The sequence below is a fragment of the Janthinobacterium fluminis genome (assembly GCF_028595325.1).
In the GTDB taxonomy this organism is placed as follows: domain Bacteria; phylum Pseudomonadota; class Gammaproteobacteria; order Burkholderiales; family Burkholderiaceae_D; genus Janthinobacterium; species Janthinobacterium fluminis.
Genome location: NZ_JAQQXR010000001.1, coordinates 509467 through 567137, shown reverse-complemented (window position 1 = coordinate 567137; position 57671 = coordinate 509467). Strand labels below are relative to the sequence as shown.

The 57671-nt window shown below is 68.8% G+C and carries 45 protein-coding genes (2 of these 45 only partly in view); 11 read left to right on the top strand and 34 right to left on the bottom strand.

The features are described 5' to 3' along the window. Together OIK44_RS02575 and OIK44_RS02570 are read right to left on the bottom strand one after the other, a co-directional pair. Nucleotides 1–648, bottom strand: partial view of a YcbK family protein gene (locus OIK44_RS02575; RefSeq protein ID WP_273669102.1) — the 5' portion only. Its footprint begins 84 nt before the window's first position; only the first 648 of its 732 coding nucleotides appear in the window; its start codon is at nt 646–648; its stop codon lies off the left edge, out of view. A gap of 81 nt (nt 649–729) precedes the next feature. Then, a complete protein-coding gene (locus OIK44_RS02570; protein WP_273669101.1) occupies nt 730–1557 on the bottom strand; it encodes an EAL domain-containing protein in 828 nt (275 codons plus the stop codon). A 492-nt stretch (nt 1558–2049) separates the two neighbouring features. On the opposite strand from OIK44_RS02570, the gene OIK44_RS02565 reads away from it, so the two are divergent. Beyond that, nucleotides 2050–2244, top strand: coding sequence for a hypothetical protein (locus OIK44_RS02565; RefSeq protein WP_273669100.1), 195 nt, complete (start codon nt 2050–2052; stop codon nt 2242–2244). A 22-nt stretch (nt 2245–2266) separates the two neighbouring features. On the opposite strand, the gene OIK44_RS02560 is transcribed toward OIK44_RS02565, so the two are convergent. Further along, nucleotides 2267–2479 carry a hypothetical protein gene (locus tag OIK44_RS02560; protein ID WP_273669099.1) on the bottom strand — a complete coding sequence of 71 codons (213 nt, stop codon included), beginning with the start codon at nt 2477–2479 and terminating at the stop codon, nt 2267–2269. Nucleotides 2480–2915: 436 nt separating this feature from the next. Here OIK44_RS02560 and OIK44_RS02555 point away from each other — a divergent pair, with 436 nt between their 5' ends. Beyond that, entirely contained in the window at nt 2916–3926 is a 1011-nt protein-coding gene (locus OIK44_RS02555; protein WP_337587190.1) for a class II glutamine amidotransferase, read from the top strand. 33 nt (nt 3927–3959) lie between these two features. Here OIK44_RS02555 and OIK44_RS02550 read toward each other — a convergent pair whose 3' ends face one another. Continuing rightward, the gene (locus OIK44_RS02550; protein WP_273669097.1) at nt 3960–4487 is read right to left on the bottom strand and encodes a GNAT family N-acetyltransferase; all 528 of its coding nucleotides are present in this window, start codon (nt 4485–4487) and stop codon (nt 3960–3962) included. 413 nt (nt 4488–4900) lie between these two features. Here OIK44_RS02550 and OIK44_RS02545 point away from each other — a divergent pair, with 413 nt between their 5' ends. The 3 genes from OIK44_RS02545 (at nt 4901) to OIK44_RS02535 (ending at nt 7404) form a co-directional block, all read left to right on the top strand. Continuing rightward, nucleotides 4901–5938 carry a sulfate ABC transporter substrate-binding protein gene (locus tag OIK44_RS02545; RefSeq protein WP_273669096.1) on the top strand — a complete coding sequence of 346 codons (1038 nt, stop codon included), beginning with the start codon at nt 4901–4903 and terminating at the stop codon, nt 5936–5938. 151 nt (nt 5939–6089) lie between these two features. Further along, the gene (locus OIK44_RS02540) at nt 6090–6308 is read left to right on the top strand and encodes a TOBE domain-containing protein (protein WP_273669095.1); all 219 of its coding nucleotides are present in this window, start codon (nt 6090–6092) and stop codon (nt 6306–6308) included. Nucleotides 6309–6525: 217 nt separating this feature from the next. Then, on the top strand, nt 6526–7404 hold the full coding sequence (locus OIK44_RS02535) for a serine hydrolase (protein ID WP_273669094.1): 879 nt from the start codon (nt 6526–6528) through the stop codon (nt 7402–7404). Nucleotides 7405–7449: 45 nt separating this feature from the next. Here the strand turns inward: OIK44_RS02535 and OIK44_RS02530 are convergent, their stop codons facing one another. The 14 genes from OIK44_RS02530 to OIK44_RS02465 form a co-directional block, all read right to left on the bottom strand. Beyond that, nucleotides 7450–8523, bottom strand: a complete 1074-nt coding sequence (locus OIK44_RS02530; protein WP_273669093.1) for a protein-glutamate methylesterase/protein-glutamine glutaminase — start codon at nt 8521–8523, stop codon at nt 7450–7452. Further along, a complete protein-coding gene (locus OIK44_RS02525) occupies nt 8520–9041 on the bottom strand; it encodes a chemotaxis protein CheD (protein WP_273669092.1) in 522 nt (173 codons plus the stop codon). Before OIK44_RS02525 ends, OIK44_RS02530 begins: the two co-directional genes overlap by 4 nt. Before the next feature lie 4 nt (nt 9042–9045). Continuing rightward, nucleotides 9046–9855, bottom strand: coding sequence for a CheR family methyltransferase (locus OIK44_RS02520; protein WP_273669091.1), 810 nt, complete (start codon nt 9853–9855; stop codon nt 9046–9048). A gap of 19 nt (nt 9856–9874) precedes the next feature. Then, nucleotides 9875–10405 carry a chemotaxis protein CheW gene (locus OIK44_RS02515; RefSeq protein WP_273669090.1) on the bottom strand — a complete coding sequence of 177 codons (531 nt, stop codon included), beginning with the start codon at nt 10403–10405 and terminating at the stop codon, nt 9875–9877. Nucleotides 10406–10414: 9 nt separating this feature from the next. Then, complete coding sequence (locus OIK44_RS02510) at nt 10415–12076, bottom strand: methyl-accepting chemotaxis protein (protein ID WP_273669089.1); 1662 nt, start codon at nt 12074–12076, stop codon at nt 10415–10417. 10 nt (nt 12077–12086) lie between these two features. Then, nucleotides 12087–14315, bottom strand: a complete 2229-nt coding sequence (locus OIK44_RS02505; RefSeq protein ID WP_273669087.1) for a chemotaxis protein CheA — start codon at nt 14313–14315, stop codon at nt 12087–12089. Beyond that, nucleotides 14305–14631 carry an STAS domain-containing protein gene (locus OIK44_RS02500; RefSeq protein ID WP_273669086.1) on the bottom strand — a complete coding sequence of 109 codons (327 nt, stop codon included), beginning with the start codon at nt 14629–14631 and terminating at the stop codon, nt 14305–14307. The genes OIK44_RS02505 and OIK44_RS02500 overlap by 11 nt, the downstream gene beginning before the upstream one ends. A gap of 13 nt (nt 14632–14644) precedes the next feature. Then, nucleotides 14645–15013, bottom strand: a complete 369-nt coding sequence (locus OIK44_RS02495) for a response regulator (RefSeq protein ID WP_273669085.1) — start codon at nt 15011–15013, stop codon at nt 14645–14647. A 54-nt stretch (nt 15014–15067) separates the two neighbouring features. Continuing rightward, nucleotides 15068–16210 carry a methyl-accepting chemotaxis protein gene (locus tag OIK44_RS02490; RefSeq protein WP_273669084.1) on the bottom strand — a complete coding sequence of 381 codons (1143 nt, stop codon included), beginning with the start codon at nt 16208–16210 and terminating at the stop codon, nt 15068–15070. Further along, nucleotides 16207–16641, bottom strand: coding sequence for a response regulator (locus tag OIK44_RS02485; protein ID WP_273669083.1), 435 nt, complete (start codon nt 16639–16641; stop codon nt 16207–16209). Before OIK44_RS02485 ends, OIK44_RS02490 begins: the two co-directional genes overlap by 4 nt. A gap of 58 nt (nt 16642–16699) precedes the next feature. Beyond that, nucleotides 16700–18781, bottom strand: a complete 2082-nt coding sequence (locus tag OIK44_RS02480) for a PAS domain-containing hybrid sensor histidine kinase/response regulator (protein WP_273669082.1) — start codon at nt 18779–18781, stop codon at nt 16700–16702. Nucleotides 18782–19045: 264 nt separating this feature from the next. Continuing rightward, nucleotides 19046–19684: a response regulator gene (locus OIK44_RS02475; protein ID WP_273669081.1), complete on the bottom strand. Its 639-nt coding sequence runs from the start codon at nt 19682–19684 to the stop codon at nt 19046–19048. Next, nucleotides 19677–20387: a sensor histidine kinase gene (locus OIK44_RS02470; RefSeq protein ID WP_273669080.1), complete on the bottom strand. Its 711-nt coding sequence runs from the start codon at nt 20385–20387 to the stop codon at nt 19677–19679. Before OIK44_RS02470 ends, OIK44_RS02475 begins: the two co-directional genes overlap by 8 nt. A gap of 86 nt (nt 20388–20473) precedes the next feature. Then, nucleotides 20474–21481, bottom strand: coding sequence for a DMT family transporter (locus OIK44_RS02465; protein ID WP_273669079.1), 1008 nt, complete (start codon nt 21479–21481; stop codon nt 20474–20476). A 112-nt stretch (nt 21482–21593) separates the two neighbouring features. Here OIK44_RS02465 and OIK44_RS02460 point away from each other — a divergent pair, with 112 nt between their 5' ends. Both OIK44_RS02460 and OIK44_RS02455 read left to right on the top strand, forming a co-directional pair. Further along, complete coding sequence (locus tag OIK44_RS02460) at nt 21594–22532, top strand: LysR family transcriptional regulator (RefSeq protein ID WP_273669078.1); 939 nt, start codon at nt 21594–21596, stop codon at nt 22530–22532. Between the two features lie 73 nt (nt 22533–22605). Continuing rightward, nucleotides 22606–23208, top strand: a complete 603-nt coding sequence (locus tag OIK44_RS02455) for a hypothetical protein (RefSeq protein ID WP_273669077.1) — start codon at nt 22606–22608, stop codon at nt 23206–23208. An 8-nt stretch (nt 23209–23216) separates the two neighbouring features. Here OIK44_RS02455 and OIK44_RS02450 read toward each other — a convergent pair whose 3' ends face one another. The 5 genes from OIK44_RS02450 to OIK44_RS02430 form a co-directional block, all read right to left on the bottom strand. Continuing rightward, nucleotides 23217–24623 (bottom strand): hypothetical protein, encoded by a 1407-nt coding sequence (locus OIK44_RS02450; RefSeq protein ID WP_273669076.1) that lies wholly within the window; start codon nt 24621–24623, stop codon nt 23217–23219. A 98-nt stretch (nt 24624–24721) separates the two neighbouring features. After that, entirely contained in the window at nt 24722–35992 is an 11271-nt protein-coding gene (locus OIK44_RS02445) for a filamentous hemagglutinin family protein (RefSeq protein WP_273669074.1), read from the bottom strand. A gap of 178 nt (nt 35993–36170) precedes the next feature. Further along, nucleotides 36171–37127: a FecR family protein gene (locus tag OIK44_RS02440; RefSeq protein WP_273669073.1), complete on the bottom strand. Its 957-nt coding sequence runs from the start codon at nt 37125–37127 to the stop codon at nt 36171–36173. Beyond that, on the bottom strand, nt 37127–37675 hold the full coding sequence (locus OIK44_RS02435; RefSeq protein WP_273669071.1) for an RNA polymerase sigma factor: 549 nt from the start codon (nt 37673–37675) through the stop codon (nt 37127–37129). Before OIK44_RS02435 ends, OIK44_RS02440 begins: the two co-directional genes overlap by 1 nt. 5 nt (nt 37676–37680) lie before the next feature. Further along, complete coding sequence (locus tag OIK44_RS02430; protein WP_273669070.1) at nt 37681–38409, bottom strand: STN domain-containing protein; 729 nt, start codon at nt 38407–38409, stop codon at nt 37681–37683. A gap of 185 nt (nt 38410–38594) precedes the next feature. Between OIK44_RS02430 and OIK44_RS02425 the strand changes: the two genes are divergently transcribed. The 3 genes from OIK44_RS02425 to OIK44_RS02415 all read left to right on the top strand — a co-directional run bounded on the left by OIK44_RS02425 (nt 38595) and on the right by OIK44_RS02415 (nt 40017). Next, the gene (locus OIK44_RS02425) at nt 38595–39068 is read left to right on the top strand and encodes a MarR family winged helix-turn-helix transcriptional regulator (protein WP_273669069.1); all 474 of its coding nucleotides are present in this window, start codon (nt 38595–38597) and stop codon (nt 39066–39068) included. Beyond that, nucleotides 39065–39526, top strand: a complete 462-nt coding sequence (locus OIK44_RS02420; protein WP_273669068.1) for a hypothetical protein — start codon at nt 39065–39067, stop codon at nt 39524–39526. The genes OIK44_RS02425 and OIK44_RS02420 overlap by 4 nt, the downstream gene beginning before the upstream one ends. An 86-nt stretch (nt 39527–39612) precedes the next feature. Then, nucleotides 39613–40017, top strand: a complete 405-nt coding sequence (locus OIK44_RS02415; protein ID WP_273669067.1) for a DUF2269 family protein — start codon at nt 39613–39615, stop codon at nt 40015–40017. On the opposite strand, the gene OIK44_RS02410 is transcribed toward OIK44_RS02415, so the two are convergent. The 10 genes from OIK44_RS02410 to OIK44_RS02365 form a co-directional block, all read right to left on the bottom strand. Further along, entirely contained in the window at nt 40014–40208 is a 195-nt protein-coding gene (locus OIK44_RS02410) for a Sec-independent protein translocase family protein (protein WP_273669066.1), read from the bottom strand. The genes OIK44_RS02415 and OIK44_RS02410 overlap by 4 nt on opposite strands. A gap of 3 nt (nt 40209–40211) precedes the next feature. Beyond that, on the bottom strand, nt 40212–40400 hold the full coding sequence (locus tag OIK44_RS02405; protein WP_273669065.1) for a hypothetical protein: 189 nt from the start codon (nt 40398–40400) through the stop codon (nt 40212–40214). A gap of 181 nt (nt 40401–40581) precedes the next feature. Further along, a complete protein-coding gene (locus OIK44_RS02400) occupies nt 40582–40905 on the bottom strand; it encodes an AzlD domain-containing protein (RefSeq protein ID WP_273669063.1) in 324 nt (107 codons plus the stop codon). Continuing rightward, complete coding sequence (locus OIK44_RS02395; protein WP_273669062.1) at nt 40902–41627, bottom strand: AzlC family ABC transporter permease; 726 nt, start codon at nt 41625–41627, stop codon at nt 40902–40904. Before OIK44_RS02395 ends, OIK44_RS02400 begins: the two co-directional genes overlap by 4 nt. Before the next feature lie 108 nt (nt 41628–41735). Next, nucleotides 41736–42557: an AraC family transcriptional regulator gene (locus tag OIK44_RS02390; RefSeq protein ID WP_273669061.1), complete on the bottom strand. Its 822-nt coding sequence runs from the start codon at nt 42555–42557 to the stop codon at nt 41736–41738. A gap of 336 nt (nt 42558–42893) precedes the next feature. Then, complete coding sequence (locus tag OIK44_RS02385; RefSeq protein WP_273669059.1) at nt 42894–43700, bottom strand: GNAT family N-acetyltransferase; 807 nt, start codon at nt 43698–43700, stop codon at nt 42894–42896. Nucleotides 43701–43731: 31 nt separating this feature from the next. Further along, entirely contained in the window at nt 43732–45687 is a 1956-nt protein-coding gene (gene recD / locus OIK44_RS02380; RefSeq protein ID WP_273669058.1) for an exodeoxyribonuclease V subunit alpha, read from the bottom strand. Then, a complete protein-coding gene (gene recB, locus OIK44_RS02375; protein WP_273669057.1) occupies nt 45677–49372 on the bottom strand; it encodes an exodeoxyribonuclease V subunit beta in 3696 nt (1231 codons plus the stop codon). Before recB ends, recD begins: the two co-directional genes overlap by 11 nt. After that, nucleotides 49369–52776 carry an exodeoxyribonuclease V subunit gamma gene (recC, locus tag OIK44_RS02370; protein WP_273669056.1) on the bottom strand — a complete coding sequence of 1136 codons (3408 nt, stop codon included), beginning with the start codon at nt 52774–52776 and terminating at the stop codon, nt 49369–49371. Before recC ends, recB begins: the two co-directional genes overlap by 4 nt. 69 nt (nt 52777–52845) lie before the next feature. Beyond that, nucleotides 52846–55857, bottom strand: coding sequence for a CHASE domain-containing protein (locus tag OIK44_RS02365; RefSeq protein WP_273669055.1), 3012 nt, complete (start codon nt 55855–55857; stop codon nt 52846–52848). 338 nt (nt 55858–56195) lie between these two features. Between OIK44_RS02365 and OIK44_RS02360 the strand changes: the two genes are divergently transcribed. Next, nucleotides 56196–57110 carry a hypothetical protein gene (locus OIK44_RS02360; protein WP_273669054.1) on the top strand — a complete coding sequence of 305 codons (915 nt, stop codon included), beginning with the start codon at nt 56196–56198 and terminating at the stop codon, nt 57108–57110. 58 nt (nt 57111–57168) lie between these two features. Here the strand turns inward: OIK44_RS02360 and OIK44_RS02355 are convergent, their stop codons facing one another. Further along, on the bottom strand, nt 57169–57671 hold the 3' portion of the coding sequence (locus OIK44_RS02355) for an FxDxF family PEP-CTERM protein (RefSeq protein ID WP_273669053.1). 37 nt of this gene lie beyond the right edge of the window; 503 of the gene's 540 nt are visible here — the last part of the coding sequence; its start codon lies beyond the right edge, outside the window; the stop codon is at nt 57169–57171.

Genomic DNA, 57671 nt, shown 5'->3' with positions numbered 1-57671 from the left:
GCCCTGCTGGAAACTCTTCACCAGGGAGCCGAGCACCTCCGAGTTCAAGTTGGCGATGCGGATGTCGGCCGCGCGCCCCTGGATATGCAGCGACTGGCGGGCCGCCGGCACGCCCGCCTCGATCAGGCGCTTGTTCGAGTTCGGCGTGCGGTAGCCGGACAAAATTTCCAGCGGATGGTCGATGCCGTAGCGGGCCACGAAAGCCTGCGTGCCCCACAAGGTTTCCAGCAGTTTCGGATCGATGGGCGCCGTCTCCTTACCGTTCACGTCGCGCAGCAGATGGCACAATTCCTGGTAGGCCGAGTCGATCACCTCGCCGTCTTTCCAGTACAGCAATTTGGCGCGCTCGCCGCTGGCCGGCCGCGTCAACTCCAGCACCCGCGGCCGCAGCCAGAATTCCAGATCCAGCACCTGGGCGTCGAAAATATCGGGCGGCGGCGCCAGCTCGGTGGACGCCGCCTGCGCGGCGGGAGCGGCCGGGCGGGCCGCGCCGGCGGATGGTTTCGCGGCGACCGCCGGCTTGGTGTGCTTGCTTGCGAGCGGGCCGGGCGCGATGGTGCGCGCGGCGCAACCTATCATCGGACTGGTGATAACGCCGAGGGCGGCCAGGCCGAATCCCTGTTGAAGAAAATTTCTACGCGATGCCATAAGTTACCCATTGAATCAATGCGCTCACTATAGCGTATTGTCGGGGGGAATAAAAACCCCCGCGCGACAATCGCGCCGGCGTCAAGCCGCGGCGCGCGCCTCCAGAGGGCGCGCCAGCAAAACGCCGCCCGGCGTATCGAGCAAATACCCTTGCGCAACGATAGGCAGGCCGCTGGCCTCGCCGATGCGCCGCAAACTGTCGAGCGCCCTGCCCGTCTCCAGCCGCTTGAACACGACGCGCACTCCCGCCGCATGGCACACCCCCAGCAAATCGGCGGCGGCGGACTCGTCGCCGATCTCGCGGGCATCGAGCTTGATCGTGTCGGGGCGCACCCGTTCCAGCAGCGCGACGGCCGCGCGCGGGCTCGCCACGTTGACGGCCAGGCGGAAACCATTGCGGCGGTAATTATCGGCCACATAATTCAACAACCAACCCTGGTTCGGCGTCACCGCCGGCAATTGCAGCACGATGCGCGCTATCGGCAGGCCGAGCGCGTCGAGGATGCGCTGGAAGGCGTGGCCGTGGTTGCTGCTGACGGCGCTCAGCAAACGGTCGTGCACGCTCAAGTACAGGTCGGCCTGCGCCGCCCCGTCCTGGCGGAAAAAATTGATGGCGTGCAGCATCCGGCACAAACGGTCGAGCTCGACCGACTCATCGTCGCTGGCCGCGTGGTCGAGCAGCTTCCACAGCGACAGGCCAGAGTCGGCCGCCGACACGCTGCGCGCCAGCCCCTCGAAGCCGAGCACCGCGCCGCTATCGAGCTGGCGCAACGGCTGGAAAGCGCTCGTCATCGTGCAATTGAAAAAACGCCCCTGGGCCTTGCCCTCGGCGTCCAGCCACACGCTGGTGGCGGCCTGGCGCGTATCGGACAAGCGGGCCAGATAATTATTCAGCACTGGGAAAGCCATCGCACTCCTCCACAAAGCGGCTGGTGGCGTCGCCACCGCCAAAGCAAGCAGAATAGGCTTACGGCCGGCAAAGCTAAACGAATCGTTTCGCCGTTTGATATGCGCCCCGCGCATAAGAGAGCCTCATTCCCGGCCATTGGAAAGGCAGCTCGACGACACGAACGGCCTGCGGCATCAGTACATGTTCAAGGAAAAGTCTTCTGATTTAGGTGGGGTTGCAAACGTTCATTTCATAGCAGTCCAAGCGATCAATGAGATTGCAATTATGCAACTAACAGTGCCGCAGAAAAACTATTAAATTATCAATAAATAAATACCTCAAAAAATTGCAGGCCACACCTAGATGTGTTAGTATTTTATACATTTTGATTGACGATCAACATTCAGGAACTCAGCGATGCTTATTAGAGTCGGTAAACATATTTTGATCTAACATGGCCTCATGGCTTTTGAAAACATTATTGGATTGGGTTTAGTATGCAAGAACTTACCATGAACGAGATCGAAGCAGTTAGCGGTTGCTTCTCCATACGTTGGAATTATGACACCGCCGCTAGCGGTGCGATTGGCGGAGCGATTGGTGGTGCTATGGCAGGTTCTATCGGTGGCCCTATTGGCGCTTATGCTGGCTTCTTAGGAGGCTTGGTGGGCGGTGCTATCGCTGGCGGCCTTGTCATTACTTCTTAAAATAAGTTACGCCTTCACAATATCAAAGTCGTGTAATATTCATTTTAATGGAACCATATTTCATGAATAAAAAATATTTCATGGCGTTGTTTGCGACAGTAATTTTCTCGGTTTTGCTTCCATTCCTGTCTAACCATTTTTGGGGCAAGAGCCTTGACTTTACCCAAATAGCCTTTTCGGCTGCAATATTTTTTGCCTTTATGCTAGCAACGTTCAGCCTTATTTCTAAAAACATGAAATAACCTCTTGTAGGCAATAGTCCAAGGCAATTGCCTTGGACTATTGGGCACCTCGAATTACTGCCGATTCAGAACGCAAGGCGTAAAAAGTGACAATATAGCAAGCAGCGACGCGGCCATTTAGTGCCGCTTATTGGGCATTCTTCCATCCGAGACGAGCATTTTCGGCAGTCCAGACGGATCTCAGGTGTCAATCCCCTTCGATTCCCGCCTCATTCAAGAAGCACAGGCACCGCAAATTGTAAGCGCTGGCCTTCAAATTCAAATGCAATGACCTGAAACGCCTCGTCTTTCTGAAGGTGGACAACCTTGCATCGTCTTATCGGTATCTCGGCAGATAGCGGCTACCGATTGCAAGCGCGTTCGCAGCGTTGGGGCGCCGCGAATCAGGCTCATATCACAGCCCTTCGCACGGGGAAAATACGAAATATCATGCCGGCCGGCCTTTCGCCAACTCACACCGGCAAAAGACCATTACTCAAAGGTGAGCATAAGACACCGCGCCAGCACCCGCATATCCATATGCCAAAACATTCCTTCACGAGGAGAGTGACGGCCATTACTGTGTCCAGAAGCAACACGAGCCCGCGTCCCTGGCGCCGCGGGCAAGCATTCACACAGACTTGGACAGGAACGGCCATGTGCCAGCTACTTGCAATGAACAGCAGCAAACCGGCCGCGCTGGCATTCTCCTTTGAAGGCTTCGCCGAACGGGGCGGGCGCACCGGCGAGCACAAAGACGGCTGGGGCATCGCCTTCCACGCCAGCGACGGCTGCCGCCTCTACACCGACCACCTGGCCTCGGTCGACTCGCCGCTGGCGGCGACGATACGGCAACACCCCGTCAAAGCGAAAAACATCGTCGCCCACATCCGCAAAGCCACCCAGGGCCGCATCGCCCCGGAAAACACCCACCCTTTCACCCGCGAACTATGGGGCAAAACCTGGTCCTTCGCCCACAACGGCGACCTGAAAAACTGGCGCGCGCCGGCCGGCGGCAACTATGCGGCGCGCGGCGACACCGACAGCGAACAAGCCTTCTGCCACCTGCTGGCCGGCCTGCGCCAACGCTTCCCCGACGGCCAGCCGGACCGCGCCGCCCTGTTTGCCGCCATCGACACGCTGGGCGCGCACATCGCCGCCCACGGCAGCTTCAATTTCATCCTCTCCGACGGCGACACCCTATTCGCCCGCTGCAGCACCTCGCTGCACTACGTCGTGCGCGCCTACCCCTTCACGGAGGCGAAACTCATCGACTGCGAACTGAGCATCGACTTCCGCCGCCACAACCACCTCGACGACCGCATCGCCGTCATCGCCACCGAACCGCTGACGTCGAACGAACAATGGCGAGCGTTCGCGCCGGGCGAATTGAAAATGTTCAGCGGAGGGGAGGAAGTGGCGCCGGGCGCGGAAAAGGCATGGCGCTGGCAGATATGCTGATGCGCGGCCGGCAGCGGCCACACGGAGGAAACATCAGGCGCTATTGCAATTACAAAAACGTTTACGCTTCGGATCGGTGGAAGCCGCATCCGCATCCAACTGCTTCCAGCAAAACACCGTCTCCACGCCATACGGCGACTTGACGTTACCCGACGCAATATAACCCTGGGCCGCATAAAAGCCCTGGGCCGTGGCCGTACTATGCAACTGCAGCGCCTTCATGCCCCACTCCCTGGCCTGCGCCTCGATACGGGCGAGCAAGGCGCGGCCGACACCGTGGCGCCGCGCCTCCGGCAACAAATAGCACAGGGCCAACTTGCCGGCCCGCGTCAACAAAGCGACACCGACCACCTCGCCGGCCTCGACGGCCACCAGCGAAAAATTCGTGGCCGAGGCAAACCAGCTCGCCACCATCTGCGGCGTTTTATTGCCCAGCCAGGCGTCGAGGATAGCCGGATCATCCTTATGATCCAGGGAACAGCATTCGGTAATCGACCGGCGCAAGACATTACACGCCTCAAACGCGTCGGTCGACGTTGCAATACGAATTTCAAGACTCATGTGCGCTCACAAAATAATGCCAATAGCGAATTCAGGCAGAGATAGCCGCCCGGTGCGCCGTTTCGACTATACACCAAGCGGCAAAAAACGTTCTTTCATGCGGACACGACACCATACAGCCTAAGCGCGGCGCGCCGTTTTGCCCACGAATCATTCCAAAAAACCATATCTGTTTTAGTAGCGAACAACGCTATGCCACTGGTGTTGCCGAGACAGGGGTGAAAACCGTAGCGAGCGGCTCAATATCCGGCCGAGAAGCGCAGCTGTACGCATGTACAGCGAGCATCGCCGGCCGGATAGTGGGCCGCGCAGTAGGTTTGCACCCCTGTATCTAAGCATATTACGAAAAATTCGTATCTTTTCCGGGCCAGATTTTAGACTATGTATATCTGTTTTCACAATATGAGTTGACCATGCCCAACAAAAGTACGCCATTCAAGCTCGCCAGCCAGCCGCGTCGCTGGTTCCTCGCCGCCGCAGTCGCCGCCGTGGCGCTGCCCATAAGCGCGCCCGCAACGGCCGCCGACACGACGCTGCTGAACGTCTCCTACGACGTGATGCGCGAACTTTTCAAGGACATCAACCCGGCCTTCATCGCCGAGTGGAAAAAGAACACAGGCGAAACGCTGACGATCAACCAGTCGCACGGCGGCTCCAGCAAACAGGCGCGCTCCGTCGCCGACGGACTCGAAGCGTCCGTCGTGACCATGAACCAGGCCAACGACGTCGACCTGCTGGCCGACCGCGGCCTCGTCGCGGCCGACTGGGCCAAGCGCTTCCCGCACAACGCCGCGCCGTTCTACTCGACGATGGTATACCTGGTCCGCAAAGGCAACCCGAAGCAAATCAAAAACTGGGACGATCTGGCCAAGCCCGACGTCAAAGTGGTCGTGCCCAATCCCAAAACCTCGGGCAACGGCCGCTACACCTACCTGGCGGCATGGGGCTATGTGGTCAAGAAAGGCGGCAGCGAGGCCCAGGCGCGCGAGCTGGTCGGCAAACTGTTCAAGAACGTCCCCGTGCTCGACACGGGCGGGCGCGCGGCCACGACCACCTTCACGCAGCGCCAGATCGGCGACGTGCTGGTGACGTTTGAAAACGAGGTGCAACTGGTGCGCACCGAGTTCGGCGACAACTTCGAAGTGGTCTACCCACCCTCCTCGATCCTGGCCGAATCGCCGGTGGCCGTCGTCGACAAGGTCGTCGACCGGCGCGGCATCCGCAAGCAGGCCACCGCCTATCTGCAATACCTGTACTCCGAGCCGGGCCAGGAAATCATCGCCAAGCACTTCCTGCGGCCGCGCTCCACCGCCGTGGCGAAGAAATACGCGGCCACCTTCAAGCCGATCACCCTGTTCACGGTCGACGAGGTCTTTGGCGGCTGGAAGCAGGCGCAGAAGAAACACTTCGACGACGGCGGCGAGTTCGACAAGATTTACCAGAGCAAGTAAGCAGACATGCGCAAAAGCCGGGGCCTCCCCGGCTTTTTTTTGCGCATATTCATATGCGAATCGATTCGTTTCCAAAGCGCGCAGATGGGATTAATCTGAACTCAAGCGTCACCACGCGCTCAGCCCCCCACTCACAAGGATAGGAAACACGATGGCCATATCAGAAATCAATGTACGGAATCAGTTCAGGGGCAAGATCAAGGAAATCATCCTTGGCTCGGTGGTGTCGGAAGTGGATGTCGAAACCCAACACGGCATCGTCACCTCGGTCATCACCACGCGCTCGATCCAGGACCTGGACCTGAAAGTCGGTAGCGAAGTGATCGCCCTGGTCAAATCGACGGAGGTGTCCATCGCCAAGATCCAGTGACCCCACCCGCCCCACCCCAACAAACAGCCCTGCCTCGCGCAGGGCTTTTTTTCGACCAGGCAAAGGAAAATAACTACTTTCGGTAAAAATTCTCGGAAAATCGTGGTCTGTCCCCGCGATTAATGGTAAGGTTTATTCTTGGCAAGTATATTGCCATAGAACTACAAAATCCCTGCGCGGCGCCCTGCGCCCCAACCCTTACGGCCGATACCACACCATGTTCAAAAAAATCATCGCAGTTTTGCTGGCTTCGCTGTCCAGCGCCGCCCTCGCCGTCCCGCTCGGCTCCCAATCCGTGCTGGTGGTCGAAGACGGCACCGGCAAGGTCTTGCTCGAAAAAAATGCCAACGTCGTCGTGCCCATCGCCTCGCTGACCAAGCTGATGACGGCAATGGTCGTGCTCGATTCCAAGCCGGACATGAACGCCCCGATCAGCATCGACAAGATCGACGTCGACATGCTCAAGCACAGCACCTCGCGCCTGCCGGTCGGCGCCACGATCAGCCGCCACGACATCCTGCAACTGGCGCTGATGTCGTCCGAGAACCGCGCGGCCGCGTCGCTGGCCCGCACCTACCCGGGCGGCCCGAACGCCTTCGCCGCCGCCGTCAACGCCAAGATCAAGGCGCTGGGCATGAGCCATACCGTCATCGAAGAACCGACCGGCCTGTCGCCGAACAACCGCTCGACCGCCGGCGACATGATCAAGATGGCCACGGCCGCGTCCGCCTATCCGGAAATCCGCCGCATCACCACGGACTCGAAGGACATCGTCAACATCAACGGCCGCCAGGTGGAGTACCACAACTCGAACCGCCTGGTCGGCGCCAAGGGCTGGGAAATCGGCCTGTCGAAGACCGGCTACACCGAGGAAGCGGGCCGCTGCCTGATCATGCGCATCAAATCGGCCGGCAAGAACGCCACGCTGGTGCTGTTGAACGCCCGCGCCAACTCGGCCCGCGTGATGGATGCGCTCAATATCCGCCGCTTCATTGCCGGCGACGAGGCGGCGCCGAAGGTGATGAAGGCGTCGAACCGCCACAAGCACCGCGCCGCCAAGCACACGCCGCGCCGCCACCGCCGCGTGGCGAACTAAGCCGCGCCTCTTCAGCAGGAGCCGTTGCGGCCGCTGGCGCCGGCATTAAGAGGACTGTTGCACGATTTCGTGGGCGATCGCGCCCAACGGCACGCTGCGCTCGACGCCGCCGCGCTTGAGGGCCTCCTTCGGCATGCCGAACACGACGCAGCTGGCCTCGTCCTGGGCCACGGTTTTGGCGCCGACCTTGCGCATTTCCAGCAGACCGGCGGCGCCGTCGTCGCCCATGCCGGTCATGATGACGCCCAGCGCGTTGACGCCGGCGCATTTAGCCACCGAGCGGAACAGCACGTCGACGGACGGCCGGTGCCGGTTCACCAGCGGCCCGTCGATGACTTCGACGAGGTATTGGGCGCCGCTGCGCTTGAGCAGCATGTGCTTGCCGCCGGGCGCGATCAGCGCCTGCCCTGGTAGCACGCGGCAGTTGTTGTGCGCCTCCAGCACGCTGATCTTGCAGATGCCGTTGAGCCGCTCGGCGAAGGCGGCCGTGAATTTTTCCGGCATGTGCTGGACGATCACCATGCCCGGCGCCGTGCGCGGCAGCGCCGTCAGCACCACTTCCAGCGCCTGCGTGCCGCCCGTCGAGGTGCCGATCGCCACGACCCGCTCGGTGGTGCGCAGCATCGCCCCGCCCGACAGCGGCGCCAGCACGGCATCGGCGCTCAATTTTGCGGCCGGCATCGGCAGCGCCTGGCCGCGCCCGGCCAGCGCCTTCATGTTGGCGCGCGCGGCCGCCAGCACGGCGCTGACCAGGTCTTCCGATGCCTCGCTCAAAAAGCTCTTGACGCCCATTTTCGGCTTTTGGATGATCGCCACGGCGCCGGCGGCCAGCGCCTCGATGGTGGTGCGCGCGCCCGCCTCCGTCAGCGTCGAGCAGATGATCACCGGCGTCGGCCGCTGCGCCATGATCTTGCGCAGGAAGGTGATGCCGTCCATTTTCGGCATTTCGATGTCGAGCACCAGCACGTCCGGCCACTGCTGGCGCATACGTTCGATGGCCAGCAGCGGGTTCGCCAGCGCGCCGACGACCTCAATGCGCGGGTCGGCGTTGAGCACGGCGGTGATGACCTGGCGCACCACGGCCGCGTCGTCGACGACCAGGACCTTGATGCGGTTCACGCCCGCACTCCCGGCCAGGGAGGCACGCCGTGCGCGGCGGGGATCTGGCGCGACCAGACGTCGCCGCTGGCCAGCTCGAAGACGATTTGCCGGTGGCCGTCGCCGAACAGGCATTGCGAGCGCACGGGAATGGCCAGGTCGGCCAGCAGGCGCCGCGCCGTCTCGCCGTTCTGCCGGCCGACGCCGCCGCCGTCGCAGCGGCGCCGCGCGAACATATTGCCGCCGCCGAAAATCTTCGCCTCGCAGGCGCCGCCGCGCACGCCCAGGCGCGCCAGCTCGTCGAGCATCAACGCCAGCGCCTCCTCGCCGTAGCGGCCGTCCAGGTCGCCGTCGTCGGCGCCGCCCGGCGCCCGCGCCGGCAGCAGGAAGTGCGACATCGCGCCGATGCGCAGCTGCGGCTGCCACAGCGTGATCGACACGCAGGAACCGAGCAGCGTGCTGACGCGGAAGCCGGCGTCGCCGACGAAGTAGTCGCCCGGCTGCAGGAACACGTCGATGATGTTGTCGGGGCCGGCCATCTGCTCAGCGCCTGCGGTAGACGGACGGCGCCAGCGGCAGCACGGCGTCGCTGACTTCGTTCAGGGTTTCCGAGTGGCCGATGCACAGGCAGCCGTCCGGTTTCAAGGTGGCGCTGATGCGCTCGACCACGGCGCGCTTGGTGTCGCCGCTGAAGTAGATCATGACATTGCGCAGGAAGACCATGTCAAAGCGGCCCAGCTCGGGCAGGGCCGCGTTCAGGTTGATCTGCTCGAAGCGCACGCGCTTGCGCAGCGCGCGCTCGACCAGCAGCGTGCCGTGCTGGTGCTCGACGCCCTTCAGGCAGAAGCGCTCCAGATAGGCGCGCGGCACATGGCGCGCCCGCTCCATCGGGTAATGGCCGTAGCGCGCCTTTTGCAGCACCCGCGTGCTGATGTCGGAGCCCAGCACCTCCCAAGGCGCGCCGTGGTGCAGGCAGTCGGCCAGCACCATCGCGATGCTGTAGCACTCCTCGCCGCTGGAACAGGCGGCGCTCCAGACGCGGAAGGGCTGGCCGCGCCCGCGCGCGGCCAGCGCGCGTTCGCGCAGCAGTGTGAAATGCTTGGGTTCGCGGAAAAAATACGTCTCGTTGGTGGTCAGCAGGTCGATCGCCGTCTGCACCTCGGGGCCGGCGGCGCCGCTTTGCAGCAGGCGGAAGTAGTCGCCGTAGTTATCCACGCCGCAACTGTCCAGGCGCCTGGCCAGGCGCCCGCCGACCAGCGCCTTCTTCGCCGCCGACAGCGTGATGCCAGCGGCGTCGAAGATGAAGCGCTGGAACTGGACGAATTCCGCGTCGCTGATGGTCGCCCGCAGCATGCCGTCCGCCCGGTCCGGCTCAGGCCGCCACGGCCGCTTCGGCGAGCGGCTCGGTGTCGCAGCCGGCGAACACCTGGCCGATGTCGAGCAGGATGACGAACTTGCCGTTGATCTTGCCCATGCCGGCGATGAACTCGTTGCGGATGCGCGCGCCAAAGGCCGGCGGCGGCTCGATGTCGGCGCCGGCGATGTCCAGCACCGCGTTGACGGCGTCGACGACGACGCCGATCACCTGGCGCTCGCCGCCGTCCTCGATCTCGACGATGATGTTGCAGGTGCGCTTGGTCACCGGCGTCGACGGCCGCCCGAAGCGCACCGACAGGTCCATCACCGTGACGACGGAGCCGCGCAGGTTGATGACGCCGCGTATGCACTCCGACATCATCGGCACGTCGGTCAGGTTGCCGTACTCGATGATCTCCTTCACGCACAGTATGCCGATGGCGAACATCTCGCCGCCCAGCGTGAAGGTCAGGTACTGGGTCGGCGCCGCGGCGCCGCCATCCTGCGGCGCCGCGGGCGGACACCCCGGCTCGACGGTCTGGCTCATGGGCGCCCCTCAGAATTTGGTGAAGTCGGCTTCGTCAGGGGCGCCGTTGGCCACCGCCAGATTGGCGCTGGAGAAGCGCGCCACGCTGGCGCGGGCCGGCGCCCGCTTCGCCCCGGCCATCTTGCGCACCGGCTGGCTGCGCGCGGCCGCGTCCTTGGCCAGGCGGAAGAAGGCCATCGTCTGCTGCAGCTGCTCGGCCTGGCCGCTCAGTTCCTCGGCCGTCGCCGCCAGCTCCTCCGAGCTGGAGGCGTTCTGCTGGGTCGTCGTGCTCAGCTGGCCGATGGCCGAATTGATCTGGCCGACGCCGGTCGACTGCTCCTCGGACGCGGCGGTGATCTCCTGCACCAGGTCGGAGGTCTTCTTAATGTTCGGCACCATCTCGTCGAGCAGCTTGCCGGCCCGCTCGGCCAGTTGCACGCTGCTGCCGGCCACCGAGCTGATTTCCTGGGCCGCCACCTGGCTGCGCTCGGCCAGCTTGCGCACCTCGGCGGCGACCACGGCGAAGCCCTTGCCATGCTCGCCGGCGCGGGCCGCCTCGATGGCCGCGTTCAGCGCCAGCAGATTGGTCTGGTAGGCGATGTCGTCGATGATGCCGATCTTTTGCGCGATCTGGTTCATCGCCCCGACCGTCGCCTTGACCGCCTCGCCGCCCTCGACGGCGCCCTCGGCCGACTTCGACGCCATGCCGTCGGTGACCTTGGCGTTTTCCGTGTTTTGCGCGATCGACGCCGTCATCTGCTCGATCGAGGCGCTGGTCTGCTCGACGCCGGCGGCCTGCTCGCTGGCCGACTGCGACAGCGACTGGGCCGTCGCGCTGACCTGCTCGGAGGCGCTGGCGACCGCCTCGGCGGCGCTGTTGGCCTCGGTGACGATGCGCACCAGCGCCTCGTTCATATTCTTCATCGCCAGCAGCAACTGGCCCGTTTCATCCTTGCCGCCGACCTCGATCTGGCTGGTCAGGTCGCCGCCGGCCACGGTCTGCGCCAGCGCCACCGCCGCCGTGATCGGCACGGTGATCGAGCGCGTCACCAGATAGGCGAACAGCAGCCCGGCCACGGCCGCGCCTATGCCCAGGCCGATCAACTGCGTGCGCGCCTCGTGGTAACTGGCGGTGGCGTGCTGGGCCGCCTGCTCATTGAGCTTGCCCTCCAGCTCGATCAGGGCGCCCAGTTCGTGCAACCACTTCTGCTGGTTCGGCCGCACCTCCTTGATCAGCACGCGGGTCGCCTCGTCGGCCTTGTTGGCCTGGCCCAGCGCCATCGCCTTGGCGATCAGGGGCTGCGTGGCGGCATCGAGTTCCTTCAGGCGCGGCAGGAAGGCTTTCTCCTCGGCCGTGGTGTCGGCCTGGGCGCCGAACATCTTGCTCAGCTTTTCCTCCTCGTCGGCGTATTTGGCGGCCTGCTTCTTGACGCGCTCGACTTCGACCTCGATGTCCGCCGCCTCGTTGAGCAGGGCGACATTGCGCACCGCGACCATGCGGTCCATCACGCTCATGCGCATCGCCAGCACATGGCCCATTTCGACGTTGTTGACATTGACGATGTCGTCGAGGTTGGCCTGCATCTGCCCCATGCGGCTCAAGGCCAGCCCGATACTGCCCGCCAACAGCAGCAGCATCAGGCCGAATCCCGCCGCCAGCCGCACGCCGATTTTCAAGTTACCGAATTTCATGTCCATCTCCTCAATGTGCGCCCAGTGCGCCGTTGCCACGAAGCGCGTCGCTCGCCGCCCCACCCATGTACCGCATGTCCGCCTCGGCCGCCGGCTCCGCCGCCGCGCCCGCCTGCCCCGCCCGGGCGCCGTCCTGGTGGCTGGCGCGTATCAGCGCCGGCACGTCGAGGATCAGCGCCACCTCGCCGCTGCCGAGGATGCTCGATCCGCTGATGCAGTCGAGCCGCTGGAAGATCTTCCCCAGCGGCTTGATGACCGTTTGCGATTCGCCCAGCAGGGTGTCGACGACGATGCCGGCGCGCTGGCCCGCGTACTTGACGACGACGATGCTCTGGCGCGCGCTGGCGGCGCCGCCGACGTCGAACAACTGGCGCAGGCGGATGAAGGGCAGGATCGCGCCGCGCAGGTCGGCGTAGTCGTGGCCGGCGACGGCGCTGAATTCGACGCACTCCTCGACCATGTCGAGCGGCACGACGAAGACCGACTTGCCGACGCCGACCTGGAAACCGTTGATGATGGCCAGCGTCAGCGGCAGGCGCACCGTGACGGTGGTGCCGGCGCCCTCGACGCTGGCGACGCCGACGCTGCCGCGCAGCGCCGTGATGTTGCGCTTGACGACATCCATGCCGACGCCGCGCCCCGACAGATTGGTGACCTGCTCGGCGGTGGAAAAGCCCGGCTCGAAAATCAGGCCGTAAATCTCGTCGTCGCCGAGGCTGCGGCCAGCCTCCACCAGGCCCCGCTCGATGGCCTTGGCGAGAATGCGCTCGCGCTTCAGGCCGCCGCCGTCGTCGCGCACCTCCATGACGATGGTGCCGGAGTCGTGGTAGGCGTGCAGGCCGATCGTGCCCTGGGCCGGCTTGCCGCGCGCCAGGCGCACGTCGACGGCCTCGATGCCGTGGTCCATGGCGTTGCGCACCAGATGGGTCAGCGGATCGCCGATTTTTTCCACCACCGTCTTGTCGAGCTCCGTGTCCTCGCCGCTGATGACCAGGCCGATGTCCTTGCCCAGCTCGCGCGCGACATCGTGCACGACGCGCTGGAAGCGGCCGAAGGTGGCGCCTATCTTCACCATGCGCAGCTGCAGTGCGCTGTTGCGCACCTCCTCGACCAGCGCCGACAGCGTCGAACTGCACTCCTGGAACTCCGGGTGGCGGGCGCGCCGCGCGATCAGGTTGGCGCTGGCCGTCGTGATGATCAGCTCGCCGACCAGATTGATCAGGTGGTCCAGCTTGGCGGCGTCGACGCGGATCGAGCTGCCTTCCAGCGTTTTCGCCTCGCGCACCTGGTTCTGGCGCGCCAGCGCCGCCTCGACGACGGGCGGCGCGACGATGCCCTGCTCGACCAGCATCGCGCCGATCGGCTGCGGCGCGGCCGCCGCGGCCTGCTCGCGCAGCACCGCCGCCAGCTCGGCCTCGGTCAGCGTGCCGGCGCGCAGCAGTACCTCGCCCAGCATCTGGTGCCGCTCCGGCTCCTCGCTGAGCAGCCGCACGTATTCCTCGATCTTGCTGCGCGGCGGCACGATGCGGATGCGGCAGTCGTCGCGGACGAAGTCGAACACGCCGTCGATCTGCGCCCGCGACGCCGCGCCGCGGAAGGCGATTTCAAAACCCAGGTGGCAGACCTCGGGGTCCAGTTCGGCCAGCGGCGGCAGCTCCCGCTCCAGCGTCAGCAGCGTGACGATGCGGCCGAACGTGCCGAGGTAGCGCAGGAAGGACATCGGGTCCATGCCGTTGCGCAGCACCTCGGCGCCGAAGCGCAGCGAGATATGCCAGTTGTCGGCGCCCTCTTCCGGCTGCGGCGGCTGCGGCTGCGGCGGCGCGGCAGCGGGCGGCGCCGCCGGCTGCTCGTCCAGATAGCTTTGCAGGCGCGCCACCAGCGGCGCCCCCAGCGCGCTCAGGGCCGGGTCGTCGGCCACGCCCCGGCTCTGCACGCCGGCCAGCAGCGCGCCGATGTGGTCGCGGCAGGCCAGCAGCAGCGCCACCAGCGCGCCGTCCAGCGCCAGCCGGCCCAGGCGCACCGAGTCCAGCACGCTTTCGGCGACATGGGTGAAGGCCACCACATGGTCGATGCCGAACAGGCCGGCCGAACCCTTGATCGTGTGGGCGGCGCGGAAGATGGCGTTGACGGCCTCGCCGTCGTCGCCGCCGGCGTCGATCGACAGCAGCGCCGCCTCCATCTCCTCCAGCAGCTCGCCGCCCTCGGCCAGGAAGGTTTGCAACGCGTCGTCAAGCGTCATCGCGCCCTCCTCCGTCCGGCCCGCCGGCCACGCCGAAGCGCGCGCCCAGTTCCAGCAGCGCCAGCGCCTCCAGCACGGCCGGGCTGTGGCCGTGCCAGGACAGCGCAACGCCGTCGGCGCCGGCCTGGCGCTGCGCCGCCAGCATCAGCTGGACGCCGCTGCAGTCGAGTTCGGCCACGGCCGACAAGTCCACCGCCACCGGCCCGCCCGCCGCCAGCGCGTCGAGCAGCGCCTGGCGGATCTCGGCGGCCTGGTAAATCGTCATTTCCGGCGCCATCGCCAACACCCGCGCGGCGTCCGTCGCAATCTCGCTCATCGTCCACTCCGGTTCAGGGCAAAATCAGTTTTTGCACGGCGTTCAGCAGCACTTCCGGCTTGAACGGCTTGACCACCCAGGCTTTCGCGCCGGCCGCCTGGCCCTCGCGCTTTTTGTCCTCGGCCGACTCCGTGGTCAACATGATGATCGGCGTGAAGCGGTAATTCGGCAGCGCCTTGACGCCCTTGACGAAGCTGATGCCGTCCATGTTCGGCATGTTGACGTCGCTGACGATCAGGTGGATCTTCTGGCCCTGCATCTTCGCCAGCGCGTCGAGGCCGTCGCGGCCCTCGATGACGTCGTAGCCGGCGCCGCGCAGGGTAATGCCGACCACCTGCCGCACCGAGGCGGAATCGTCGACGATCAAAATTGTTTTAGCCATCTGTGCCTCGCCTGGTGGAACTGCCGGATAGTGGAATGGGCGCCGCGCGCCGCCTCAAAAAAAGGTCACCTCGTCCTGCGCCGCCGCGGCCGCCGCCGGCGCGCCCGGCTTGCCGTGGCTGGCGCGCTCGTCCTCCATCGTGTAGTGGCGCCCCAGGTCGGCCAGCCAGGCGTGCGCGTCGGGCAGCCGCTCCGGCCCGGCCAGGCTCTGGCGCATGCGCTCGATGTCGGCCGCCACCACCTCCAGTATCTGGCGGATGCGGTCCTGGAACTGCAGCGCCACCAGCAGGCCGGCGACGTCCTGGCGGATCACGCCGCCGCGCGCGCGCATCGCCTCGGACGACTCGGCCAGCTCGCCGACGTGGCCCAGCACGTCCTCCATCACCTGGCTGGACGCGCCGATGGCGTCGCGGTCGGCGACGTCGGCCCGCGCCGCCGCCGACAGCGTCGCCGCCATCGTCCCGGACACCTGGTCCATGCGCACGTTGATGCGCTTGCCGATGTCGGCCGACGACAGCGACAGCCGGCGCACCTCGGCGGCGATGACGGCGAAGCCGCGCCCGGCGTCGCCGGCCCGCGCCGCCTCGATCGAGGCGTTGATCGCCAGCAGATTGGTCTGCGCGGCGATCTGCCCGACCTCGTCGGCCATGCGCTTCAACTCCGCCACCGAGGCCGCCAGCGAGCGCACCTGGTCGAGCAGGCCGGCCTTGCTGTTGATGACGCCTTCCAGGCAGGCGATCACCGGCCCCAGCTCGCGCTGGCACAGCGTCAGCAGGCTCATGGTGGTTTGCGTGTCGGCGCCGGCGCCGACGCTGTTGAAACCGGCCGCGTCGAATTGCGTCAGCAGCGAGGAAAACCCCGACAGCAACTGGCCGATGGCCGTCTCCGACTGTTCGCGCACGGAATCGACGTGGCGCTGCCACACCGGCAGCACCTGGTCCAGCAGCGCATCGGCGCCGGCGCCCGGCGGCGCCGCCGCCACGGCGGCCGCCGCGCCGGGCGCTTCGGCATCGGTGCGGTCCGCGCCCGCCGCCATCACCGCCGCCACCACGGCGACGCCGGCCAGCGCCAGCCATTGCAGCGGGCCGGCGTGCTGCCACAGCGGCAGCGCCGCGCAGGCGGCCGCGGCGGCGGCCGGCAGCCAGCGCCGCGCGCGCCCGCCCGCCAGCAGGGCGGCAATGGCGGCGGCGCGCGTCATGGCTGGTGCTCCTGCGACGCCAGCGCGCGCGCCAGCAGATCGGCCAGCGCCTCCCTGGAGACGGGTTTTTGCAGCACGCCCAGCACATTCAAGTGGTGGAAGCGGCCCATCAGCGCGGCCGAGTTCAAGACCCGGCTGGTCATGCCGGACAACAGCACGACGCCGCCCCGGTAACCCCTGGCGCCGATTTCCTCCATGACCTGGAAGCCATCCTTGCCCGGCATATGGATGTCGCAGATGATCAGATCGGGCCGCGCCCGGCCCGGCTCGAACGCGGCCAGCGCGCGCTGGCCGTCGCTGGCCTGGACGATGCGGCTGACGCCTATCTTGCGCAGCATCGTCACCAGCAGTTCGAGCATGAAACTGTCGTCGTCGACCAGCAGGACATGCAAGGCCGACAGGGCCGATGGCGTGGAAGTGAGCGAGGTCATATGCGGGCCGCCTGTCAGAGTGGAGAAAACAATGGGGAAAACGGGGCGCGCGGCATCGTCACGCCTCGGCGCCGGAAACGTTCTGCGGCAGCGGCGCGCCGATCTGCGCCGCCACCAGCGCCAGCATCGGCCCCAGTTCGGCGACGAGGGCGCCGGCGCGGCCGGCATCGGCCGTTTCGATGGCCGCGCACAGGTCGGCGAAACGCAGCGCGCCGATGGCCCGCGCCGAGGACTTCAGGCGGTGCCCCAGCGGCGCCAGCGCCGCCGCGCGGCCCTCCAGCAGCGCCGCCTCCATCTCGGCCACGGTGGCGGCGGCGTTGTCGAGGAAAATATGGATCAGCCGCGCCATCGTCTCGGGGTCGTTGTCGACCAGCGCCGCCAGCACGCTCAGGCACACCAGTTCGCCCGGCTTGGCCGGCTCCGCCGCCGTTTCCGCGGCGGCCGGCGGCAAGTCGGCGCCGGCCACCCAGCGCGCCAGCGTGGCGTAAAACAGTTCCGGGTCGATCGGCTTGACCAGGAAGTCGTTCATGCCGGCCGCCAGGCAGCGTTCGCGGTCGCTGTTGAAGGCGTTCGCCGTGATCGCGATCACCGGCAGCGCCGCCAGCGCCGCGTCGGCGCGGATGCGCCGCGTCGCCTCGCAGCCGTCCATCAGCGGCATCTGCACGTCCATCAACACGCAGTCGTAGTCCTGGCGCGCCAGCGCGGCGAGCGCGGCGCGGCCGTCGGCGACCACCGTCAGCGCGGCGCCGGTCTTTTCCACCAGCAGCCGCGCCAGCTCCTGGTTCAGCGGATTGTCCTCGGCCAGCAGCAGGCGCGCGCCGCGCAGCAGCGCCTTGGCCCGCGCCATGCGCTCGCGCTTGCCCGGCGCCGGCGCCGCCGCCGCCGCGCCCTCGGCCGCGGCGGCGCCGGCGCGCCGCAGGCTGACCTCGAACCAGAACAGGCTGCCGTCGTCGAGCGCGCTGTCGACGCCGACGGCGCCGTCCATCATCTGCGCCAGCTGGCTGCAAATGGCCAGGCCGAGGCCGGTGCCGCCGTATTTGCGCGAACTCGACATGTCGCCCTGCTGGAAAACCTGGAACAGGCGCCGCTGCTCGGCCGCGCCGATGCCGATGCCGGTGTCGCGCACCGACACGCGCACGCGCACGCTGGCCGGCCCGTCGCCAGCCAGCTCGGCGCGCACGGCGACGCCGCCGGCGTCGGTGAACTTGACGGCGTTGCCCAGGTAATTGCCGAGGATTTGCGAGAGCCGCACGGCGTCGCCCAGCACGCTGGCGGGCAGGCGCGGGTCGCAGTGCAACTCCAGCCGCAGGCGCTTTTTCGCCGCCAGCGGCTGGAAATCGGCGACGGTGCGGCGCACCACGTCGGCCACGTCGAGCGGCTGGCTGTCGATGCGCAGCTTGCCGGCGTCCATGTTCGAGACGTCGAGGATGTCGCTGACGATGCGCAGCACATGCTTGCCGGCGCGTTCGATATTGCTCAGATAGCCATGCTGGCGCGGCTCCGGCTGGCCGTCCAGCCCCAGATAGGCCATGCCCAGGATGCAGTTCAGCGGCGTGCGGATTTCATGGCTCATATTCGAGAGGAAGGCGCTTTTCGCGTCGGCCGCCGCCTCGGCCCGCGCCAGCGCGTCGGCCAGCTCGCTGGTGCGCTCGCCCACGCGCCGCTCCAGCGTCGCGGCGGCCCGCTCGGCGACGCGCTTGGCGTGCAGCAGTTCGCGCTCGTAGCGGCGGCGCTCGCCGGCGTTGACCATCGAGACGCGGATCAGCACGGGCCGGCCCTCGGCGTCGCGCTTGAGCGCCAGGTTCGCCAGCACCGGCACCTTGTTGCCGCCCTTGCCGCGCAAGTCCAGCGCGGCCTCCTTGACGCAGCCCTGGACCAGCAGCATCGGCAGGACATGCGTGTCGAAGACATTCCGCGCGCCCGGCTCCAGCAAGTCCTGGAAGCGCAGCCGCTGCACCAGCTCGTCGCGGCGGTAGCCCAGCCATTGCAGCAGCGTGCCATTGAGCTTGCCGATCACCCCGCCGGCCGAGGCGCACAGGTAGCCGCAGGGCGCCTCCTCGTACAGCTCGGCGGCGCTATCCTCCATCATGCGCAGGATCTGCGGCGCGATGGCGGCGCGGCCGGGCGTCGGCTCAGACATGGCGCTGGCCCGCCGCGGCCGGCGCCGCACGGCCGGCGAAACTGGCGCGCCGCAGTGGCCGCGCGGCGCCATGGTTGTTTGTCCGAGCTGACATGTCCACTCCAGTGCGGCGGTGCGCCGCGGCGCCGCGCGGCGGGGCCGCCACGGGGCGGCTTGAATCAAGTATTGCAGTAAGGAAAAGTGCTGCCTATCGTCGAAAGCGCCGATTTGCTGTCGGCGCTTCGCCGGGTGCCGCTGTAGTGGAAACCCGACAGGGGCGCGCCGTCAGCACAGCAGGCCGTGCTCCACGGCGTAGCGGGTCAGCTCGGCGTTGCTCTTCATGGCCATCTTGTCGAGGATGCGCGCGCGGTAGGTGGTGACGGTGCTGGGGCTCAGGTGCAGCGCGGCGGCGATCAGCACCAGGCTGTCGCCGGCGGCGATCATCTTGAAAATATCCAGTTCGCGGTCGCTCAGCCTGTCGTGCGTGCCGGCGGCCGGCTGGCCCAGCATGCCGGCGAGCTTTTGCAGCAGCGCCGGGCTGACGTACTTGCCGCCGGCGGCGGCCTTGCGCACGGCCGCCACCAGTGTGGCCGGGCTGCAGTTCTTGGTCAGATAGCCGGCGGCGCCGTGCTTGAGCGCGCGCACCGCGTAAATATCCTCGGCATACATGCTGACCATCAGCACGGCCAGCGCCGGCTGTTGTTCCCTCACCACTTTCAGCAAGTCCAGGCCGTTCCTGTCCGGCAGGCCGACATCCAGCAGCGCCACGTCGAAACGCTGGCGCTGCAGCAATTGCAGCGCCTCGGCGCCGCTTTCCGCCTCGCCGCCCACCTCGATGTCGTCGGCGCCGCTGAGCATCAGCCGCACGCCGTGGCGCGCCACCGTATGGTCGTCGACGATCAGCAGGCGGATCGCCTTATGCATCGTCGTCCGTCAGCGGCAGGCGCAGGGCGACGACGGTGCCGCGGCCGTCCATGCCCTCCACGCCCAGTTCGGCGCCGAGGCCGCGCGCCCGCTCGGCCATGCCCAGCAAACCCCAATGGGGGCCGGCGCCGGGGCCGGCCACGCCGCGGCCGTCGTCTGCCAGCCGCAGCATGACCGCGGCGCCGTCGCGGCGCATGTCCAGGCTGACGCGCGAGGCGCCGGCGTGGCGCAGCACGTTCGCCAGCGCCTCCTGGAAGATGCGGAACACCGCCACCGCCCGCGCCGGACTAAGGCGCACGGCCGCGCAGGCGGGATCGACGTCGACGGCGCAAGCGAGGCCGCCGTGCTCGGCGCACTGGCGCGCCAGCCAGGCCAGCGCATCCCACAGGCCCAACTGGTCGAGGGCGCCGGGGCGCAGCTCGCCGACGACGCGGCGCACCGCGTCGATCGCCGCGTCGGTCAAGGCGCAACCGTCGCGCAGATACTGCGGCGACAAGGCGCGGCCGTCGGCGCACTGCTCCAGCGCCACCGCCAGATAGGCCCGTATCCCCGTCAGCAAACCGCCCAGCTCGTCATGCAGGTCGCGGGCGATGCGGCAGCGCTCCTCCTCCCTGGCCTGCTCCTGCAAGGCCAGGGCGGCGGCGTGGCCGCCCGGGCCCGGCCTGCTCCTGCCGTCTCCGACAATATTGGCAACAAGATCCATCGGCTTTCCCCTGCGCGCTGGCCGCCGGCTCGCGGTGTTTGCAAAAGTCTAAGACTATTACTGATTGACAGGGAAAAGCAACAGATTTAATCACCGCCATGCGCGTCTGCGGCGCACCGGCCACAAGCGCTAGCGGGCGCCGGCCGGTTCGTCAAAAACACCCCGGCGGTGGCCAGCGCGCCGCCCAGCAGCATCGACAGCAGCACCGGCTCGCCGAGCAACAGCGCCGCCAGCGTCACGCCGAACACCGGCACCAGATTATTGAACACGGCCGTGCGCGACGGCCCTATCGCCTTGACACCCTCGTAGTACCAGACAAAGCCGAGCACCGTGCCGAACACGCCCAGGTAGGCGATCGAGGCCCACACCTGCCAGCCGAAGCTGGCCCAGCGGATGGAGGGGAACTCGAACGCGGCGCCGCACAGCAGCAGCGCCAGCCCCCACAAGGTCGCGTAGGTGGTGGCGGCGATCGGCGACAGCCCCTTCAGCGCGGCGCGGCCGATCAAGGTGTAGGCGGCCCAACTGGAAATGGCGCAAAACATCAGCAACTCGCCGGCGCCGACGGACTGCCCGATGTCATGCAGCGCCGCCAGCGGGTCGCCGCGCGTGATCACCACCGCCGCGCCGGCGAAGGCCACGGCGATGCCCAGCCATTTGGCGCGGCCCAGGCGCTCGCGGAACAGCAGGGCCGAGGCCAGCGCCGTCACAATCGGGTTCAGCGCGACGAACAGCGCCGTGCGCCCGGCCGGCATGCGCGCCAGCGCCGCCAGGAAGCACAGGTTGTAGAGGAAAATCCCGGAAAAGCCCAGCGCCGCCGTCGTCGCCAACTGCCGCCTGTCCAGGCGCGGCAGGCCGCCCTCCAGCTTCCAGGCCAGCGGCAGCAACAGCAGCGCCGCGACGGCGAAGCGCCCGCTGGCCGCCGTCAACGCCGGCAGCGACTGCGCGACGATGCGCCCGGCGATGAAGGTGCCGCCCCAGAACAGGGTCACCAGCACCAGCTTGATATACACCAGCGCCGCAACGGGCGGCGCGGCCGGGGCGAGCACGGCCGTGAAGGGCGCAGGCGTGGAAGTGGGCAAGGCGGAAGTCGTCATAGTCGTATCCTGAACGTCGGGGTGGCTTGCGCGGAAGCCCGCGCAGCTATATATTAATACTAATGGAAGCTCATATAAAAATGAGCAAACACTCATACAACAACCAGCCCCGATGACCTTCACCCAACTGGAAATATTCGCCCTCGTCGCCGAACTGCGGGGCTTCACGGCCGCCGCCGCGAAACTGGCCATCAGCCAGTCGGCCGTCTCGCACGCCCTCAAGGGACTGGAACGGGAACTGGGCGTCGAACTGCTGGTGCGCCAGCAGAGCAGCGTCGAACTGACGGAAATCGGCCGCCAGCTGCTGCTGCGCACGCGCGAAATCCTCGGCCTGTCCGAGGCCATGCGCCAGGACGTGGCCGACGCGCGCGGCCAGCGCCGCGGCACGCTGCGCATCGGCTCGTTCGGACCGACCTCCTCGCTGAAGCTGCTGCCGGCCATCCTCGACGCCTACCAGCGCCGCTACCCCGGCATCGAAGTGCGCGTCGACGAGGGCGCCGACCACGAAGTGACGCAATGGATACTCGACCGGCGCGTCGACGTCGGCTTCGTCGTGCTGCCCGAGGAGCGCTTCCACACCGTGCCGCTGGTGCAAGACCAGATGATGGCGCTGCTGCCGCGCGCCCACCCGCTGGCCGGGCGCGCCGCCGTCACGCTGGCCGAGCTGTGCGAGACGCCCTTCATCATGTCCGAAGCCGGTTGCGCGGCCCTCATCGAACCGCTCTTCACGACGGCCGGGCTGACGCCGCAAGTGCGCTACCGGATCGCCCAAGTCATCACCATCCTCGGCATGGTCGAGCGCGGCATCGGCGTCTCCATCGTCGCCGAACTGGCGCTGCCGGACCGCCTGGCGCGCAACTACCCCGAGCTCGTCAAACTGCCGCTGGCGCCGGCCGTCACGCGCCGCGTCGGCCTGGCCGTGCGCGCCCTGCACCAGAGCAGCCCGGCCACCCTCGCCTTCCTCGACATCGCCCAAGCCAGCGCGCCCCAGCCGGGGACAGACCACGATTTCCGTGCAATCTTTCCGAACGTCATAGGGAAAATGGGATAGATTTCCACGCAATGACATAAAGTATAATATTGCCAATCGGCACTTTTGCTTGCCGTTTGACTGGAAAACACACATGAAAAACTTAGTAGCACTTTCCGCAACGTTGGCCCTGTTGGCTGGTTGCGGCGGTGGCGGTTCATCGGCTTCGGATACACCCGGCACATCGGCGCCGGCACTGGCCATCTATGCGGGCACATGGGTAGAGCAATGCGACGGCCATCAACAATTCTCGCTCACCATGACGCTGGCGTCCAACGGCACGCTGTCGGCCAGCGCCAAAACGCAATATTATGATGAGGTCGGATGCACCGGCGCAATTGTCGCTACCAGCCTCGAAAGTCAAGACAACCAAATTTCGCACACGGGCACAACGAATGCGAACGTCGTGTTGTCGCCCAATGGGCAAGCCACCCCGATCAAGTTTGATAATGTTTCCGTAACCGTAGCGCCCTTTAAGAGAACCATCTCCGGCCCCGCCGTGACGGCCGGGGTGAACCATGGCGTTGCCCAGCATTGCATCGCATTCAAGGACGGCAGCGGCATCTGCGTGGATGACCAGGGCATTCAAGAGGGCAAAGTAATAAAGGGTGGCCTCTACACCCGCAGCAATGAATTCTTCTTGCTGATTCCGGCGACCAACTCATACGTCGTGGACGAGTACTACACGAAGAAATAAGCCGGCGCTCACAGGGTACGCAGGAAGGCGACCAGGTCGGTTTTCTCTTTGCCGCTGAGCTTGGTTTCAAGGATGAGGTTGAAGAATTCGACCGTGTCTTCCAGCGTCAGCAGCCGGCCGTCGTGCAGGTAGGGCGGCGATTCCTTGATGCCGCGTAGCTGAAAGGTCTTGATCGGCCCGTCGCCCACGGCCATGATGCCGTTGATCAGGCGCGGCTTGTAGAAGCGCTCGGTCTGCAAATTGTGCATCAGATTGTCGCTGTAGTAGGGCGGCGCGTGGCAGCTCGCGCATTGGGCCTTGCCGAAGAAGAGGCTTTGGCCGCGCAGCTCGCTTTCCGTGGCTTTTTTCGGGTCGAGCTTGCCGCCGACGGCCAGCTTGGGCGCCGGCGGAAAGTCCAGGATGGCCTGGAACTCGGCCATGAAATGCACCTGGCTGCCCCGTTCCAAGGGGTTGACGCCCTTCTTCGTGGCGATCACCGGGTCGCCGTCGAAGTAGGCGGCGCGCTGCTCGAATTCCGTGAAGTCCTCGACGCTTTTCAAGGCCCGCTGCGAACCGAACAGGCGCTGCACATTGACCCCGCGCAGCGTCGGCGTGTCGATGCGGTGGCGCGCCGACTGCGGCCGCGCATCGCCGGCCAGGTGGGTGGCGCCGTTGCTGTGGCCGTTGGCGTGGCAGTCGAAACAAGTGACGCCGCGGCTGGGACGGGCCGAGCGGCGGTCTTCGGTCTGGTTGAATTGTTGCTGCGGAAACGGCGTCAGCAGCAGGCGCAAGCCTTCCAGTTGCTTGGGGTTCAACACGCCGTTGAACAGGCCGTGAAAATTATCTATCGTCAGCAACTTGCCCTGCGAGACGTCACCCAGCTCGGGCCGCGTCGTCAGGAATATCGGCGCCGGAAACTCGGGCAGGAAATGCGCGGGCAGGTCGAAGGCCAGGTCGAAGCGGTTCAGATCGCGCCCCTCCTGCCGCTTGATTTCGTCGATGTGGAACTGCGGAAACAGCATGCCCCCTTCCGGATGGTTCGGATGGGGCAGCGGCAAAAAGCCGCCGGGAAACAAGTTGCGCTCGCGGATGTCTTCCGGGCTCAGCGCGTCAAGTTGCTCCCAGCTCAGGCCCTTGGGCAGCCGGACCCGCACGGCTTGCTGCACCGGCTTGCCGCGAAACATGGTGACGCCGGGCGCCGGCCGGTCGGCCAGGTCGTAGCGTTCGCCCAGCAAGTCCAGCTGGCGCCGCATCAGCCCCGCCCGGGCCGCCATCATGCGCGCCATCGTCACGTCGACATCCTCGTGTATGTCGACCGGCATGTAACTGCTAGCCAGGCCGGCCGGCGCCGGTGCAGCCTTCTCCTGGGTCCACACCCGCGCCGGCAATAGCGCGGCGGCGAACGCCAGACAAACCGCAGTTTTCCCTGCATTCATGGCAAACCTCCCGGTAAATGAACGGCCCAGCCATCCCGACATTCATTACAGCAAAGCCGCCATGCCAAGGCTTGCGATTTCGCAACAGTTACGTGCCTTTACAGGTCGAGCTGCCCCCTTTCGGCGGGCGTCAGCTGCTGGCGCGCCGACTCGGGCAGCGCGCCGGCGCCGAGCACGCGGATGACGCTGTGCGGCTTGTAGCCGGGCGGTTCGGCGCCCGCCCCGGTTTTCGCCGGCCCGTCCGCGCCCCCCTCCGCCGCCTCGCCGCCGAAGCCCGTCACGCGCACGGTGAAGATGGACGGCAGCGCCTGGCGCGCCGCGGCCCGCTCGCGGCGCAGCTCGTCCTGCGCCGCCGCGCCGGCCTGCGCGGCGGCCGCGCTGGCGTTGCTGAGCGCGCCGACGTTGACGGCGGCCAGCACCGGCACGCCCTTCGACTCGCCCTTCACCTGGATGTTGCCGGCGTTGAGCACCTGCAGGGCCGCGATGTTCAGATTGCCGGCGACGCGCACGCCGGCGTCGCCCGCGTTCACCGTGCCGCGCGGCGCGATCAGGTCGACGTCGCCGTCGCCGACGGTGCCGATGCCGCTGCCGCTCATGTCCGACTGCTCGCGCACCACCGTGTTGCCGTCGAAATCGGTGCGCAGCTCCGGCGCCGACGGCACGCGCACCGTCTTGGCGCCCCGGCCGGCGTCGATGCCGCCGGCGCTGGACCAGATGATCTGGTCGCTGCCGCGCGCCGACGCCGCCGGCACGAAGGACAGGATGCGCGAGCGGTTCACCACCACGTCGTCCTTGGCGAACACATTGATGTGCCCGGAAGCCAGCGTCACCAGGCCGTGGCCGGCCGGCACGGCGGCCCCCAGCGCGGCCACCTGCAGGCCGCCGCCCGGCGTCAGCACGTTGATGTCGCCGCCCGCCATGGTGCGCAGCATCAGGGTGTTGGCGGCGACATTGCCCTTCCACTTATCGCCCGGGAACAGGCTGCCGATGGCCGCGTAACCGCGGTTGTAGCCGCCGTTGCGCGGCATGCCGTCGGCGCCCGCCTCGTTCTGGTCGCGCCCCGCCTCGCGCAGTTCCAGCAGGTAGACCTGGCGCAGGAATTGCTGCTGAGCCGGCGCCGGCAGCGCCTGGAAGCGCGCCCAGGCTTCCAGCGGCGCCAGCGTCTCGCCGCCGATCTCCTTCATGTACGAGGCCAGGCCCCGGCTGACGATTTTTTCCCTGCCGTCCGGACGGGTTTCCACGCGGTCGAGCAGGTACAGCGGCAGCACCGTGCCGTCGGCCGCCGTGCTCTTCAGGTAATCGGGCATGGCCGCCACCCTGGCCGGGTCGAGGTAGGCGCCGGCGAAGGCGGCGTAGGACGGCGCCTGGTTCATGCCGGCCATCACCGTGATCGCCGCGCCCTGCTCCGGCAAGCCCTTGACCTCGGTGCCGGCGATCGGGCGGTTGTCCGCCTCGTTGTAGCGCTGCCGGCCCAGCGTCTGGATCTTCAGGTTGTCGGCGTAGACGTCGCGCCCCGCCGACAGCGTCAGCGTGCCCGGCCCCTGCACGGTGATGCTGCCGCTGCCATCCGCCACGGCGCTGTGGCGGCCGCGGACCGGGCTCAGCGCGACAATATCGTTGCCGGCCTCCAGCAGCGTCGTGTCGCTGGCGCGCAGGTTGCGGGCGTCGATGCGCATGCCGCGGATGTCGGTGCCGGCGCGCAACCAGGTCGACTCGCTGGCGCGCATGTCCACGCCCAGGATGGAACCCTGCGCCGCGTAGATGCGGCTGGGCTGGAAGTCGCCGGCCAGCGCCAGCACGCGCGGGTTGCCGACGCGCTGGTAGTAGGCGTTGTCGGCCGGGCTGACGTACAAATTCGGCGAAATCTCGTTGATCAGCAGTTCGTTGAGGAAGACCCGATGCTGGTAGCCGTCGCCGCCGGCCGGCGCATACGCCGACGGCACCATGTCCGGCGTCGCGTGCGCCATCACCACCTGCGCATACGGCACGTTCACGGTGCGGTAGTCGGCCAGATTCTTCAGCGCCTCGACGTTCTGGCTGTTGAAGCGCACGTCGCGGCGCGCCAGCAGTTGCAGGTCGTTGCTGGCGGCCGGCATCACATACATCGGCCCCTGGATCTCCAGCCCGCCGTTCATCGCCACGGCGTGCGTGCGCGCCGGGTAGCGGTTGCCGCCCAGGCCGATCAAGCGGTTCTCCGCCTCGCCGGCGCCGGACATGTACAGGTCGCGGAAAATGAAGTCGGCCTGGTTGACCAGCACCACGTCGCCGCCGGTGGAGGCCAGCGTCAGCGCGCTGCGCCCGGTATAGCCGCTCATGTAGGCGCCGTAGTCGCCGCTGGCCAGCTCGCCGCTGCCGTCGTCGCCGTAGCGCACCAGCAGGGGATCGACCACCGACTGCAGGCGCAGGTCGCCGGCCGTGCGCAGGCTCAGCGTGGCGTCGCCCAGCGCCAGCACGGGCGCCACCGTGAACCTGTGCGGCCCCTCCAGCGGCGTGCTGATCGACACCGCATGCCCGTCCCGCGTTTCGCCGGCGCGGATGCTGCCCTCGCCGCGCGCCACATAATACTGGCCGCCGCGGATGGCGCCGCCCGCCTCCACCGTCATGGCGCCGCCGTTGCGCAGCTCCATCGTCATCGCCTCGTCCGCCGCGCGGCCGCCGCGCATGCGCATCGTCGTCGGCAGCGCCACCACCAGGTTGCCCAGGTCGCCTCCCGCCGTGACCGTCACGTTGCCGCCGCCCAGCGCGGCCACGCCCTGCTGGAAGGCGCCCGGATTGATCCACCAGCTCGACTGTTCCGGCCCCGCCGGCTCGCCGCGGCGGGTGTAGGCGCCAAAATAGAATTCGCCGTTGACGTTGCCCTGGCGGTTCAACCACTGCGTGAAGCGCTGGCCCGAGACTTGCGCCTCGATGCTGCCCTGCGCGGCGATGTCCAGATTGCCGCCGCCGGCGCCGTACACGGCGTCCGCCCGGGCCGTCGTGAAATCGCTCCACTGCGACAAGTCCTTGCGCCCGGCCGTGTAGATCACCGACTCCTTGTGCGCCAGCGTCAGGTCGCGGCCGGCGCGCACCTCGATGTCGCCCGTGCCGGTGCGCACCAGCGTTCCCGCGCCGGCGCCGCCGACGACGATGGCGCCGCCGCCGGCCTGGGCCGCCAGCGGCTTGAGCGCCAGCACCTGGGCCGAGCCCATGTCGGCGCCGGCCACCAGGCGCAGGTTCCACGAGGCCGCGTCCTGCAGCACGCCGTCGCGGCCGGCGCTGTTGAAGCCGTCGCTCAAATGGCCGCCCAAGCGCAAATTGCCGCCGGCGCGCAGGCTCAGGCTGCCCTCGCGGGCGCCGGCGAAGTCGCTGAACAGATTCCAGTCGCCGGCCATCGCCAGGTCGGCGTCGCTCTGGATGACGATGCCGGGCATGATGGCCAGCGAGTTGCCCAGGCGCGCCGCCATGGCGCCGGCATTGCCCATGAAGGCGCCGGCGTCGCGCACGGCGTCCGCCTTGACGGCGTCGACCGAGGCGCTCGTATACACGCGCACGCCCTCCAGCACGGCCGAGCGGGCGCCCAGCACCCGCAGGTTCAGCCGGTCCACGGCGATGTCGGCGTCGCCGTTGCGCGCCGCGCGCAGCCGCACGCTGCCGCCGTCGCCGCCGGCCACGTCGACGACGCCGCCCTGCACGTCGAGCCGCCCGCCGGCGGCCTCCAACGTGACGCGCCCGCCGCCCAGGCCCCGTTCGCCGTTGGCGCCGGCCAGCAACTGGGCGCCGTCGCGCATGGCCACGCCGTTGCCGCCGGTGATGCGGATGCTGCCGCCGTAGGCGGAGCGGGCGTCGACCTTGCCCGTCACCGTCACATGGCCGCGGTCGGCCGTCAGGCCGAAGTCCTGCACCTCGATGGCGCCGTCCAGCAGCACGTCGCCGCGGTGGATGCGGAACTGCCGCGAACGACTGAAACCGGCCGCGTTCAGGCGCTGGCCGAGTCCGGCGAAATCGGGCAAGGCGTCGATGTCCAGCGCGAAGGCGCCGGCCTTGCCGCCGCTGCCGGCCTGGGCCGCGATGCTGCCGTTCAAGACCACGCTGCCGCCGCCCGTCGCGGCCAGCGCCAGCGTGCCGGCGCTGCCGCCGTCCCGGTGCGCCGCCAGATTCAGTTTGCTGCCGCCGTCCAGGCGCACGTCGCCGCCCGCCGCCGTCAGGCTGATGCGCCCGGCGTCGGCATACGCGGCCGCGTCGAAGAACTGCCTGGCGAAGCCGCCCACGTCGATCTGCGCGCCCTCGCCCAGCAGCACGCCGCCGGCCGTGGCGCTGAGCTCGACGCTGCCGCCCAGGGCGACGGCGCGGCCGCCGAACAGCACGCTGGCGCCGCTCAGGCTCAGGCGCGCGCCCAGGCTGTCCTGCAAGTCGCGCTCGGCCGGCGCCGCGCCCGCCGCCGCCTTCACCTGCAACAGCCCCTGCGTGACGATGCTCTGGGCCGCGCTGCCCTGCCCCGTCAGCAGCGGCGTCGTCAGCGTCAGCGCGGCGGCGCCGGCGTCGATGCCGCCCGCGCCCCGGCCGACGATGCGCGCCCGCCCGCCCAGTTCGACGGCATCGAAGCCGGCGAAGCGCTTCTGCCCCGCGCCCAGCACCAGCGTGTCGGCGTCCAGCGTCAGGCGGCCGGCGCCGGCGCCGCCGGCGGCGACCGGGCCGGCGCTGTTTTCCAGCGCGATCGTGGCGCCCTTGACGCGGATGTCGCCGGCGCCGTGGCCGACGAAGGCGCCGCCGTCGAAGGTCACCGAGGCCAGCCCGGCCGCGCCCAGGTCCAGCGGACGGTAGAAGTCGAAGCTGGAATAGCTGCGCAGCGTCAGATGCTTGGCGTCGGCCAGTTGCGCCAGCGTCGCCGTGTCCAGCAGCAGGCCGCCGCTGCCGCCGCCGAAGCCGATGCGTCCCGCCGCCACCGACAGGCTGGCGGCCGACAGCCGCGCCGACGCCGCCAGCTCCGTCGTCCGCGTGGCGTCGATCAGCAGCGCCGCGCCGCCGTCGACGACGGCGCCGGCGCCGATGTTGACCACCCCGCCGCCGGCGCTGTCGACGTTCTGGCGGATCACCTTGACGGCGTCGCCGTTGGCCACGCGCAGCAGCGCGCCCCAGTCGCGCGCCGGCGCCACCAGCACATCGTCGTCCTGCTCCGGCGTGTCCCTGGTGTCGTAGACGGCCGCCCGCTGCGGCGCCACCACCAGGTCGCCGGCGCCGCCCGCCGCGCCGCCCTGCGCCTTGACGACGCTGCCCGCCTCGATGGCGATTTTTTCGCTGGCCGCCAGGATGATCTCGGCGCCGCTCAGCGCCGAGCCGGCGCCGTTGCGCACGACGATGTCGGAAGCCGTCACGCTCAGTTGCAAGCCCCGCGGGTCGCCCTTGCGGGTGCCGCCCACCAGCAGGCTGCCGGCGCCGAAGTTCGTCAGGCTGGCCGCGTCGATCAGCAGATAGCCGTCCGCGCGCAGCGTGCCGGCGTCCTGGCCGGCGCCGACGATGGCGATGCGCTGTCCGGCGATGTCGACCAGGCCGCCGCGGCCGCCGGCGCCGGCCTGCGAGCGCAGCGTGCCGTTGAGCAGCAGGTTTTGCGCGGCGTCGAAGACCACGGCGCCGCCGTCGCGCGCCAGGCGCGGCGTGACGCTGCTCTGGCCGTTCAGGCGGTACTGGCTGAGCTTGAAGCTCTCGGAGCCGAAGAAGTCGTTGGCGAAGGCTTCGTTGTACTGCGTGTAGCGGCGCAGCGTCTTGCCCGGCATGACGCGCCACGCCGTGGCGACGGCGTCCTGCGAGCCGGCGTAGGCGTTGCCGCCCTTGCCGGCCATGAGCAGGCTGCCGTCGGCGCCGGCGACGGCGCCCGCCGCCGCGCCGGCCCAGCTCTTGCCGCTGCTGTACACGGCGAAGGCGCCGGGCAGCAGCGCATAGCAGGCCGGCAGCAGCGTGTACCAGCCGGCCGCCAGGCCGGGGCCGCCGGCCAGCCAGACCCGCGCGCCGGCGGGCGCGCCGCCGGCCGGCGCCAGCCCGGCGCCCGGCAGGATCGCCTGCATGCCTGGCGTCGCCAGCAAATCGTGCGAGCCGCCCGGCCCCGGCACGAATTCGGCCGCGTGCAGGTCGCCGCCGCCGGCGATGTCGACCACCGCGCCGGCGCCCAGCGCCACGTCCGGCGCCTTCAGCGTGATGCGCTTCTCCGGCAAGGCCGCCAGCGCCGTGCCGGCCGGATTGGCGCCGTCGATCGGCCGGGTCGGATCGAGCCAGTGCTCGTTGTTGCCCAGGCTGCCATACGGCACGGCCAGGCCGGCGCCCGACACCGACGTCAGGCTGCCGGCGCCCAGCACCAGGCGCTCGCCGGCGAGCAGTTCGATGCGCCCGAACGGCGCCCGCAGCACGCCGCCCTGTTCGATATGCGGCGCCTCCAGGCGCAGCGTGCCGCCGGCCGACAGCGGCGCCGCGGCCGCCGCGCCGCAACCTTCGACGACAATGGCACGGCCGGCGCGCAGCACGGCCGTCATGGCCGTGTCCGGCGACACCTGCCCCGCCCGCAGCAGCAATTGCCCGTCGACGTCCAGGTTGACCTGGAACTGGCTGCCCAGGCCGAGCTGCGCCGGCAGCGCGCCGCCCAGGCGGATGCTGCCGGCGTCCAGCACCGTGCGGTCGAAGCCGCCGATGCGGGTGCCGCGCCGGCCCGCGCCGGGCTCGTCGCCGCCGCGCTGCACGTCGATCACTTGCGCCGCCAGCGTCAGCGTGCCGCCCAGCGCGGCCGCCGCGCCCCACGGCGTCGGCGCATACACGGGCTGCTGCAGCGTCAGGTGCGGCGCCGTCAGGCGGGCGCTGCCGCCGCTGCCGCCGTTCGACAGCCGGGCCGTGGCGATGTTCAGTTCGCCCAGCGCCCGCACGTGGACGCCGCTGCCCAGCGTGATGCCCTTGTCGGCCTGCAGCGTCAGCGTGCCGAAACCGCCGCCCGACAGCGAGCGCTCCAGAATGCGCGAGGAAGGCAGGGCCCGGATGTCGGCGATGGCCAGGCGCTTGCTGAGCGCCGCGTCGGTCCAGAAATTCTTGAGCAGCAGTTGCACGGCCACCGGGTCGATGCTAGCGTCGACTTCCCACGGCTTGAGCAGCGCCGCCCCGGATGCCCCGTCGAGGTCGGCGACGATTTCCATGCCGGTGGCGGCGCTGGCGGGCAGGCCCATCAAGGCATAGCGGAGTTCGCTGCTCAGCGGCATGGCGGCGCTGCCGTACTCGTTGAACAGGTCCAGGTCGAGTATCTTCGTGGGACGCTCGCTCTTGACCTGGCCGCTGACCGGGTCGCGCCAGTACAACTTGGAGGGGAAGGCGACGCCGCCGGCGCCGCCGGCCGCGCCGGCGCTGATGTCGCTGACCGTCAGGCGCCCGCCCGCCGCGCCGGCGCCGCCGGCGTAACCGCGCAGCGTGGCCGCGACGTGCATGCTGCCGCTGGCGCCGCCCTGCAGCGTCACGCTGCCGCCGTCGCTGGCCAGGCCCACCCTGCGCGGGACCAGCGTGCCGGGGCGGCCGTCGCCGTCCGCCATGTCGACCTCGCCATAGGCCCCGGAGACGTCGACGATGGCGCCCGCTTCCAGCCGCAGCGACTGGGCGCCCTTGAGGAGCACCTCGCCGCCGGCCAGCACTTTGCCGCCCAGCCGGCCGGACGCGTCGGCGGCCAGCACCGGCGCGCCGCGCGCCAGCAATTGCGCGTCCGCGTCCAGCAGCAGCGCGCCGGGCGTGCTCAGCTCGATGCGGCCGGCCGGCGCCTCCAGCGTGCCGCGCACCGTGAGCGTGCCCGGCGCGCTCAGGTTCAGGCTCAGCCGGCCGCCCGTGTCCGTCTCCACCCGCGCCCCGGCGCCGATGTCGATGGCGCCGCCCGGCGCGCTCAGCGTCAGGCTGGCGGGCCGGCGCGCCAGGCGCGCGTCGGCCGCCAGCACGGCCGTCGGCGCGTGCCCGGCCAGCCGCTCGCCGCTGGCGATGGCGCGGTAGTCGACGGCGGCCAGATCGACGCTGGCGGGCAGTTGCTGAACCAGCGCGTCGTCGGGCACGCCTATCGTGCCGGCGCCGCTCAGCTTGACGGTGACGTCGCCGAAGCCGCGCTCGCCGAACAGGGTGGCCGGCAGCGACAACACGCCCGGCGCCGCGCCGCGCCCGCCGATTTGCACCGACACCGCGCTCTCCAGCACCAGCCGGCCGGCGGACCCGGCGGCGTGGCCGCGCAGATCCAGCTGGCCCAGCCGGGTGCCGGCGCCCAGGCCGGCCAGGCTGATCGAACCGGCGTCGCCGGCCCGCAGCCTGGCCTTGCCGGCGCCGCTGCGCTCGACCCGGCCGCCGCCCGACACGTCCAGCACGGCGTCCGCCGCGATGGCCAGCGTGCCGGCGCCCAGCGTGATCGCGCCGCCGCCGGCGTTCCACGCGGCCGGCGCCGCGCCGTCGCGCCAGACGTTGAGCCACTGGCCGCCGGCGTCGAGCCGGCTGCCGGCGCCCACCGCCACGCGGCCGTTGATCGTCTCGAAGGCGATCGTGCCGCCGGCGCTGCGGATGCTGCCGTTGACGGCCATGTCGACCATCGAACCCTCGCCGCCCGTCACCGTGAAGGCGGCGCCCGGCGCCAACTCCAGCGCCGCGCCCGCCTCCAGCACGAAGTCGCCGCTCAGGTTGATGACGACCTCGCCCATGCCGGAGCGGTTCAGCATCGCGTCGGACAAATAGCTGCGTTTGGCCGGCCGGCTCTGCCCCGTTTCCGGCCGCGGCAGCACGAAGAAAGCCTCGCCCAGCGCGCTGCCGGCGTCGAAGCCGGCCGCCAGGCGCTGCGGGTCGTGGCTGATGAGCACCTGCCCGGGCGCCCACGGCCGGTCGTCGCGCACGCCGTTGCCCAGTTCCAGCCGGCCGCCCTGCTTCTGCGCCGGCTGTTGCCGCTGCCGCTCGCCGACCACGGCGCCGCCCCAGAAATCGCCCTCCAGCACCAGCGCCTGGCCCGAGAAAATCTGCACGGCGCCGGCCTTGCGGCCCTCCGTGTAGCCGGCCTCCAGGCGGTCGCCGCCGATCAGCGGATTGCGCCAGGTCTGCGCCACGCCCCAGCGCGCGTGGCGCTCGACGTGGCGGCCGGCGATGCCGACATAGGCCAGGTCCGGCATCGCCTGGTCGATGCCGACCACGCGGCCGTCCGCGCCGAGCAGCTTGGTGCTGGTGTTCAGGCCGTCGGCGTAGCGCACCGAGCCGCCCGACACGTCGAGCTGCGAACCGGCCCGCGTGATCACGGCGCCGCCGGCGCGCAGCGTGATCTTGCCGGCGTTGGTGGAGAGCTCCTGCAAGTCCGTCTTGCCGACGCCGATCCAGCCGCTGACGTCGGCCAGCGGCGTGCCGGCCCAGCGGCCCGCCGCGTACTTGCCGTCGGCCTGCAGCAGCCACTGCACGCCGGCCATCGGCCCGCCGTCGAAGACGCCGCCGGCGCGCCGGTCGACCACCACCTTCTGGCCGCGCAGCCAGGAGTCGCGCTGCAGCGGCGAGTCGCGCAATTCGTTGATGCGCAAGTCGGCCTCGATGAAGTTGCGCGCCATCGCCAGTTGCACGTCGCGCAAGCCCGCCACGCTCAGGAAGGCGTCGCTGTCGACGTAGACGCGGCTGGCGTCGCCCAAGCTGCCCGGCTTGTACCACGGCACCTGGGTGAACAGCGGGTTCACGGCCGATTCCACATTGATGCGGCCGGCCGGCACCAGCACGCCGGCCGTCGGTTTGAAATCGATCAACTGCCCGTACAGGCCGACGGCGCCGGCCTGGTAGCGGGTGGCCAGCGAGGAAGCCTCGATTTCGCTGCGGTCGGCGGCGTCGGGCAGGATTTGCGTGACGCTGCCGCGGCCCAGCGTCAGCGTGCCGGCCAGCCAGTTTTGCAGCTCGTCGGTTTCGCCCGAGACGGCGTGCGTGCCCAGCCCCCAGGCGCGCATCAGGATCGAGCCGCTGCGGTTGTTCAGCGCCGTCGTCGACAGCAGCGCGCCGTTTTGCCTGACGTCGCGGCCCTGCAGGGTGATGTTGCCGCGCTCGGCGCGCACGGTGCCGCTGTTGTCGACCTCGTAGCCGATGGCAAGCGCGCGCGCCGCCATCTCCGGCAGCACCACGTCGCGCACGCCGGCGACGTAGGCGGCGTCCGCGTACACGGGGACCAGGCCGAGCGCGCCGGCCACGTGGTCGCTGCTGAACATCCAGCCGGGCGTGGCCGACACCGCCACATCCAGGCCGCGCACGCCGTTGGCGTCGTTCAGCGGCGACGTCTTCAGGTAGACGTTTTCGCCGGCGGCGAGGATCACCTGGCCGTCCGGCGCCGCCAGATAGCCGGCGTTGCGCACCTTCGGCGCGAACAGCATCAGCTTGCCGCCGGCCGCCGTCTCCAGGCGCGCGCCCGCCTCGGTCCTGACCTCGCCCGGCGCCGCGCCGGGCACGAAGCGCTCGACCCGGCCCATGCCGTCGGGCGCGCCGCCGCTGCCGGGCTTGAATCCGGAGTCGCCGAAGACGTCCGGGACGCGCGCCGTGAAGTCGCCGAACTGCGGGATCACCGGGCTGCTGCCGCCGGCGAACGGCACCACGTTCGGATTGTTGATGCCGCGCTGGAACTGCTTGTCCGACAGGCTCAGCGAGCTGGCCACCAGCGTGGCGGTGTTGATCTGGCTGCTGCCGGTGAAGATGATGCCGTTGCGGTTGATCAGGTAGACGGCGCCGTCGGCCTTGATCTGCCCGGCGATCTGGCTGGGTTTGCCGCTGGGGTCGTTGATGCGGTTCAGCGCGATCCAGCTATTGCCGCCGCCGGCCTTGGCGCCGCCGCGCTGGTCGAAACGCAGCGTCGTATCGCGGCCGACGTTGAAACGCTCCCAGTTCAGAATCGCCTTCTCCGCCGTCTGCTCGATGCTCACCTCGGTCTTGCCGCCCGCCGTCGTCTGCACCGGCGCCTTGGCGTTGAGCCAGCCGGCGCTCAGGCTGTTGCTGTCGACCTTCAGGCCGCCTTCGGCCAGGCCGTCGGGAATGCCGGACGGCCCGTTCAGGGCCAGTTGGCGGGCCGCCGCCTGCGCCGCCTGCTGGGCGACGATGGCGCGGGCCGCCAGGTGCAGATTGTTGACGGCGCGCTCGGCCTGCTCGCCGGCACGGGGCTGCCCCGGCAGCGGCGCCGCCGGCGCCAGCGGCTGGCCGTTGGGCAGCCTGCCACTCGCCGCGGCGGCCTGTTGCACGCCGCCCTTGGCCGCGAACCACGCCGCGCTGAAAGCCTGCTGCGCCTGGACCGGCGCGGCGACCCCGCCCAGCAGCATCAAGGTCGCCACGGCGGCGGCCAGTGGTGTCGGAACGGGAGCCGGGGCGGTGCGCGGTCGCGGGCGTATCGGTAAGCGTGTCATGGCGGGTTTTCCTGAAATCGAATTGGACAGAGGAGAAGGCACGACAGCCGGCCGCCGGCCGCGCCGCGCAAGCGGGCGTCGATGGGGAAGCAGGGGCGGCCGGGGCGGCGTCGGGCGTTCATACCCCCATGACGAGCCTGCGCGGCCTTACCCGTAAAAAAACTTGTGGCGGCGCCCGTCAGCTCAGCAGCACGATGCCGCCGGGCAGTTCGCGCAGCGTCGCGCCGGACAGGTCGCGTATCATCGCCGGGGCGTGCGCGATGTTGCGCAGCGACAGGCGCATGCGCACCCGCCGCCGGCCCAGCTCCGCGTTGCACAGCATCAGCCGGCCCGGCCGGTAGCGGTTGATCTCGTCGACGACCTCGGCCAGCGGCGCGTCGGCGAAAGCCAGCACGCCGCTGCGCCAGGCCACCACGCTGCCGGCGTCGACCTTGTCGAGCCGCAGCAATTGCTCGCCCTCATAGACGGCCTGGCTGCCCGCCGCCAGCGAGCGGCGCAGGCCGGCGTGCAGCAGCTCCACCCGCCCGTCCAGGCAGGTGACGCACACCTGCGGCCCGCTCTGCCGGACATTGAAGCGGCCCGAGCGCGCCAGCAGGCGGCCGCCGCCCGCCTCCACGGCGAACGCGTGCGCGCCGCGGACGACAATCTCGGCCTCGCCGGCCAGCAGCGCGATGCCGTCGCCGGCGCGCACATTGAAACGCGTCTGCGTGTTCATCTGCACCGTGACCTGCTCGTCCAGCGCCACCTGGCGCTGCTCGCCGGTGCCGGTGCGGTAGTCGGCCGCGAACTCGTCCACGGCGGGCCACAGGTCCAGCGGCGGACGCAGCGCCAGCACGCCGCCGAGCGCCGCCGCCAGCGCGCCGCCCAGGAAGACGCGCCGGCCCCGCGCCGCGGGCCGGGGCGCGGCGGCGAACGGCGCGCCCCCGGCCTGCGCCGCCAGCGCCGGCTCCAGCGCGCGCCACACGCGCGTCAACTCGCGCCAGGCGCGCGCGTGGCGCGGATCGGCGCCGCACCACTGGCGAAACGCCGCCGCGTCGCCGCGCGTCGCCTGGCCCGAGTGCAGGCGGGTCCACCAGTGGACTGCCTGCTGCCGGGCCGCGCTGTAATAAGTATCCTGGTTCGACATAGACTTCATCAGTATTTTCTCGGGCCGGCAATATGGCTGCGCTGCGCCGCGTCGACATCGGGCAGGCGCTCCTTGCAGTATTCGAGGGCGTAGCGCAGCTCCTTTTCCACCGTACTCAGGGACAGGTCGAGGCGCTCGGCGATTTCGCTGTTGAGCTGGCCGTCCACCCGGGCCGCGATCAGTATAGCCCGGCGCCGCGCCGGCATCCTGGCGATGACGGCGCTGAGCGCGGCGACATCGCTGCGCGCGCTGGCAATGCGCTCGGGGTCGCTGGCCTCGTCCGCCACCTGAATCAGCTCGTCCAGCTCGCCGCGGCTGAGGATCACATTGTCCTGCCGGTACTTGTCGGTGGCGATGTTGGCGGCCATGCGCAGCAGATAGGCGTCGGGATTGTGCACCGGCGCCGCCTCGGGCAGGGCCTGGAGCCGCAGCCAGGTTTCCTGGATGGCGTCGGCCGCATCGTCCTTCGAGCCGACGATTCTTTCCAGCTTGCCGCGCAATTCGGCGTAGCGCGCCGCCAGCCGCGCGCGCAAGGTCAAGGGGACGCTGTCGAACATGGCGCTCAGTGCTCCGGCGGCGGCGGGCAATCGGCTTGCGCGCCGTCCCCCTCCGGCAGCAGCAAGATCAGCAGAGGCTGCGGCAGCGCCGGCGGCGGCGCGCCCACCGCCAGCGCCAGCACGCGGCGCCGCACGGCCGCGTCGCGGGCCGCCGAGCCGGTTCGGCTCAACAGTTTGAAGCGCCGCACGGCGCCCGCCCCGTCCAACTGCAGTTGCAGCGCCAGCCGATATTTGCCGGGCCGCGTCACGGGATCGTCGCACAACGCGCGGCGCAGCGCCTGCTGCAGCTGGCCCGCATAGCGCCGGTGCGCCGGATCGGCGTCGTCGAATCCTGGCATGGCGGCCGGCGCGGGCGGCGGCACGGCCGCACCCTCGCCCGGCCCGGCCGCGTACACCACAATCGCCGTCGGCTTGCTGTGGCGCACCTGCAGGCCGGTGCCCGCCAATAAAATTTGCAGGGCATCGGGGGCCGTGTACAGGCCGCGCACCGTGCCGGTGCGCGTGTGCGCGTGGCGGCTGTCGACCAGCACGTCGAGGCCCGTCACGCGGCTGTAGGCGTCGATCGCCTCGCCCAGGTTCTGCGCGACGATGTCGAAACGCAGCGCTTCGCTGGTGGACTTGCCCGGCCCGCCGCCGGACTGCGCGCGCGCCGGCCCCGCCGCGGCAAGGAAACCCGAGCACATCAGGTATCCGGCCAGCGCAAGCACACTGACCGATGCCGGATTGCCTGTCATGGGTTATATCACGCGATCATCAAAGTGGCGCGCCACGAAGAAGGCCGCGCCGTATGGGAAACAGCCTGCACCTTACCTGCCTAAAGTTACCGCCCTGTGACATCGCGGCCAGGCCAAATTCAACTTGACAACCAGTTTCCAATAATGGAAACTGGTTACCATTAATACCACCACAAGGAGCAAACATGACAAGCCAAGCCGCCCCCAACGCCGCCATCCTGACCGACATCATGCTGGCGGTGTTCCGCCTGAACGGCCGCCTGCTCGACAAAGGCGATGAGATGGTCAAGCCGCTCAAACTTAGCAGCGCCCGCTGGCAAGTGCTGGGCGCCGTGCATCTGGCCGGCAAGCCGCTGTCGGCGCCGCAGATCGCCGAAACGATGGGCGTGAGCCGCCAGGGCACGCAAAAGCAACTCAACAAGCTGGAAGAGGAAGGTTTCGTCGCGCCGCGCGCCAACCCGCGCCACGAGCGCTCGCCGCTATACGCGCTGACGCCGGCCGGCGAAAGCGTCATCGGCCAGACCATGGCCTTGCACCAGCGCTGGGCCACCAGCCTGGCCGCCGGCCTGTCCGGCGCCGACCTGGAAAACACCCTGCACATGCTGCGCACCGTCTATGCGCGGCTCGACGCCCCCGTGCTGACAGAGGGGGCGGCATGAAAGCCGCCGTCCACGCCATCGCCGGCGGCGCCGCCATGCTCATCGTCGCCACCTTCTGGACGGCCACCGTGCTGGCCGAAGTGTTTGGCAGCGCCGCCACGGTGGCCGCCGTCAAGCACGCCATCGTCTACGGCATCGGCCTGCTGCTGCCCTGCATGGCGGCTACCGGCGGCAGCGGCTTCGCGCTGGGCAAGCTGCGCCAGGGCCGCCTGGTGGCGGCCAAGAGCCGGCGCATGGCCATCCTCGCCGCCAACGGCGTGCTGGTGATGATCCCGGCCGCCCTCTTCCTCAACCACAAGGCCGCCGCCGGCGGCTACGACGCCGTGTTCTACGCGGTGCAGGCAATCGAACTGATCGCCGACGCCATCCAATTGACCCTGATGGGCATGAACGCCCGCGACGGGTTTGCACTGGCCGGCAAACTGCGCCGGCCGCCCCACCCATCCCTGAAAACCTGAAGGAGGAAGAAGTGAAGAACGCGACCAAACTGCTGTACCTGATCGGCCTGTCGATGTTGTAGGGCGGCATACTGCCATCGATTGTGATGAACGCCGTCGTCGGCGCCAGCGGCGACGCGGCGCTGATCCACCACCAGCGGCTGTTCGTGTCGGCCATCACGGCGGCGCTGACGGTGCCGGGCATGTGCTTGCTGCTCGCCGCCACCTGCCTGCTTGCACTGACGAGCCGGCAGCGCTTGCTGGAACAGCGCTGGCTGATCGCCAAGCTGGTGCTGCTCGTGCTGATCGTGCTCAACGGCAGCTTCGTCCTGGCGCCGCTGGTCGGGCAGGTGACGGAACTGGCCGTGCAAAGCGCCGCCCAGGGCCAGCTGCTGCCGGCCTACCCGCCCCTCAAAAGCAGGGAAGACATGTTCGGCATCGCCAACTTCCTGATGCTGGCGGCAGCGCTGCTGCTGGCCGTCTACAAGCCCGGGGCGCGCGAGGCGGCTTAACGCTTGGGCTGCTTGGGCCAGTCCGAGTAGGCGAACACCCACAGCGCGACCACGTTCACCACCGGCACCAGGCCAAGCAGCGCCCACCAGCCGGGATAGCCGGCCTTGGTGGCGATGCGCGAAAAGAGCAGCGCCGGCACGGCCAGCGTCAGCATAAAGATGAACCAATGCCATATCGAAAACGAGCCCATGATCTAGTCCCCCTGTGTCAGCAGCCGCTGGCGCGTCGCCGGCCATTCGACGAACGCCAGAATGCCGGCGACGACCAGGAAACCGATCAATGGAACGATGGCCAGCAGCGACAGGGCGGGATGGAATCCGGCCCGTCCGCAGATTTTCCAGAGTGGGATAATTAACAAGAGCGATGCTAAGAATGCTGCCATGCGACCTCCTGAATAGATGAAAAACACACTGCGAGCCGCGGAACCAGGTCTGACTTTCGCCCATCATGTCACGGTCTGGCAACGGAACAAGTACATGCGGTGATAGCTTGTCTATTTTACCAACTTTTCACCGCACGATAGGCAGGCCACATCCACATCGGCGGCAGATCTTACCGTTTGCCTAGCCATACAGCACGAACTGCCAGCCGAAGAAAACGCTCAACCCGACAATAATGGTCGCCAATTGGTGACGCGTCGCGGCGCACACCATCGCCGCGACGGCGGCGGCCACCAGTTGCGGATTATGCCAACCCAGTTCCAGGCCCTTGCCGTGCGGCGCCAGTATCATCGGCACGATGATCGCCGTCAGCACCGTGACGGGAACGAAAGCCAAAGCCTGCCTCAGCAGCGGTGGAAACGCCACCCGGTCGCCGAGTATGAAGATGATGGCCTTGATGAAGAAGGTAATCGCGGCCATGCCGACGATGGTCAGGGTGGCGCTCATGCGGCCTCCGCAGCGGGCTGCTTGACGGGCGCCAGGCGCGCCAGCAGCAATCCCACGCCAACGCCGACGGCGATCGCCGCCAGCAAGCCCAGCTTGTAAGGCAGCCCCTGCAACAGATACGCGACCGTGCCGGCGGCCAGCGCCGCCGCCAGTTGCGGCAGCTTGAACAATTGCGGCACGATGATCGCAATAAACGTGGCCACCATCGCAAAGTCCAGGCCCAGCGTTTGCAAACGGGGGAAAATCGTGCCGAACAACAGGCCCACCAGCGTCCAGCACTGCCAGTTGCCATACATCGACAGCCCCGAACCGAAAAAATACCAGTGGCCGAACCGGGGGTCCGGCTGGCTGCGGTAGTAGCGCTCCACCACAGCAAAGGTTTCATCGGTGAGCAGGAAACCCAGCGTCCAGCGCCAGCGCTGCGGCAAATGGCGCACGTGCGGCATCAGCGCGGCCGCATACAACATGTGGCGCAGGTTGACGATGAAGGTCGCCAGCCAGATGACCAGCATGCCCGCGCCGCCGGCGATCAGGCCGACCGCGATGAACTGGCTGGAACCGGCGAACACGCCCAGCGACATCAACTGACCCTGCCAGGCCGCCAGCGGCGCAGTGGCCACCAGCGCGCCGAAGATCATGCCGAACGGCGCGGCGCCGATCAGCATCGGCACAGTGTCGCGGGCGCCGGCGGTAAAACAGGACAGGCGGGAGGATGGCGGCATGGATGCTTCCTTTTACATAGGGAACCCGCATCCTGAGCGTTGCCGGCGCGGCGCGCTTGTACGATCTTGCGCTTTCGCCGGAATGAGACAAACCGCCGCACCGGGCGCTCAGCGCCGCCAGCGCCCCGGCGCCACGCCAAACGCGCGCTTGAAATGCCGGGTGAAATGGCTTTGGTCGGCATAACCGACGCTGGCCGCCACCTCCGTCACGGAGCAGCCCTGGCGCAGCAGGCCCTGCGCCCGGTTCAGGCGCAACTGATTGCGCCAGGCGTGCGGCGGCATGCCCACCATGCGGGAAAACAGCCGCGCCGTATAAAACGGCGACAGGCCGACCGCCGCCGCCAAATCCGACAGCGTCATCGGCTCGGTCAAATGCGCGCTCAAGGCGGCCTTCATCAACTCGACGCGGACGGCGTCCGGATGGATGGTCTGGAGCGGCGCGCAAGTGCGCGCATAACGCGACAACAGCAGCGCGAACGCGCCCGTCAACACGGTTTGCGCCGCCAGGTCGTCGGCGCCCGCCTCCAGCAGCCGATGCGCCCTCCCCAACTGGAACGCCACTTCGCCATCCTCGATGGCGCCGTCCGGCAGCCACGGCACGCCGACCGCGCAGCCGGCCATATCGGAGGACAATTGCTGCATCCATTCCAGCGAGGGATAAAACGCCCGGTAGGCCCAGCCATTGTCGGTGGCGCGCTCGCCCGTGTGGATCTCGCCAGGATTGATGGCCGCGATGCTGCCGGCGCCGGCCACGCAGCGCGCCCCCCGGTAACGGTAGCTCTGCGCGCCGGCCTGGATCACCGGGATCGCGTAGCCCTCGTGCCAATGGGGCGCGAACTCCTGCGCGAAATACTCGGCCGTGAGCAACTCGACGTCCGGCAACAGCGGACTGCGCCAGAATCGTGCTGCGTCGCGAAAAGTGCTTGTCATGCCGGGTGTCGGATATGCGTGGTGGGGTCAGCTCATGCCTGGAACGATTGTACGCCACAGGCCGGAGGCGTCACGGCAGAAGGCCCGCGCCGAGGCATGCCGACGCCGGCAATGCGTCCAGAACACCACACTACCGCGTAATGCTAGCAAAAAGACTGCCTGGCTCAAGAAGCATGACTATCCGACGCCAGAACGCCCGCCAAGGCAGCCGCTGTATCCTAATGCGAACTACAAAGACGACCTGAACGAGTAAAGGCTGGCCATTCGCCACGGTTCGAGCCGGCGGCAATCCAGGCTGGACGGCCTGGAGTTTTTCGACCGTCCGGCAGGCGAACGCTAAGCGACCGAAGCCCAGGCAGGCGCGCCATCCTTGAAGGAGTGATACTCCGGCTGCAGTTCCTTGGCGTGGTTGTCGTCGAAGGCCGCAACCAACAGGGCAACTGTCGGGGCGTCATCAATCGCGCCGACTGAGCTGCCGCAGTTGCCGCAGAACGCACGGCTGGAATATTCCGAGGAGCGGTAGGTGGCGGGGCTGCGGCCTGGCCCTGTCCATTTGACGTTTTCGCGCGGGAACTCAACCCAGGAAGCCGTCAATGCCCCCGTATGTTTCTGGCAAAACTTGCAGGAGCAGTTGTGCGGATTGAGCGCCGGCCCCGTCGCCTCAAACCTGATGGCCCCGCACAGGCATCCGCCCAAGTAAATCGCGCATTTCTTTTGCTTCTCAAAGCGCACGTCGCCACCTGGCAGGCACGCGACAGGCAACCACCCAAGCTTGCGATAGAAACCGCTTGCGCGGCTCGCACCATCGGTTTCGAGCCATATCCTCTGGTGCTGCTGGAAAAGGAAGGTTTCGGCCTTGTCCATCAGCAGACGCCCCAAGCCGCGCCCCTCGCTTTCCGGTCGAACAAAGGCCGCAAATATGCTGCCTTCGGCGCCATCGGCCATGGCAAATCCGGCGGCCGTTCCGTTCACGTCGGCCATCCAGATGCAAGGTGCGGCGAGCAGTGCCTCCCGGATTGCGTCATGGGTAATCCCCCTTTCCGCAAGTTGATCGCGGGACAGGTGGTTTTCTTTGACACTGGTACGGATATCAAAAATTGTGTCGATATCTGTTGCGTCAGCTAGCCGTATCGTTATTTCCATAGAATGTCTACTTTCTGCGCTGTCCTGCGCGTTATCCGCCTATCAAGCCGCGCAAGCCGCTGGCCCGCTGCGTGCGCCGCATGATCGCATCCACCAGCACCGTCTGCGTCGGCGACACCAGCGTGAAGTAGTCGCGCGCGCGCGTGATGCCGGTGTAGATCAGCTCGCGCGCCAGCATCGCCCCGCCCTCTTTCGGCAGCACCAGCACCGTGTGGCGGAACTCCGATCCCTGCGATTTGTGCACCGTCATCGCGAACGCCGTTTCCACGTGGCGCAGGCGCGTCGCCAGCACGCTGCGCACCGTCTCGCCCTCCAGGAAGTACACCCGCAGCGAGGCCGGCCGAGCCGGGTCGCGCAGCGTCAGCCCGATGTCGCCGTTGAAGACGCCGGTGCCGTAGTCGTTGCGCGTCACCATCACCGGCCGGCCGACATACCACTCGGCGCGCCGGATCAGTCCGGCGCTCTCCAGGCGCTGCTCGATGGCCGTGTTCAAGCCGCCCACGCCCCACTCGCCGTCGCGCACGGCGCACAGGATGCGGAAGGACTCGAAGCTGTGCAGCACTTCGCGCACCCAGGCTTCGTGCTCCTGGCCGGCGCCGCCGCCCTGCACCAGCTTCAGGTAGTGCCGGTAGCCGCCCTCGGCGCCGGCGCGCCCGGCCAGCGCCAGTTGCAGCACGTCGCTCTGCTGCGCCGGCTCGATCCACGCGACCTTGGCGCCGCTGTCGCCCGTCAGGCAGGCCAGCGCTTCCTTGCTCATGCCGGCGTTGACGGCTTGCGCCAGCGCGCCGATCGGGCCGCTGAAGCGGTGGCTGTGGCGCAGCATCACGGTTTGCTGGGCCAGCGGCCCGGCGTCGCCGTGGTATGCGGCGCCTATGTGTTCGCCGCTGGCGGCCTGGGCGTAGGCCAGCGTGGCGGCCGTGTAGCCGCCCGCCTGGGCGTCGTGGCACAGGTCGCCCAGCACGGCGCCCGCCTCGACGGAGGCCAGTTGGTCTTTATCGCCCAGCAGCACCAGCATGGCGTTCGGCGGCAGCGCGTCCAGCAGCGCGGCCATCATTTCCAGGTGGACCATCGACGCTTCGTCGACGATCAGCACGTCGACGTCGAGCGGGTTGCCGGCGTTATGCTGGAAGGCCCGCGTGTCGGGGCGCGCGCCCAACAGGCTGTGCAGGGTGCGCGCCGCGCCCATGCGCTTGGCCAGCTCCTTCAGCTCCGGCAGTTCGGCGTCGACTTTCGCGGCCAGGCTGTCGAGGGCTTTGTCGATGGATTGCTTCAGCCGCGCGGCCGCCTTGCCGGTCGGCGCCGCCAGCGCGATGCGCAGCCGCTCCGGGTCGGCGGAGACGGCGAACAGCAGCGTCAGCAGGCTGGCCACGGTGTAGGTCTTGCCGGTGCCGGGGCCGCCGGTGATGATGGCGACGCTGCCGCGCAGCGCGACGGCGCAGGCGATTTTTTGCCAGTCCGGCCCGCCGTCCGGGGTCGGCTGGTCGAACAGGGTGTCGAGCCAGCGGCGCACGGCCGCCAGTTCGGGCGTGCGGCCGTTGTCGCGGGCGCGCGCGCCGATGGCTTCGGCCACCAGTTTTTCGTCGCGCCAGTAGCGCCGCAGATAGAGGCGCGCCCCTTCCAGCGCCAACGGCTGGTCGAAGTCGAGGTCGCCGGTGGACCACACCTGGTCGGCCTGCGCCAGCAGCGCGCGCCACGCGGCCACGCTTTTCGGCAGCGCGCCGGCGGCCGCCGCGAGGGCGCGCCATTGTTCGTCGCTCCAGCCCAGCAGCAGGCAGGGGTCGTTGACCAGTTCGTCGAGCATCAGGCAGCTGTGGCCGCGCCCTTCCAGTTCGGACAGGACGACGCAGGCCAGCGTCAGCGGCGCCGGCGCGGCGCCGACGGCGCCGATGAAGCGGGCGAAGGCGCCGCTCAGGCGCCGCAGTTGGCCGTCTTCGGTCAGGGTGTCGATGTGCGCCAGCAGCGCCGCGCTGCGCGCGTCAATGGTCATGGTGGTGTTCAAGCGGTGTCGTTTCGTCGAGTAAGGTGTCGAGGCCGTCGAGCAGCGCCATCTGCGGTTCCAGCCAGTAGCAGCCGCGCGTGTGCGGGTTGGCGATGCCGCGCAAGAACAGGAAGATGGCGCCGCCCAAGTGCTGCTCCGGCCGGTAGTGCTGGCCCAGGCGGCTGCGCAGCAGGCGGTGCAGCGCCAGCATGTAGATGGCGCCCTGGATGTCGTAGCGGTGCGCCGCCATGCCGGCCGCCAGCGCCTGTTTGTGGTAGGCGGCGTCGCCCCCGCCCAGCGCGTTCGATTTGTAGTCGAGCACCCAGTAGCGCCCCCCATGTTCGAAGACCAGGTCGGCGAAGCCTTTGAGCATGCCGTGCAACTGCCGTTTCGGCAGCGCCGGGCGCGGCGTGTCGCCCAGCAGGTGGCGCGAGCACAGGCGGTCGAGGGCCTCGGTGCTCAGGCGCTCGCTGGGAAACCAGAATTCCATTTCCGACAGCGCCGCGTCGATGCCGGTCAGCGGCACGCCCAGCATCGGCAGCGGCGTGTTCGCCACGGCGCGCAGCCAGGCCACCGCATCTTCCTGGCGGTGGCCCCAGCCGGCCCGCTCGCAGCGCGCGCCCAGGCGGCTGTCGAAGCCGGCGTCGGCGACGATGGCGAAGCCCTCGCCGCCCATCCATTCCAGTTGTTCGTGGAGGAAGTTGCCGGGAACGGAGCCGCGCGGGAAGCGGTGCCACGGCGCGTCGTCGGTGCGCGCCGCCTGGGCGTCGTCGTCTTCGAGCAGGGTTTCTTCCTTGGCCCGCTGCGGCACGTGGACGCTGGCCAGCAGCGGCCCCACCTGCCGCGTCAGCGAGGTGAAGCTGCCGACGCTCCAGTCGCGCTCGAAGCTGGCGCTGTAGGCGGCGCCGTCCCTGAGCTCCGGCTGCCGCTCGAAGCGGTCGAGCGGGGTTGCGCCGCGCGGCTGCTCCAGCGCGCCGACGACGATGCCGGCGCAGTCGCCGCGCACCCGCTGCCAGCGCGCCGCCAGGTCTTCGGCGGGCAGGCGTTCGCCGCCCGTCAGCAGGTAGCCCAGCGCCGATTCGTGCAGGGTGTTTTCGCCGGCCTTGCGGCTGGCCAGCGCCGCCACGCCCAGCCACAGGAAATGGCGCGCCCGCGTCAGCGCCACGTACAGCAGGCGCAGGTCTTCCTCGATGCGCGCTTCCTCGACCGCTTCCTGGGCCGGCTCCGACAGGCTCATGTCGAGGTGGCGCACGCCATGCTCGTCGGTGTATTCGAAGAAGCTGCGGTTGCGCTTGTCGACCTTGCGCGCGGTGACGGCGAACGGCAGGTAGACCAGCGGGTATTCCAGGCCCTTCGATTTGTGCACAGTGACGACCTTCACCAGCTCGGCGTCGCTTTCCAGGCGCAGCACGCGTTCGTCGCCGCCCTCGCCCTCGCCGCCTATCTGCTCGGCCAGCCAGCGTATCAGCGCCTGCTCGCCGTCGAGCTGGCGGCTGGCCGACTGCAGCAGTTCGGCCAGGTGCAGCAGATTCGTCAGGCGCCGTTCGCCGCCGGCCTCGCGCAGCATGGCGGCCGGCAGTTTCAGTTCGTGGATGAAGCGCCGCAGCATCGCCAGCACGCCCTGGCGCTGCCAGACCAGGTGCAGGCCCTTGAGCTGCTCGGCGCGCCGCTCCGATTCGACTTCGTCGTTGGACAGCTGCGCCAGCTCGCCCAGCGACATGCCGACGGTGGCGGTGGCGAAGGCGGCCCGCGCCAGCGCGCCGTCCAGCGGGTTGGCCAGCGCGCGCAGCCAGCGCAGCACGTCGGCCGCCTCGTCGCTGTTGATGACGGAGTCCTTGTCGGACAGGTAGACGCTCATCACGGCGCGCGCGCGCAGGGCCTTGCGGATCGCCGCCGCCTCCTTGCGGTCGCGCACCAGGATGGCGATGTCGGCCGGCTGCAGGCGGACGAAGCCGTCCTTGCCGTCGAAGCCGGCGCGCGGGTCGTTGAGCAGGCCGACGATGTGCTCGGCGCAGTGGTGGGCGAAGAATTCGCGGTAGCTGTCGCCCTTCAGGGCGTCGCTCTGGCTGTAGGCCACCGTCAGCGCCGGCTCCGGAGCGGCGCCGCGCACCAGGCGTTCGCCGCGCCCCCTGGCCTCGACGGCGTCGAAGGGCAGCGGGTTGGCGTCGCCGTCGCGGAAGCGGAAGGCGCCGGCGGCGAAGCCGGGATGGCGCGGCGCGCCCTCGCCGTAACCTTCGGCGTGCAGGAACAGGCGGTTGACGGCGTCCACCAGCGCGGCGGTCGAGCGGTAGTTGGTGCCCAGCTGGTAATGGCGCCCGGCGGTCGCGGCGCGCGCCGACAGGTAGCTGTGGATATCGGCGCCGCGGAAGCCGTAGATCGACTGTTTCGGGTCGCCGATCAGGAACAGGCCGTGCGCCGGGTCGTTGTCGGCGACGCGGTACAGCAGGTTGAGGATCTGGTACTGGCCGGGCGCGGTGTCCTGGAATTCGTCGACCATCGCCAGCGGGTACTGGTCGACGATGCGCTGGCGCAGCGCCGCGCCGTTTTCGCCCAGCAGCGCGCTTTTCAGGCGCTCCAGCAGGTCGGCGAAGCCGAACTGGCGGGCGCGCCGTTTCAGTTCGTCCATGCGCCGCGCTATCGTCGCGGCGGCGTGGCGGTACAAGTCGTGCGACAGCGGCGCGATCTGCGCCAGCGCCGCGGCCAGCGCCGCGGTGGCGTCGAAGTCGTCCGGCACCTCGGCGCCGTAGCCTTTCGTGAAGGCGTCGGCGATGCCGGCCGGCGTCAGGCGCCGCCACGCCGTGTCGTTGACGCCGGCCGGGTTGACGGCGCCGGGGTCAAGCGCCCATTCGCGCAGGCCATTGAACCATTTTGCCAGCGACTCGGGCTTCATCTTGGCGCCGTGGAAGCACTTCGGCGCCGCCTCGCGCTGCCGGCCTATCCACTGCTCCATGCGGTCGGCGCGCTCGGCCCAGCCCTCCTTCAAGCCAGCCAGTTGCGTCTTCTGCTCGCGCTGCACCCGGCCAATCAGGCCGCCCAGCGTGGCGTCGGCTGGCGCGCCCAGCGCCTCGGCGCGCCTGGCCAGCTCGCGCACGGTTTTTTTCAGCGCCACCACGTCGGGCCAGGCCGCCAGCAGCGGCTGCAGCGCGGCCGCGTTCAGCGGATAGACTTGCTGGCGCCAGTAGTCGTGGGCGGAGTCCTCGAACAGCGCGTTCTCGTCGTTGACCAGCTCCTCGTCGAACAGGCTGCCGCTGTCGAAGGCGTGCTCGCGCAGCATGCGCTGGCACCAGGCGTCGATGGTGAAGATGGCCGCCTCGTCCATCGTCTCGGCCGCCAGCATCAGGCGGTGCGCCGCCTTTTGCCGTTCGGCGTAATCGGGGTAGTCGTCCAGCAGCGCGTCGAGAAAGGGCTCGGGATGGGCGCCGTCGCGTTCGCGGAAGTAGGCGGCCGCCTCGACCAGGCGCTCGCGCACGCGGTTCGACAGCTCGCGCGTGGCGGCGCGCGTGAAGGTCATCACCAGGATGTCGGCCGGTTGCAGCGGCCGGCCGAAGCCATTGCCGTCGCGGCCGCCGTGGCCCAGCACCAGGCGCAGGTACAGCGCGGCGATGGTCCAGGTTTTGCCGGTGCCGGCGCTGGCCTCGATCAGGCGCGTGCCGTGCAGCGGGAAGGTCAAGGGGCTTAACAGTTGGCTGCTCATGCCGCCTCCTCGCCGCCGGCGATGGGCGCGATGCGTATGTGTTGCTCGATCCAGGCGGCCAGCGGGCCGTACAGCTCCAGCGAGCAGTCGGCCCAGGCTTCCTCGGCCGCCAGCGCGGCGAAGTCGGGCCACTGGCGCGCCAGGCACAGGTCGGCGACCTCGCCGGCGAGGTCGAAGCCGCCGTCGTAGACCGCGCGCGGATCGCCGCCCCGGGCCAGCGCCAGCGCGGTCTTGCAGGCCGTCGGCAGCGGGTGGTTCATGTTTTCGCGCCACAGCGCCAGCAGCGCGCCGAGGGCGTGGCGGGCCTCGACCGGGTCCAGCGGCGCCATCGTGATGACGGCGTCGCGCGCCAGCAGGTAGCCGGTCAGCGGATAGCCTTGCGCGGCCGCCGCCAGTTGCCGCAGCCACGCGGCGATCAGCTTGTCGGCGCGCGCCGCTTCGTTCTTGTCGAGCACCTTGGAGGCGATCTGCGTCAGCCAGACCACCGTGCCGCCGGCGCCGTCGTCGCGCCGGCGCAGCTGGTCCAGCCAGTCTTCGACGCGCAGCTCGCCGTACTGCAGGCCGATGGCCAGCTTCTCGGCCGGCAGCGGGAATTTTTCGCGCAGCTTCAACCAGGCCGTGCGCACCGGCACCAGCGCGTCCACCAGCTCGCGCTGCATCTGCAGGCCGATCAGGCCGATCGGCAGCACGCCCTCGCGCGCCAGCCGTTCGGCGCGCAGGGTCAGGCTGGCGCGCACCTCGGAGAGCGCCTCCGGTTCGCCGGCGTCGCCGAGCAGGCGGTCTTCCAGGTGGTAGCGCGTCAGGCCGTTCAGCGAAAACGGTTCCTCGTCGTCGCCGATCAGGTCGGCGTCGGCGAAGCTGACGCTGAGGCGGCGGCGGAAGAAGTATTTGACGGGCTGGCGCATGAAACTGGCCAGTTCGCCCAGCTTCAGGCGGAAGTTCGGCTCCAGCTCGAACGGCGCCAGGCGCCCGGCGTCTTCGCTTCCCGGCGCGCCGCCGTGGGCGGCGCGCCATTCGCCGGCGTAGGTCAGCAGGCCGCCGTCCTCGAAGTACCTGCGGCTGAACGGCTGCAGCGCGTGCTCCGTCGTCAGGGACTTCAGGTCGAGGTTCCAGCCCGCCGCCAGGTAGTCGCGCAGCTGCGACAGCAGCACCGACGGCGGCTGTTCAGTGTTGTCGCGCACATTGCGCCCGACCCAGCTGATATACAGCTTGTCGCGCGCCGCCAGCAGCGCCTCCAGCATCAGGTAGCGGTCGTCGTCGCGGCGCGAGCGGTCGCCGGGGCGCGCCATGCCGGGCAGCGCCAGCAGGTCGAAGTCGGCCTTGGGCGCGCGGCGCGGGAAGTCGCCGTCGTTCATACCCAGCAGGCAGACGACGCGGAAGGGCACGGCGCGCATCGGCATCAGGGTGCAGAAGGTCACGCCGCCGGAGACGAACTGGTGGTTCAGCGTCGGTTCGTCGAGGGCGCCCAGCCAGGCCGCGCGCAGCACGGCCAGCGGCACGGCCTCGGTGAATTCGGCGCCCTCGCAGGTTTCCAGCCAGCCTTGCAGCGCCTGTTCCAGCAGTCCCAGCGTGAGGCGCTCGCCCTCCTCGCCGGCCTTGAAGAAGGCGGCCAGCAGCGCGCGCGCCTGCACGCCCCACTCGGCCGGCGTGCGCGCCTGCGCCAGCGCGGCGCGCCAGTGCAGCAGCGCCTCCACCAGCTGCGCCAGCGAGCCGGCCAGCGCCGCGTCCAGGCCGCCCACTTCGGCGTACGGCTCGATGCCGGCGAAGCTGGCGCCGCCGCCGCTGGCGTAGCCGAGCAGCATGCGCCGCACGCCGAAGATCCAGCTGTTCTGCTCGCGCGCCGCGCCCAGGCCCAGGCCGTCGCGGTGCGACTGGTCCAGGCCCCAGCGCACGCCGGCGCCCTCGATCCACGCGCCCAGCGTCGGCAAGTCCTCGTCGTCCAGGCCGAAGCGCCCGGCCAGCGCCGGCACGTCGAGCAGGTCGCGCACCTCGCTCTGGCGGCAGCGCTGCTGCGGCAGGCGCAGCAGCCATTCCAGCGCCACCAGCAGCGGGTTCACGCTGCGCTCGTTGACGTCGCCGATCTCGAAGGGGATGAAGCGCGGGTCGCCGCGCTTGTGCTGGCCGAACACGGCGTGGATGGCCGCCGTGAAGGTGTCGATGTCGGGCACCATGACGACCACCTCGCGCGGGCGCAGGCCGCTGCCGCCGGCGAACATGGCCAGCAGCTGGTCGTGCAGCACCTCGACTTCGCGCTGCACGCTGTGGGCGACGTGGAATTCGATGGAGCGGTCGGCCGGCGGCGGCGCCACGCCCTCGTGCTCCTTGAGCGGGCGCAGTTCGCGGATCGCCCCCTGCACCTGCGCCAGCAGGCTGTCGCCGTCGTCCTCGCTGAACAGGTCGATGCGCAGATTGTCGGCGCGCCCGGCGGCGGCGCTGTCGGCGTCGAACTCGTCGAGCATGCGGATGAAGTCGCGCCCTTGCCGGCCCCAGCTGGCCAGCAGCGGGTGGCTGTGGGCGTGCAGCTCTTCCAGCGGGATCTGGCCCAGGTCGGCGCCGTTGCGCGCCTGCTGGCGCCGGTGCGCGGCGCGCAGCAGTTCGCGGCCCTCGATGATGTCGCCCCAATAGAACTGGCAGGGGTTCGGCACGGCCAGCAGCACCTGCGTGTGGCGCGCCAGCGCCGCCAGCGCCTGCAGGCTCTGGTAAGGCAGGGCCGACACGCCGAACAGCACGATGCGGCGCGGCAGGCGCCCGGCCGGCGCCGCGCCCGCCTCGATGGCGCGCAGGAATTCCTGGTGGATGGTGGCGCGGCCCGAGGCGCGCTGCTGCGGCGGCACGCTGGCCGCGACGGCGCGCCACAACTGCGCCTGCCAGCGCTGCCCGGCCGCCATCGGCACGCCCTGGCCGGCGGCGTTGCGCAGCTGGTCGCGTCCGGCGGCCCAGTCGTCGAGCCAGTCGGCGCGGTACACCTGGTACTGGTCGAACAGGTCGGCCAGGCGCTCGGCCAGCTGCAGACGGCGCTCGGCGTCGCCGTCGGCGAGGAAGTAGCGCAGCGGCGCGAACACGGGCTCGGCCAGCAGCGCCGGCAGCAGGCGCATCAGGCGCCAGGCCAGCGGCCCCTTGTCGAACGGCGAGCGGCTCGGCACGCGCTCGCGCCCCAGCATGCCGCGGTAGCCCTCCCACAGCAGCCGCGCCGGCAGCGCGATGCGGGTCGCCGCGCACACGCCCATCTCTTCGGCCAGGGCGATCTTCAGCCATTCCGCCACGCCATTCGACTGCACCAGGAAGATGTCCGCTTCGAGGGGCCCCAGCGGATTGTTGCGCAGCCACTGGAAGACGGCGGCGCGCAACTGCTCCAATTGGTTGCCGTGCAAAATCAACAAACCGGGTGTGACGGGTGAAAGCATGCTGCTCCGTTGGGTTGGGGGGACGGCGCCGCGCGGCGCGCAAAACCCCCTATTATCGCCGCTGCCGGGCTAGCCGGGGTCGCGCGCCGTCAATTCCTGGGCGATGTGCCCCTTCAGGCGCTCCAGCAGCGGCGGCATCTGCGCCACCAGCTGGCGCGCCAGCGCCGGGTCGCCGTCGTGCTTGATGCCTTCCAGCGCGTGGCACAGCGCGGCGAAGCTCATCGCCCCGACGGCCCGCGCCGACGACTTGGTGCGGTGTCCCAGCTCGGCCAGGCGCACCAGGTCGCCGCGCTCCATCGCCTGGTCCATCTCGACCAGGCTGTCGCGCGCGGCATCGAGGAACATCACGGCGAACTTGCGCATCTTGTCCGGTTTGCTGCCGAAGGTTTGCGCCAGCGCCGCCATGTCGAGCAGCGCCGCCGCCTCCACCTGCACGGCGACCGCGGCGGCGGGCGCGGCGGGCGCGGGCGCCGGCGCCGCCTTGGGCGCGGCCGGCGGGCGCACGCGCACGTCGGCGCGCAGCGCCAGCCACTTCGCCAGCACCGTGAACAGCAGCTTGGGCGCGATCGGCTTGGTGACGAATTCGTCCATGCCGGCCTGCAGGCAGCGCGCCTTGTCCTCGCTGCCGGCGTTGGCCGTCATGGCGATGACCAGGGTGCCGGCCAGCTTCGGATGGGCGCGTATCATGCGCGTCGTCTCGAAACCGTCCATCAGCGGCATCTGCACGTCCATCAGCACGCAGTCGAAGCGCTCCTTGAGCAGCAGGTCGATGGCTTCCTTGCCGTTGTTGGCGACGCAGACGGTGGCGCCCGCGTCCTCCAGCAATTCCTGGCCCACCTGCTGGCTGAAGATGTTGTCCTCGACCAGCAGGATGGCGGCGCCCTGTATCGTGTCGAGCACGTCCGGCTGCACCAGCTCGTCGCTGGCGGCGAAGCAGTCGGCGCCTTTTTCCAGCCGCGCCGCGAACCAGAAGGTGCTGCCGGCGCCGGGCTGGCTCTCGACGCCGACGCCGCCGCCCATCAGCTCGGCGAGCTGCTTGCTGATCACCAGGCCCAGCCCCGTGCCGCCGTACTTGCGCGTCGTCGACGCGTCGGCCTGGTGGAAGGACTGGAACAGCTGCGCCACCTCCTCCGGGCTCATGCCGATGCCGGGGTCCTGCACCTCGAAGCGCACCATGGTGTGGTGGTCCTGGTCTTCCAGCGGACGGGCGCGGATGAAGATCTGGCCGTTGTCGGAGAACTTGATGGCGTTGCTGGTCAGGTTCAGCAGCACCTGCTCCAGCCGCAGCGGATCGCCGCGCAACTGGTGCGACAGGCCCGGCCAGATCTCGAACACCAGCGTCAGCCCCTTCGCCGCCGCGCTCTGGCCCAGCTGGCTGGAAATGTTCGCCAGCAGCGTGTCGAGCGTGAAGTCGAGCTCCTCCAGCTCCAGCTTGCCGGCCTCGATCTTGGAAAAATCCAGGATGTCGTTGATCAGCCCCAGCAAATGCTGGCCCGAGTGGTAGATTTTCTGCAGGTAGTCGCGCTGCTTCGGGTCGGCCACCGACTTCAGCGCCAGGTGGGCCATGCCGATGATGCTGTTCATCGGCGTGCGGATTTCGTGGCTCATGTTCGACAGGAAGTCGCTCTTGGCCTGGTTGGCGGCGTCGGCCTGCTCCTTCAGGTTGTGCAGCTCGGTGACGTCGGTCGACAGGCCGATGACGGCGTTGATCGCGCTCTCGTGCAGCAGCGGCACCTTGACCGTCCACAGGTGGCGCACCTCGCCGTCGCGGTCGGCGTACTGCTCCTCGGTGGTGTGCTTGACGCAGTCCTCGAACACCTGCTTGTCGAGCTCCCAGGCGGCGTCGGCGCGCGCCGCCGGCATCAGCTCGCGGTCCAGCTTGCCGATGATCTGCTCCAGCGGCTGCCCCAGCACCTCGGCCATCTTGGCGTTGGCGTAGATGTAGCGGCGGTCGTGGTCCTTCATGTAGACGTGGGCGTCGACGTTGTTGAGCACCGTGTCGAGCAGCAGGCGCTGCTCGGTCTCCTTGCGGCGCGACGCGTACAGCGTGTAGAAGTAGGCGTAGATCAGCAAGGTCCCGGCGAAGCCGATGAACAGGGCCAGCCCGGGGAAATAGCGGTCGAAGCCCGTGTACAGGTCGACCTTGCGGACGCGGAAATGCGCCTTCCACAGGCTGCCGTTGAAGTCGATCGGCAGCACCGTCTCGAAATAATCGGCCCGCTCGGCCTCGGGGATGGCCTCGACCTCGGTGCTGCCGTTGTCGTTGAACAGCAGGCGGTCGGTCTTTTCCAGCACCAGGCGGCGCTGCTCGGGGTCGGCGGCGTTGTCCGCGTACAGCGTCAGGTGCACCTGGCGCAGCGCCATCTCGTCGAGCGCGCCCTGCACCAGCTTGGGAATGCTGAAGCCGATGCCGACGGCGCCCAGGTAGGCGGCGCGCCGGCTCGCCGCGTCCGTCAGCGGCAGGCCCTTGCGGTACACCGGCAGGCGCATGCCCAGCGCGATGTGGCGCGGCGGCCCCTGCACGATGATGGGCTGGCCCGAGGCGCTGACCTGGCCCGAGTCGCGCGACTGCTCCAGCGCGCGCCGCACGGCCGGCGTGGCGGCGATGTCGACGCCGAACTTTTCCTTCAGCGTCGCCATCGGCTCCATGTAGTTGAGCACGGAATACCAGGGCCGCCGCCCCGGCGGCTTGATGGCGAAGTCCGGGTAGCCGCCCGGCTGCACGCTGGCGTCGCGGCGCACGGCCGCCTCGAAGGCGTCGCGCTGGGCGTCGGTGAGCGACTGCGCGTAGGTCAGCGCCTCGATGGCGGGGAAGTGGCGCGGCAGGTCGAGGCCGCCGACGTATTCGTGGAACTGGCCGCGCGTGAGCGTGTCGGAGGTGCGGAACAGGGCCACCAGGCCGCGCACCAGGTCCGAATAGGTCTTCACCCGCGCCGACAGGCTGTACTGGGTGCTGCGGGCCACGTTCTCGAAGCGCTGGCGCGCGTCGTCCTCGACCGTCTTGGCCGCGCCCATATACAGGATCGCCGCGATCAGCGCGGCCAGCGACAGCCCCGCGCCCCACAGCGGCAGTTTTGACATCGTCCAGCCTTTGCCCAACTTGCCAAAAGTCCGCATCGTTGATCGCTTTATCGTCGTGCCGTGCAGGGCCGCTGGAGCGGGCCGCTGACCGCGTGGCCAAAGGTAATTTATTCCAGCAGGATACTATCAAAGGCCGCCCGCCACCACTGTAAGTTGCGTTTTGGCGGCAGGCGTCAATATGCGGTCACAGCCAAGGGCGGCGGCGCGCGCGCGGCAGAAAAATCCGCGCATATCTTGACATACGGCAACATCGACTTCACACTGCCAGCCGCGCCAGCGCATCCGGCCCCGCCGGGCAGCGCGCCGCAGACCGACTCAGCCATTTAGGAGCACCAAGCATGAAAAAAATCAGCACCGCCCTCATCGCCGTCCTGCTGTCCTCGACAGCCGGCGCCGCCACCAAGGCCGCCTGCGACGCCGCGTCCCGCGCCGCGCTGCCGAAATACGAGTACCAGTTGAAGCGCACGTTCGAAGTGGCCGGCCGCCAGGGCATCGCCGCCGACGGCGAGTTCTACTACGTCTCCGGCAGCGTCGACCTGTTCAAATACTCGAAAGACGGCAAGCTGATCGCCTCGAACCCGAAACCGTTCGACGGCTACCAGATCCCCTCCAACCACATCGGCGACATCGACGTCTACAAGAACGAAGTGTATGTGTCGGCCGAATGGTTCAGCGACGGCGCCGGCAAGGACATCCAGATCGCCGTGCACGACGCCGACACGCTGAAACTCAAGCGCACCTTCCCCTTCAACGCGGAATCGGGCCAGCTGGAAGTGTCCAGCATGGCCGTCGACAGCAAGCGCAACAGCGTATGGATGGCATCCTGGGTCGGCGAGGAAAGCGGCCGCTACCTGTATGAGTACGACCTGAGCACCGGCAAGTACAAGCGCAAGGTCCACCTGCAAGCCGTGCCGCAATGGATACAGGGCATCGTCGTGCTCGACGGCGACATCTACCTGACGGCCGACGACGGCACCGCCGACGCCAAGGAATACGACCACCTGTACCGCGTCAAGATCGACGACAACAAGCCGAACGCGGAAGTGGTGCTGGAAAAAACCTTCAGCGATTTCAAGGACTTCGGCGAAATCGAGGGCGTGACGGTCGACCGCAAGAGCGGCGAGATGCTGGTCCACGCGAACCGCGGCAAGAAAATCGTGCTGGGCATGCCGAAGGGCTTCTACCCAGGCTACGACCGCGAAATCAGCGACATCTATGTTTACAAGATGACGCCGCGCTGCCCGGCCAAATAAGGCCAGGCCGGACGAAAAAAAACCCGCTCGCGCGGGTTTTTTTTCGTCAAGCCGGTGATTAGCCGACTTTGTTGTTCGCTTTGCGGCGAGCGGTGAAGCCCAGCATGCCCAGGCCGGCCAGCAGCATGGCGTAGGTTTCTGGTTCTGGAACGGCCGACACGTTCATCGTCAGCGTGCCGCCGTAGGAACCGCCCTTGGTGATGTCCTTGATGGCGCCCGAGAAATCGAAGCCGTAGTGGCCCGTGCCCAGTTTACCGGAGGTCAAGTAGAAACCGGTGCCGTCGACGACGGTAGCCAGCGCGGTGCGGCTATTGTCGGCGTTGATCATGAAGAAGGTCACGTTGGTGTTCTTGATCGTGGCGCCGCCACGGTTGGCGCTGACGGTGAAGGTGCCGAAAGGATCGCTGCTGCTCAGGGCTGGCACGTCGAACAGGTATTCGTCGGAGAAGGTGGTGACGCCGGCGCCGTGGGTGGCGCGGAACGAGGCGCTTTCGCCGTTGAATACCAGGGTGGTGGCCGCGTTAGCCGATACGCCAGCGAACATGGAAACGGCGATCAAAG

Coding starts and splice junctions, on each gene's coding strand:
- OIK44_RS02570 (WP_273669101.1), bottom strand. CDS start 1,557: ATGGCTTTCCCAGTGCTGAATAATTATCTGGCCCGCTTGTCCGATACG.
- OIK44_RS02565 (WP_273669100.1), top strand. CDS start 2,050: ATGAACGAGATCGAAGCAGTTAGCGGTTGCTTCTCCATACGTTGGAAT.
- OIK44_RS02560 (WP_273669099.1), bottom strand. CDS start 2,479: ATGTTTTTAGAAATAAGGCTGAACGTTGCTAGCATAAAGGCAAAAAAT.
- OIK44_RS02555 (WP_337587190.1), top strand. CDS start 2,916: ATGCCGGCCGGCCTTTCGCCAACTCACACCGGCAAAAGACCATTACTC.
- OIK44_RS02550 (WP_273669097.1), bottom strand. CDS start 4,487: ATGAGTCTTGAAATTCGTATTGCAACGTCGACCGACGCGTTTGAGGCG.
- OIK44_RS02545 (WP_273669096.1), top strand. CDS start 4,901: ATGCCCAACAAAAGTACGCCATTCAAGCTCGCCAGCCAGCCGCGTCGC.
- OIK44_RS02540 (WP_273669095.1), top strand. CDS start 6,090: ATGGCCATATCAGAAATCAATGTACGGAATCAGTTCAGGGGCAAGATC.
- OIK44_RS02535 (WP_273669094.1), top strand. CDS start 6,526: ATGTTCAAAAAAATCATCGCAGTTTTGCTGGCTTCGCTGTCCAGCGCC.
- OIK44_RS02525 (WP_273669092.1), bottom strand. CDS start 9,041: ATGGCCGGCCCCGACAACATCATCGACGTGTTCCTGCAGCCGGGCGAC.
- OIK44_RS02520 (WP_273669091.1), bottom strand. CDS start 9,855: ATGCTGCGGGCGACCATCAGCGACGCGGAATTCGTCCAGTTCCAGCGC.
- OIK44_RS02515 (WP_273669090.1), bottom strand. CDS start 10,405: ATGAGCCAGACCGTCGAGCCGGGGTGTCCGCCCGCGGCGCCGCAGGAT.
- OIK44_RS02510 (WP_273669089.1), bottom strand. CDS start 12,076: ATGAAATTCGGTAACTTGAAAATCGGCGTGCGGCTGGCGGCGGGATTC.
- OIK44_RS02505 (WP_273669087.1), bottom strand. CDS start 14,315: ATGACGCTTGACGACGCGTTGCAAACCTTCCTGGCCGAGGGCGGCGAG.
- OIK44_RS02500 (WP_273669086.1), bottom strand. CDS start 14,631: ATGAGCGAGATTGCGACGGACGCCGCGCGGGTGTTGGCGATGGCGCCG.
- OIK44_RS02495 (WP_273669085.1), bottom strand. CDS start 15,013: ATGGCTAAAACAATTTTGATCGTCGACGATTCCGCCTCGGTGCGGCAG.
- OIK44_RS02490 (WP_273669084.1), bottom strand. CDS start 16,210: ATGACGCGCGCCGCCGCCATTGCCGCCCTGCTGGCGGGCGGGCGCGCG.
- OIK44_RS02485 (WP_273669083.1), bottom strand. CDS start 16,641: ATGACCTCGCTCACTTCCACGCCATCGGCCCTGTCGGCCTTGCATGTC.
- OIK44_RS02480 (WP_273669082.1), bottom strand. CDS start 18,781: ATGTCTGAGCCGACGCCCGGCCGCGCCGCCATCGCGCCGCAGATCCTG.
- OIK44_RS02475 (WP_273669081.1), bottom strand. CDS start 19,684: ATGCATAAGGCGATCCGCCTGCTGATCGTCGACGACCATACGGTGGCG.
- OIK44_RS02470 (WP_273669080.1), bottom strand. CDS start 20,387: ATGGATCTTGTTGCCAATATTGTCGGAGACGGCAGGAGCAGGCCGGGC.
- OIK44_RS02465 (WP_273669079.1), bottom strand. CDS start 21,481: ATGACGACTTCCGCCTTGCCCACTTCCACGCCTGCGCCCTTCACGGCC.
- OIK44_RS02460 (WP_273669078.1), top strand. CDS start 21,594: ATGACCTTCACCCAACTGGAAATATTCGCCCTCGTCGCCGAACTGCGG.
- OIK44_RS02455 (WP_273669077.1), top strand. CDS start 22,606: ATGAAAAACTTAGTAGCACTTTCCGCAACGTTGGCCCTGTTGGCTGGT.
- OIK44_RS02450 (WP_273669076.1), bottom strand. CDS start 24,623: ATGAATGCAGGGAAAACTGCGGTTTGTCTGGCGTTCGCCGCCGCGCTA.
- OIK44_RS02445 (WP_273669074.1), bottom strand. CDS start 35,992: ATGACACGCTTACCGATACGCCCGCGACCGCGCACCGCCCCGGCTCCC.
- OIK44_RS02440 (WP_273669073.1), bottom strand. CDS start 37,127: ATGAAGTCTATGTCGAACCAGGATACTTATTACAGCGCGGCCCGGCAG.
- OIK44_RS02435 (WP_273669071.1), bottom strand. CDS start 37,675: ATGTTCGACAGCGTCCCCTTGACCTTGCGCGCGCGGCTGGCGGCGCGC.
- OIK44_RS02430 (WP_273669070.1), bottom strand. CDS start 38,409: ATGACAGGCAATCCGGCATCGGTCAGTGTGCTTGCGCTGGCCGGATAC.
- OIK44_RS02425 (WP_273669069.1), top strand. CDS start 38,595: ATGACAAGCCAAGCCGCCCCCAACGCCGCCATCCTGACCGACATCATG.
- OIK44_RS02420 (WP_273669068.1), top strand. CDS start 39,065: ATGAAAGCCGCCGTCCACGCCATCGCCGGCGGCGCCGCCATGCTCATC.
- OIK44_RS02415 (WP_273669067.1), top strand. CDS start 39,613: ATGAACGCCGTCGTCGGCGCCAGCGGCGACGCGGCGCTGATCCACCAC.
- OIK44_RS02410 (WP_273669066.1), bottom strand. CDS start 40,208: ATGGGCTCGTTTTCGATATGGCATTGGTTCATCTTTATGCTGACGCTG.
- OIK44_RS02405 (WP_273669065.1), bottom strand. CDS start 40,400: ATGGCAGCATTCTTAGCATCGCTCTTGTTAATTATCCCACTCTGGAAA.
- OIK44_RS02400 (WP_273669063.1), bottom strand. CDS start 40,905: ATGAGCGCCACCCTGACCATCGTCGGCATGGCCGCGATTACCTTCTTC.
- OIK44_RS02395 (WP_273669062.1), bottom strand. CDS start 41,627: ATGCCGCCATCCTCCCGCCTGTCCTGTTTTACCGCCGGCGCCCGCGAC.
- OIK44_RS02390 (WP_273669061.1), bottom strand. CDS start 42,557: ATGACAAGCACTTTTCGCGACGCAGCACGATTCTGGCGCAGTCCGCTG.
- OIK44_RS02385 (WP_273669059.1), bottom strand. CDS start 43,700: ATGGAAATAACGATACGGCTAGCTGACGCAACAGATATCGACACAATT.
- recD (WP_273669058.1), bottom strand. CDS start 45,687: ATGACCATTGACGCGCGCAGCGCGGCGCTGCTGGCGCACATCGACACC.
- recB (WP_273669057.1), bottom strand. CDS start 49,372: ATGAGCAGCCAACTGTTAAGCCCCTTGACCTTCCCGCTGCACGGCACG.
- recC (WP_273669056.1), bottom strand. CDS start 52,776: ATGCTTTCACCCGTCACACCCGGTTTGTTGATTTTGCACGGCAACCAA.
- OIK44_RS02365 (WP_273669055.1), bottom strand. CDS start 55,857: ATGTCAAAACTGCCGCTGTGGGGCGCGGGGCTGTCGCTGGCCGCGCTG.
- OIK44_RS02360 (WP_273669054.1), top strand. CDS start 56,196: ATGAAAAAAATCAGCACCGCCCTCATCGCCGTCCTGCTGTCCTCGACA.